This window comes from Streptomyces sp. NPDC007025, assembly GCF_042869455.1.
Lineage (GTDB): Bacteria > Actinomycetota > Actinomycetes > Streptomycetales > Streptomycetaceae > Streptomyces.
The window spans coordinates 113,352-164,924 of sequence record NZ_JBIAFT010000019.1; the positions used below are offsets into that span (position 1 = coordinate 113,352).

Sequence of the window (51,573 nt, forward strand, 5' to 3'; positions counted from 1 at the left end):
GCTCACCATCGAGCGGATCGCCCAGCGCTCAGGAGTGCACGCCGCCACGATCCGGCGCCGCTGGCGGACCGTCGAGGGCGTCATCAGCGACCTGCTGAGCCGGAGCGGTGGAACGATCCCGGTGCCCGACACCGGCAGCCTGCGCCAGGACCTGCACGCCCTGGCACGCTCCCTCGCCGACTTCTACACCCAGCAGCGCAACCAGCGGCTGATCGAGGCCATCGTGACGGCCGCGACCCGCGACCCCGGCGCCGCCGAGGTGCTGCAGACCGTCCTCGGGGGCCGCGTCCGGCACGTCGCCTCCCTGGTGGACCGCGCCGCCGAGCGCGGCGAGGTCGCGTCCGACACGGACGGCTTCGAGGTCATCGCCGCGCTCGGTGCGCCGTTCTACTACCGGCTGCTGATGCTCCGCCGCCCCGTCGACGCGAACCTGGCCCGCACCAGCGCCGAGACCGCCTACCTCGCGGCGGTCGAGGGTGTCTTCCGTACCGGCGACGGGGCGGAAGCGGAGTCCGAAGACGGCTAGTCGGCCGTGTACGCCTTGCTTCGAGTGCGCTCCAAGTGTCTAGCGTGTCGGCATGGAGTACACGCAGCTCGGACGCACCGGACTGAAGGTCGGCAGGCTCGTTCTCGGCACCATGAACTTCGGGCCGCAGACGAACGAGCCCGACAGCCACGCGATCATGGACGCCGCCCTGGCGGCGGGCGTCAACTTCTTCGACACCGCGAACGTCTACGGCTGGGGCGAGAACAAGGGCCGTACCGAGGAGATCGTCGGGAGCTGGTTCGCCAAGGGCGGCGGCCGCCGCGACAAGACCGTGCTGGCCACCAAGGGCTACGCCAACATGGCACCCGACGGCGAGGCACCCTGGCCCAACCACGACAAGCTCTCCGCACTGAACATCCGCCGCTCGGTGGAGGCCAGCCTGCGCCGCCTGGGCACCGACCACATCGACCTGTACCAGTTCCACCACGTCGACCGGGCGACGCCGTGGGACGAGATCTGGCAGGCCATGGACGTCCTGGTGCAGCAGGGCAAGGTGCTCTACGTGGGCTCCAGCAACCACGCGGGCTGGCACCTCGCCCAGGCCAACGAGACCGCGGCCCGGCGCGGCTTCCTCGGGCTGGTCAGCGAGCAGTGCCTCTACAACCTCGCCGAGCGGCGCGCCGAGATGGAGGTCATCCCGGCCGCCCAGGACTACGGGCTCGGCGTCATCCCCTGGTCCCCGCTGCACGGCGGGCTGCTGGGCGGCGCACTGCGCAAGGAGCGGGAGGGCGGCAGCGGTCGCACCGGCTCCGGGCGCGCGGCCACCACGCTCGCCGACCCGGCGGTCCGCGCGCAGCTGGAGGCGTACGAGAACCTCGTCGCCGAGCACGGGCTGGAACCCGGCGAGGTCGCGCTCGCCTGGCTGCTGTCCCGGCCGGGCGTCACCGGACCCATCGTCGGGCCCCGCACCGCCGCGCAGCTCGACTCCGCGCTCCGCGCCGTCGAGCTGCGGCTGGGCGACGAGCTGCTCGGGGCGCTGGACGGGATCTTCCCCGGGCCGGGCCCCTCCCCGGAGGCCTTCGCCTGGTAGTGCCCGCGGCCGGCGGTCAGCGGCCGCCCAGCGCCGAGGCCAGGACGACGACGAGGAAGAGCACCACCAGCACACCCGACACGATGCGCATTCTGGTCTTAGCGTTCACGGCGACAACGGTAACCGGGGCCGGCGGCGGAGCGGGAAGCGGCTCCGTCACCGCCCCGGACCGCCGCCCAGCGGCCACCGGGCCAGCGGCTCGTAGTGCGGCTGCTCACCGGGGACTCCGCCGGTCGGGGGCACGCTGCGGATCAGCAGCAGCTCCCCGGCCCGCCAGCCGGAGCCGCGGAACGGCTCCAGCCCGGCCACGAAGGGGCGCAGGTCGACGCCCGGCCCGCGGCCCCTGGCGCGGGCCAGGGTGAGATGCGGGCGGAAGGAGGGCGGCGCGTCGGCGGGCAGCAGGCCTGCGCGGCGGCCCGCTGCGGTGGTGGCCGCGGCCAGCTTCCGGAGCGCGTCGCGCTCCGGTGCCTCCTGCCGGATCCCGGTCCACAGGGTGTGGCCGCCGAAGCGGCCGCCGCCGGCCAGCCGCATCGGGACGGGGCCGCTCGCCCGGTGCGCCGCCCGGCCCAGCCGGGCGGCGAGGTCGGCTCGCGCCCGGTCGTCCGCCTCCCCGTAGAAGCTCAGCGTGACGTGCCGGTTCGCGGACCGCGTCCAGCGCAGCGCGGCCGCGTCCGGGAGTTCCTGGAGGGCGGCCACCTCCCGGTCCAGCTCTTCCACCGCGGCCGGCGGGGGCCACAGTGCGGCGAACAGTCTCATGGACGAGCAGCCTGCCACGGCCGCGCCCCCGTCACGCCGGCTCGGTGACCGCTTCGCGCGTCCCGCGGGTGTCGGGGGTGTCGCGGGTCTCGTCGGTCTCGCGGGCCGCGGGGTTCTCGCGGGGGACGAAGCGGACGTAGCGGCGGCCCTTTCGGAGGCTGACCGCCGGGCGCAGTCCGGCGAGGCGGCCCAGGACGAGGGCGACCGCGACCGCCGCCGCGGCCGAGATGAGGCCGCCCGCGAGGAAGCCGGTGCGGGCGCCCCAGGTGTCGGTGATCCAGCCCATGATCGGGCCGCCGATGGGGGTGCCGCCCACGAACACCATCATGAACAGGCTCATCACCCGGCCGCGCATCGCCGGGTCGGAGGCGAGCTGGACGCTGGAGTTCGCGGTGACGTTGAAGGTCAGCCCGGCGAGCCCGATCGGTGCCATGAGCGCGGCGAACAGCCAGTACGAGGGTGACAGCGCGGCGGCGAGTTCCAGTACGCCGAAGGCCAGTGCGGCACCGGCCATCAGCCGCATCCGCGACTGCCCGCGCCGGGCGGCCAGCAGGGCTCCGGCCACCGAGCCGACCGCCATCAGGAAGTTGAGGGTGCCGTAGGTGCCGGCCCCCGCGTCGAACACATCGCTGGTGAAGGCGGTGAGCCAGATGGGGAAGTTGAATCCGAAGGTCCCGATGAAGCCGACCAGCACGATCGGCCACAGCAGTTCCGGATGTCCGCCCACGTAGCGCAGGCCCTCCCGCAACTGGCCCTTGCCGCGCTGCACCCGCTTGCCGGTGTGGAGTTCGGCGCCGCGCATCAGCAGCAGCCCGAGCAGCGGGGCGCCGAAGGACAGGCCGTTGATCAGGAACGCCCAGCCGCCGCCGACCGCGGAGATCAGCACTCCCGCGACGGCCGGACCGACGAGCCGGGCGCTCTGGAAGTTGGCGGAGTTGAGCGAGACGGCGTTGCGTATCTGGGTGGGGCCGACCATCTCCGAGACGAAGGTCTGCCGGGTGGGGTTGTCCACGACGGTGACCAGACCGAGCGCGAAGGCGAGCACGTAGACGTGCATGACCTGCACGTTTCCGCTGAGGGTGAGCGCTGCCAGCACCAGCCCGATGACGCCCATCGTGGCCTGGGTGACGAACAGCAGCCGGCGCTTGGAGCAGCGGTCGGCGATGACGCCGCCGTACAGCCCGAACAGCAGCATGGGCAGGAACTGCAGGGCCGTGGTGATGCCGACGGCGGTGGAGGAGCCGGTGAGGCTGTGCACCAGCCAGTCCTGGGCGATGCGCTGCATCCAGGTGCCGGTGTTGGAGACGACCTGGCCCATCGCGAAGAGGCGGTAGTTGCGGATCCGCAGCGAGCTGAACATCGAGGGCTTCACGGGGGCGCCGGGCGCGGGCACGCCGGGCGCCGCGGTGGAGGCCGGAACGCCGGGCGAGGGCGCGGCGGCGGGCGCGGATGCGGCGGGCGCGGCGTCCGGGCCGCGGGCGTCGCGGGGCTGCTGCGGGGTGGTGTGGTCGGCTGCGGATGGTGCGGGTGCGGAGTCTGCTCCGTGGCCCGTACTCAAAGCGGCGTCGCCTCCTGTTCTTGGTCGTGCTCCTTACAGATGTGCCAGCTTCTCCAGCACCGGCGCGGCGGCGCGCAGCGTCGCCCGGTCCTCCTCGTCCAGCTCCTGGACGAGCTCGGTCAGCCAGGCGTTCCGTTTGGCGCGGGCGGCGGCGAGCATGGATTCGGCCTGCTCGGTCTGGGTGACCACCTTCTGCCGCCGGTCCTCGGGGTGCGCGTCCAGCCGGACCAGACCCTTGGCCTCCAGCATCGCGACGATGCGGGTCATCGACGGCGGCTGCACGTGCTCCTTGCGGGCCAGCTCGCTGGGGGTGGCGGAACCGCAGCGGGCGAGGGTGCCGAGCACGGACATCTCCGTGGGGCTCAGCGACTCGTCCACGCGCTGGTGCTTGAGCCGCCGGGAGAGCCGCATCACCGCGGCGCGGAGTGCGTTGACGGCTTCCTTGTCGAGCTCGGCGAGGTCCTGTTCGCCCTCGTCGGGCGACAGGGGCCGGTCCGGCCCGGCGAGCTGGTCGACCGCGCCCGGTGAGGGCCCGTCCGCGTAGCGCGGCGCGGGGAGCTGTTCCGACATGGTCCTTAGCTTAACTCATTACTCGCTCTAAAGACCAAGGGGTTTACCCGGCAGTGGCTCACACGTACGAGTGAGTCCACACGCGTTCGCCGGACAGCGGGCCGGGTCGGTTCGCGACCGTTGTCGTATGAGCAGCCTGACTCCGCCGTGTGCCAGCGACCCTCACGAGCCGCCCGACTCCCAGGTTCTCAGCCTGCGGATAGAAGCCGCCCTCTTCGAGCGGCTGAACGATCATGCCGCGAAGCGCGGGATGAGCGTCCAGGACTATGTGGTCCGCACGCTCGTCCGCGACGACTTCGACGAGCGCTTCAAGGCATCCGTCGAACGGACCGAGCAGTTCTACGGCCCCTCGCCGCAGGGCAGCAGGGGCCTCGCCTGAGGCCCCTGCTGCCCTGCGGCGACCACCCGGCCCGGACACCCGCCGCCGGGCACGCGCCTGGTCCTACGAGACGCCGAGCAGCTGCTCGATCGGGTTCAGCAGGAAGTAGACCAGGAAGCACAGCCCCACCACGTTCAGCAGCCACGGCGTCTCCCGCGCGCGCCCGGCGGCGGCCCGCAGCACGATGAAGGCGATCACGCCCATGCCGATGCCGTTGGTGATGCTGTAGGTGAACGGCATCGAGACGATGGTGAGAAAGGCCGGGATGGCGACGGTGGAGTCGGCCCACTCGATCTCCCGCACATTGGACGCCATGATCAGAAAGCCCACGACCAGCAGCGCTGGGGTCGCCGCCTGGGAGGGCACCACCTTCGCGAGCGGGGTGAAGATCAGGGCCAGCAGGAAGAGCCCGCCCGTCAGCACGTTGGCCAGGCCGGTGCGCGCGCCCTCGCCGACCCCGGCGGTGGACTCCACGAAGCAGGTGTTGGCCGAGCAGGAACCGACTCCGCCGGCGGCCACCCCGACACCGTCCATGAACAGGATGCGTCCCATTCGCGGAAGCTGTCCGTGCGCGCGGTCGTCGGCCAGTCCGCTCTCCTCGCCGACGCCGATGATGGTGCCCATCGCGTCGAAGAAGCCCGACAGCAGCACCGTGAAGACGAAGAGGCAGCCGGTCAGCCACCCGACTTCCCGGAACCCGCCGAACAGGCTGATCTCGCCGATCAGCCCGAAGTCCGGGCTGCCCACCACCGAGTCGGGCAGCTTCGGCACCGACAGGCCCCAGGCGGCGTCCGGGATGTCGGCCACGGCGTTGATCACGATGGCGACGACGGCCATGGTCACGATGCCGATGAGGATGGCGCCCCGGGTCTTGCGCACCAGCAGCACGTACATCAGCACCAGGCCCAGTACGAACACCAGCACGGGCCAGCCCTGGAGCTGGCCGCCCGTCCCGAGACCGAGTGGAACGGTGGTGTCCGCCTCGTCCGGGTTGCGGGATACGAAACCGGAGTCGACCAGGCCGATCAGCGAGATGAACAGGCCGATCCCAATGGCGATGGCGCGGCGCAGCCCGTTCGGGATGGCGTCCATCACCCGCTGCCGGAGACCGGAGGCCACCAGGATCATCAGCACGATCCCGGCGAGCACCACCATGCCCATGGCGTCGGGCCAGCTCATCTTGGGGGCGAGCTGGAGCGCCACGACGGCGTTGATGCCCAGGCCCGCGGCGAGTGCGATGGGCACATTGCCGATGACGCCCATGAGGAGGGTGGTGAGCCCGGCCATCAGCGCGGTGGCCGTCACGAGCTGGCCGTTGTCGAGGTGCTGGTGGAACTTGTCCTCTCCGGCCCCGAGGATGATCGGGTTCAGCACGATGATGTAGGCCATCGCGAAGAAGGTGGCAAGTCCGCCCCGGAGCTCGCGGCTGACGGTCGAGCCGCGCTGCGAGATCTGGAAGAAGCGGTCCAGTGCGGACGGGGCGGCGGGCGGGGTTCCCTGCGGGGAGTCCCCGGAATCGACCGGGCTGGCCGAAGCGGACATGCGTGACCTCGGATACGTGCTGGTGCGTGCGGGCGGGCGGGCGGAGTGCGGCCTTGGAATCAGATTGGATAATCCGACGAAAAAATCCGGCCACAAGCAGCCCGGTTCAGTATGAACAACCGAACGGGATGATCGCCAACTCCGGCTGCGGCCTCCCCGCACCCCCTCGCTAGGCTGGAGCCGGGGAACAGACGAGAGACGAGGGAGCCAGGGCGATGAGCCTCATGGACAGGTGGACCAGCGGTGAGCGCGAGGCGCCCGAGCCGCTGGAGGGCAACGTCACCGCCACCGTCGTCACCGGCACGCTGCTGTGGCTCGCCCTGTTCCTGGTGCAGCTCCCCTTCTACGGCTGGTTCGCCGACCACGACCGCACCTGGTGGCTGTGGACCTGCGCCGCGGGTGCCGCCCTGGGCTGCGTGGGGATCTGGTACGTCCGAGCCCGCGAGAAGGCCATCCGCCAAGCAGCGTCCCAGGAGCCCCAGGACGGCTGACCCGCTGTGTCCGTCCCCCGCCCGGCAGGGCCGGGTGCCTGGCCCCGGCCACGGGCCCGTGAGCCGACCGGTCACCGCGAGTGGACCGGTCCCCGGCAACGGGCCGAGGCGTGCCACCGCGACGGGCAGGGAAACGGGATGGGTGATCCGGGTGTCGCGGCGCGACCCGCCGGGCCGGCGGCCGGGGGAGCGTCCGGGACCGTGCGCAGGGGCTCACCGGCGCCGAGGTGGCGGAACGGATCGCGCCCGGGGAGGTCGACGACGTCCCCCCGCGCAACAGCAGGTCGGCGGCCGACATCGTGCGCGCCAACGTCTTCACCCGGTGCAACGCGATCACCGGCGTGCTCTTCCTGATCATCCTGGCCGTCGGGCCGATCCAGGACAGCCTCCTCGGCTTCGTGATCACCGCCAACACCGGCATCGGCATCGTCCAGGAGCTGCGGGCCAAGCGGACCCTGGAGAGTCTGGCCGTCCTCGGTGAGACCCGGCCCCGCGTGCGGCGCGGCGGCCGCAGCACCGAGGTCCCCACCGAGCGGATCGTCCTCGGCGACCCGGTGGAGCTGCGGACCGGCGACAAGTGCGTGGCGGCGTGGTCGACGGCGAGCTCGCGGAGGCCGACGGCCTCGAGGTGGACGAGTCGCTGCTCACCGGGGAGGCCGACCCGGTGCTCAAACACCCCGGCGAGCCGGTGATGTCCGGCAGCTTCGTGGTGGCGGGCAGCGGCGCCTTCACCGCGGCCCAGGTGGGAGGCGTGGGTGAGCGTCGTCTGCCTGGACAAGACCGGCACCCTCACCGAGGGCGGCATGGAGGTCGCGGCGGTGCCCTGGACGGCGGTGGCGGTGGTCGCGCCGGCGGGCGCCCTGCTGGAGGTGGCGTGGCGGCGGGTGGCCGCGGCGCTCCCCGGCTGAGGCGCCGCGCCGCGCCCGCGGGTTCAGGACGGTCGGGCGCGGCACGCCGCCGGGCTCACGGCGCGCTGTCGGCCAGCCGGGTGCGCCCCTGCGCACGGGCGCAGTGCGCACAGCAGTAGTAGTGCCCCTCCGATTCCATGCCGTGCCCCAGGATGCGGCAGCCGCAGTTCTCGCACACGGGCGCCATCTTGTGCGCCGCGCACTCCAGGCAGTCGAAGACGTGCACCTGCCCCGCCGCACGGACTTCGAACGTGTGCGGGTAGTCGTTGTCGCAGACCTCGCAGACGGGCATGGGCTCTCCTTGGATCGGGTGCGGAAGCGAGCACATCGTTACCCCGCGAACCGCACCCCGGACCCCGTCTCAGTCGGCCGGGCGCACCCGTTGGAGGGGCGCACCGCACCGCACCACGACCACGGCTGCCGGAGGCCGCGGGCCGTCCGGCAGCCGGCGCGGTGCTCAGTCGAACCAGCGCGCCGCCGCCAGTTCCGCCGCCCGCTCGGGGTCCTCCAGCAGGGCGGTGACCTCGAAGCGGCGGGGCCAGGCCCCGGCCGCCCAGGCCAGCGCCGAGGCCAGCCCCTCCAGGGTGGCCGCGTGCAGGGTGCCGTCGGGGGTGCGGCGCCAGTCCAGCTCGACGCCCGCGATCCGCAGCTCCTCGTGCTCCCGGTAGTACTCCGGGGCGCCGGGCAGCAGCTCCCGCACGGCGGCGGGCACCTCGCGCTCGGTCCCCGCGTCCTCGGGCACCAGCCCGGCGGCCGCCTCCCCCGCCGACCGCACTTCCAGGAGCGCGGCCAGCTCCGCGGCGTACTGCGGCGCCACCGGCAGCAGCGGCCGCTCCCCCACCAGGGGAAGGGCGTCGGGCGCGTCCGCGACCAGCGCCTCGGCGGCGTCCACGACAACGGTGGCGCCGGCCCGCACCGCCCGCAGCTCCTCGGGCAGGGTGACCTCGGCGGGGTCCAGGCCAGCGGCGGCCAGCAGGGTGTGCAGCCCGTGGAGTTGGGCCGGGCCGACGGGGCGGTCCGGGTCGGCCAGCGCGCGCAGCAGCTCCGCCGGGCCGCCCGGCTCGGCGAGCAGGGCCGCGGCCGTCGTGCGGACGCCGAGCGCGCGCAGCACCCGCTCGTCGGTGACCTCCCCCGGGTCGGCCTCCTCGTACAGGCCGCGCAGCAGCGGATCGCCCCCGGCGGCGCGCAGTCCGGCCGGTCGGCGGCCGTCCAGCACCGGGTGGCCGCGCAGCCACCAGGCGGTGTACGGGCGGACGTCGGTGACCGTGCCGTCGCCCAGCCGCACCCGCACCGGGGTCGTCAGCGCGTCCCGCAGCGGCGGCCGGGCCAGCATCGCCAGAACCTCGGGCCAGTGCGCGTCGTCCACCAGGTCCAGGTCGCGCACCGCGAGGAACTCGACCGCGACCGGCGGCACCGGCGGCGCGGCGTCCCCGCCGTCCGCCGCCACCTGGTCCAGTACGTCCTCGCACCACACGTCCACGGCGTCCAGCAGCCCGGCGTCGTCCGGCTCCGGGTAGTCGCCCTCGCGGGGTTCGAAGCCGTCCGGGTCGAGCACCACGTCCTCGGCCCGCACCAGCGCGAAGTCCGCCTGGACCCCGACCGCCGTCAGCGGCTGCTCGCCCCAGCGCTCGGCCAGCTGCGCGTCGCACGCGGCCAGTTCGCCCTCGCGCAGCACCCGCGCGAACGCCGACCCGGGATAGACCAGTTCGGCGGCGGGCGCGGGCTCACCGTCCTCGTCGGGCAGGGCGAGCGCGCCCAGCCACGGCTCGTCGCCGGGCGCGAGATGTGCGTCGCGGACGAGGCCGAGGACGGTCTCGGCGAGTTCCTCGGGGTCGGGGCCGACGGCTTCCACTCCGTCGTCCCACGCCTCCTCCGCCTCCAGCGAGCCGGCGACGGCGGCCCGCACCTGCGGGGTCGTCAGCACGGCACGCGGGGTGGCGGGCGTGGCGCCCAGCTTCTCCAGGAGCGGGTGCACGGCGTCCGGGTGTGCGGCCTTCAGCCCGAGGCGGGCCAGCCGCTCGGGGGGCACGGCGCCGTCCGGCTGCGGCAGCAGCACATGCCGCGGCCCGACCGCGGTGCGGCCGTCGGCCAGGGGCACCGGCAGCCCTGTCAGCCGCTCGGGGTCCACACCCGCGAGCGAGCTGTAGAGCCGCCACCACCAGTCCGGCTCCCGCTCGACACCGGTGAGCCGGTCCACGGCCTCGCCCAGCGGGACGCGCGGGACCTCCAGCACCCGCAGCTCGGTGCGGCGTTCGAGCCCGGCGGGCAGCAGTCCGGGGAACAGCTCGGCCAGCACCTCGACCGTCGCGGCGCCCGCGCCCTCGACGATCTCGGCGTCGCGGGGGCGCAGCGCGTACGGCTCGTCCGGGCCCGGGGCCGCCCCGTCCTCCCCCAACTCCTCGCCATGTTCCTCCCCGGCGCCGCCGCGGGAGACGGCGCTCGCCAGGAACGGGACCTCCGGCAGCCGCTCCAGCACCAGCGCGCGCAGCTCACCGTCCAACTCGCCCGCGCCCAGCGGCCCGGGCACCAGGTCCACGGTGCTGGTGGCCACCGGCCGCCAGTCGCGCAGCAGCGCGGCGTAGGCATCGGCGGCGCGGGCCAGCAGAAAGCGGGTCAGCGGACCGGGCGCCACGTGGCGCCGGGTGGGCTCCAGCGGGAAGGAGGCCAGCAGCAGCGCAGGGAAGCCCAGCGGCTCGTCGGTGGGGGTCGGCGCGTGCAGGCACGCGGCGGTGCGCGGCTTGCGGGGCGCGCCCTCGGCGTCCACCGGCACCGCCCAGGTCACCGTCCAGCCGGGCCGGGCCCGCTCCTCCACCGGCCGGTCGGCCAGCAGTTCGGGCCCGGCCAGGCCGCTGTCGCCCGCCAGCCGCCACCGGGTGGCGCCCGCGGCGGAGTCCTCGATCCGGACGTAAGGGCCCTCCTGATGCCGGGTCAGGGTGCGGACCGGGCCGTCGCCGGTCTCGATGACGACCTCGGCGAGCCCGGGCAGCGCCAGCAGCAGCGCGTCGTCCACGGCGGCCAGCAGCCGCCGGGCCAGCGACTCGGCCGCCTCGTCCCGCAGCGGGAGCAGCACGGCGGTGTCGTAGCCCGCCGGAACGACGGAGGCGTCGTACGGCGCGGGAAGCGGCAGCCGCAGCAGTGGTACATGCCCCTCGCGCCGGTCGAGTTCGGCCGCCAGCCCGGGTTCGGCGGCGGCTGCCTGCCGGGTCAGCTCGCGGGCCTCGGCCAGCGACCAGCGCACGCCCTCGGCGGCGTCCGGCGCGGCTGCGGCGCGGGTGACCACCGCGGGTTCGTCGCTGACCGCGAGTACGGCGGAGAAGCCGACGCCGAAACGGCCCACCGCACCCTCGTCGGCGGCGTCCCGCTTGGCGGAGGCGCGCAGCGTCGAGAGCGACTCGACGCCCGCGGCGTCCAGCGGCTGCCCGGTGTTGGCGGCGGTCAGCGTGCCGTCCGCCAGGACCAGCCGGAGCCGGCCGTCCGCACCGGCGCGGGCCGCGGCGTCCGCGGCGTTCTGCGCCAGTTCCACGACCAGCCGGTCCCGGTAGCCGCCCAGCGCCAGGTCCTGCTCGGCGTTGGCGTCCTCCCGGAACCGGGCCGCGGACGCCGTCCACGCGTCCAGCACGCTCCGGCGCAACCCCTCGGTTCCGAACGTGTCCCTCACGCCACCGGCCTCCTCGGCACTCGCATCCCGTCCCCTTGTCCCGCTCCCCCGTCCGCGGAGGGGCGGGCGGACCCGCCGCCCCCAGCGGCGAGAGGGAAGGTTACGGCACGCGGGCACCGGCCCCGCTCCGCGTCAGCGCTCAGCGCCCGGCCGCGGAGCTGCGGGAGACCGGCCGCCGGCCGGCCGCCGACGGCGGTCCGGCACCGGCCCGGCGCAGACCCGGGACCACGCCCCGGGGCCGTACGCCGGAGCGGCGAGAGGCCTGTCTCAGCCCTGCTCCCCGGCGGGCGTGGACTCCTGCGGGGACGGGTCCGACTCCCGCCCCAGGCCGAACGGGTCGCTCACGGTCTCGTCGACGACGGGGGGCGGCGGCTGGGGGGTGCGGGGCATGACGGCCGCCTCCGAGTGGCCGCCGCAGCCGAAGGCCAGGGAGACGACGTGGCCGTCGGCGGGGCTGTACTCGTTGGCGCAGACTCCGAACGCCTGCCGCAGCGAACCCGCCAACGGCACCAGGAAACCGCAGCTCATGCAGTTGGCCGGGGCCGCCTGCGCCATCGGCGTCTTGGGGCCGTGGGACTCCTCCCAGCGGTCGGCCGCCGCATGCAGCCCGTACCGGGAGAGCACCCGGGGGCGCTCCATGCCGATCTCCTCGGCGACCCCGCCGATGGTGGCACGGAAAGGGCCCCGCGCTTCGGGCTGCTCGTCGGAGACCGGCGAGTCGGGCGGCGGCTCGTCCGCACCCGAGTAGCCGGGCTCCAGCCGCAGATCCTCGGCGTCGGTGGGCAGCAGGTCGCCGGGGCCCAGGTCGCCGGGGCGCAGCCGCTCGCTCCAGGGCACCCACTCGGGGGCCAGCAGCGCGTCCGGGCCCGGCATCAGGACGGACTCGTCGACGGTGACGTTCTTGGCACGGGAGGCCCGCGCCACGGTCACCGCCCAGCGCCAGCCCCGGTATCCGGGTTCCCGCGCCTCGAAGAGGTGGGTGACCACCCGGTCCGCGCCCGGGTCGGCGACGGCCTCCAGCCACGGGCCGACGGAGCCGGGCGCCGCCGCCTCCTCGGCCGCGGCCCTGGCCTGCTCCACCGCCTCGGCACACAGTCTGTCGGGGGCGCGCCGGCTCCGCGCGCCACGGCTCGTACTCCGCGTCGCGGCACTCATGCAGCACTCACAAGAATCGTCTCTCCTACGCCGTCGCGCCGTTGTCGGCGTGCGCTGCCCGTACGGCCACGAGTGGAGGGGCGGGATCGGGGACGGAGCGGCACCGGATGGCCGCTGCGACGTCCGCGCCCGCGCTCAAAGGCCCTACGGTGCGCACCGTTCACCCACGCTACCCCACGGGGTCACCCGAAGAATCCGCAGCCAGCCTTCCCCGCACCCGCCGGGGGCGGCCACAGGAGTCCGGGGCGGCCCGGAAGCGGACCGTACGCGGGCCGGGAGGCGGCCGGGAAGAACGGGAGATGCGGTGAGAAGGGGGGAACTGAACGGCGTGTTTCGGGGCACACTGACGGCGTGCCTGTCGACAAGCCCGGCAAACCCCGCACACGCGGCGAACCCAGCGCCATGGGACGGGCGGCGCGCGCGCTGCGCCGCCCCCCGGCCGCGCTGGCCCGCCGCGTCCGGCGCGCCACGCACGCGGAGGGCGCGGGCGAGTCCGGGCTCGGCAAACTGATCGAACTGCACGCGGTCAACTCCGCGGGCGACATGCTCATCACCGTGGCGCTCGCCTCCACCGTCTTCTTCTCGGTCCCCACCGGCGAGGCCCGCGGGCGGGTGGCGCTGTACCTGGCGGTGACGATGGCGCCGTTCGCGCTCCTCGCACCGGTGATCGGCCCGCTGCTGGACCGCGTCCCGCACGGGCGGCGCGCCGCGATGGCGGCGGCGATGCTGGCCAGGGCGCTGCTGGCGCTGACCATGGCGGGCGCCGTGGCGACCGGCGGGCTGGAACTCTATCCGGCGGCGCTGGGGGTACTGGTCTCCTCCAAGGCGTACGGGGTCATCCGCTCCGCCGTGGTGCCGCGGCTGCTCCCCCCGCGGATCTCCCTGGTCAAGGCCAACTCCCGGGTGACGCTGGCGGGGTTGCTCGCCACCGGCCTGGCGGCACCGGCCGGCGCCGGGCTGCATCTGCTGGGCGAGCGGTGGCCGCTGTACGCCGCCTGCGCGGTGTTCCTCGCCGGGACCTTCCTGTCCTTCTCGCTCGCCCCCAAGGTCGACTCCGCCAAGGGCGAACGCCCGGCGCGGCTGGCCCCCGCGTCCGCGGTACTGCCCGTGCCCGGCGGCCTGCCGCCGGGACACCGGTCCGCGGCACAGCCGCCGCCCGGCCCGGAGCAGTCCGCCGGGGAGCGGGCCGACCAGGAGCAACCCGGTCCGGGGCGATTCGCTCGGGACCGGTCCGGCGCGGAGCAGCGGTCGCGTCCCGGGCTGCGCACCGTCGGCGCCTCGGTGCTCAGCGCGCTGTTCGCGAACTCGGCGCTGCGCGCCCTCTCGGGGTTCCTCACCTTCTTCCTCGCCTTCCTGCTCCGCGAGCACCCGTTCGACGGATTCGGAGCCGCCGTCTCACTCGGCCTGGCCGGAGTCGCGGCGGGCGGCGGCAACGCGCTGGGCACCGCCATCGGCGCCTGGCTGCGGGCCCGCGGCCCCGAGGTGATCATCACCTGCGTACTGTTCTGCGCCCTCGCGGCAGCGGTCGCCGCCGCCGCGCTGTACGGCACCGTCACGGTGACGGTCCTCGCCGCCACCGCCGGGATCGTGCAGGCCCTCGGCAAGCTGTCGCTGGACGCGCTCATCCAGCGCGACGTCCCCGAGGAGGTGCGCACCTCGGCCTTCGCCCGCTCCGAGACGCTGATGCAGATGTCCTGGGTCGTCGGCGGCGCCCTGGCCATGGCGCTGCCGCTGGTCGGCCGGCTGGGGATGACGGTCGCGGCCGCCGTGGTCACCACCGGGGTGCTCACCGCCGTCCGCGGGCTGCTGGGCGCGGCCCGGCGCGGAGCGGCCCGCCCCCGGGTCGCCTGACACCCGCGACTCGCGGCTCCGGAGGGACACCGGACCCGGGCCGGACCGGAAGCCGCCCCGCCCCGTCCGGAAGGTGCCCGGCGCCCGGACACGAGCCGCCCGGCACCCGGACCGGAGGCGGCAGGAAGCCGCCCGGCGCCCGGACCGGTACGCCGCCCGCAAGACGCGCGGCACGCCGTACCCCCACGTCGCACAGCGGTGCGGGCCCGATAGCCTGCCCGCATGAGCAAGCTCGCGCGGCAGGGCCGCATGTCGTCACAGTCGCCGCGGGGTGTGCGCACCGCCGCCGCCCTCGGTGCCGCCTCGCTCGGCCTCCTCGCCCTCAGCGGGTGCGAGCAGCCGCACCCGATGGCCACCGCGACGGTCGGCGGTGACTCGGTCTCCGCCGAGGCCTCCTGCTACAACGACGGGAAGACCATCCCGAAGGACGAGCTGCGCAAGTGCCTGAGCAAGGCACCCAGCAAGACGATCTCCGTCGACGCGGCCGAGAAGGTCCGCATCGGCGTTCCCCCGGAGACGGCCGACGCGGGCTGGCAGATCTTCGCCGACGGCGAGCCGATGCTCTCCGAGACGCTGAAGAAGACCTACTACTCCTTCGTTGGCGAGGTGTTCTTCCAGCCCCGGTCCCAGCAGCCGGGTGAGAAGCCCTCCGGTCCGAAGAAGAGCATCAACCTGACCCTGGTGCAGACCTCCGGCGGCGACTTCAAGGGCGTCTGGCACTTCACCCTGAAGAACACGGCGGGCGAGTAGGCAGCCGTCCCCGCCCGACCGTCCCGGAAGGCCACCGGCGCCGCTCCGGGGTACGGCTCACGGCGATCCATCCACCCAGGAGGCGGTGCAGTGCTGTCGGCGTTGTCGGCGTACCGGCGTGTGCTGGTGGTCGCGGCGGTCCCGGCGGAACGGGAGGCGGTCCTCGCCGCCACCGGCGGCGCCCCGCAGCTCGACGTGCTGGCCGGCGGGGTGGGCCCGGCCGCGGCCGCGGCGGCGACCGCGACCGCGCTGGTGACCGCCGCCGAACGGGCGCACCCCTACGACCTGGTGGTGTCCACCGGCATCGGCGGCGGCTTCGCCGCGAACGGCGTGCAGGTCGGTGACACCGTGCTCGCCGACCGCATCGTCGCCGCCGACCTGGGCGCCCGGACCCCGGACGGCTTCGCCTCGGTGGCGGAGCTGGGGTTCGGCACCGCCGAACACACCCCGCCCCCGCGCCCGGTGCGGGCAGCGGCCGAGGCGACCGGCGCCCGCACCGGTGCGGTGCTCAGCGTCTCCACGGTCACCGGCACCCGGGAGCGCGCCGAGGAGCTGCTGGCCCGGCATCCGGACGCGGCCGCGGAAGCGATGGAGGGCTTCGGCGTCGCACAGGCCGCGGCGGCGCACGCGGCGGCCCGCGGCACCGCGCTGCCGGTGCTCGAACTCCGTACCGTCTCCAATGCCGTCGGCCCCCGGGACCGGGCGGCCTGGCGCATCCCGGACGCCCTGGCGGCGCTCACCGCCGCCTTCGGCAAGCTGGTCACCTAGCACCGCACCCAGGACTCCCGGCACCGCGCCGCAGGACTCCCGGCACCGCCCGGGCCGGCTCCCGGCACCGCACAGAAGGGCTTCCCCCATGGACACGAACGCCATAGCAGCGCCGCTCTCCCTCGCCTTCTCGCCCTGCCCCAACGACACGTTCGTCTTCGACGCCTGGGTGCACGGGCGGGTGCCGGACGCGGTGCCGCCCGAGGTGACGTTCGCGGACATCGACGTCACCAACGGCATGGCCGAGCGGGGCGAGCTGGACGCGCTGAAGGTCTCCTACGCGGTCCTGCCCTGGGTGCTGGAGGAGTACGCGCTGCTGCCCTGCGGCGGGGCGCTGGGCCGGGGCTGCGGGCCGCTCGTGCTCACCCGGCCGGGAGCCGCGGACGACGACGGCGCGGCGGGCGCCACGGCGCTGAGCGGCAGCCGGGTGGCGGTGCCGAGCGAGCGGTCGACGGCGTATCTGCTCTTCCGGCTGTGGGCCGCGGCCGAGGTGCCCGGCGGCGTGGGCGAGATCGTGGTGCTGCCGTTCCACGAGATCATGCCCGCGGTGCGGGACGGCAAGGTGGACGCGGGCCTGGTCATCCACGAGGCTCGGTTCACCTACCAGGACTACGGGCTGCACAGCCTCGCCGACCTGGGCGAGTACTGGGAGGCCACGACCGGACTGCCGATCCCGCTGGGCGCGATCATCGCGAAGCGGTCGCTGGGCGCGCCGACGCTGCGCGCGCTGGCCGCGACGATCAGCGCCTCGGTGCGGGCGGCCTGGCAGGACCCGGCCGCCTCCCGGCCGTATGTGCTGCAGCACGCGCAGGAGATGGACCCGGCGGTGGCCGAGCAGCACATCGGCCTGTACGTCAACGAGTTCACCGCGGAACTGGGCCCGGACGGCTACGCCGCCGTGCGCGGGCTGCTCGAACGGGCCGCGGCCGAAGGGCTCGTACCGCCCGTGGCACCGGAGGCACTGGCCTTCCCGTGAGGCGCGGGTGCGGCGGGGCGGGTTCCGCCGGCCGTTCCGCGGGGCCGTTCCGCGAAGCCGCCGCGAGCCGGACGCGGGTGCCGCCGCCCGGCGGATCCGCGCCCGGGACCCTCCGGGCCGCCCGGGACCGCCGGGGTCAGACGTCGAGCTGGTCGGCGACCGCGCGCAGCATGCCCGCGATCTTCCGGCCGTGCTGCTTGTCGGGGTAGCGGCCGCGCTCCAGCGACTGCGAGACGCCGTCCAGCAGCGTCGTCAGGTCCTGCACGATGGAGGCCAGCTCGTCCGGCTTGCGGCGCTGCGCCGCCGCCACGGAGGGTGCCGGGTCCAGCAGGGTGACGGAGAGCGCCTGGTCGCCGCGCTGCCCTGCGACGACGCCGAAGTCCACCCGCTGACCCGGTTTGAGCGCCTCGACGCCGTCCGGGAGCACCGACGAGTGCACGAAGACGTCGCCGCCGTCGTCGCGGGAGAGAAAGCCGAAGCCCTTCTCGCTGTTGAACCACTTGACCTTGCCGGTAGGCACGTCTGTCCTCGTCCTCGTACTCGTCCGGATGCACCGGGCTGCGGCTGCTGGAAACTGGCTGGTCCTGCTGCGTCGGGGCGGTGTCCGCGCCCCGAGATCTTCCCCGTACCCGACCCCCGATCCCCCGGAACAGCAGTCGGGCGGGCCGTAGGACCCGCCGCCACCAAGGTTAATGGCCCGGGACGCCGTGGCAAGGTGCCACCGGAGGCGGGGTGCCGTGGGCGGCTCCCGGCCGGGAAGGCTCCGGGCGGCCCGAGTGCCCGCTGGGTGGACACTCGCTCCCGGATCTACCCTGTGTGGGTGAACACTGAAACTCCGACCGCCGGTGATCTTCTCGTGCGTATCGGCGGAATCGTCTTTCTGGTCGGCGCGGTGGCCACCCTGGTCACAGTCGCCCCGCTGTTCCTGGGCACCGACCCGTTCCCGGCGCCCGCCTACTTCGTCTGCATGCTGATGGGCCTCGGGTTCCTGCTGGCGGCCGCCGGGGTGGTACGCACCGCGGTCGCGCAGCGGCGCCGGGCCGCACGGCACGTCTGACGCCGCGGGGGCGTACCGTACGGCGCCTCCGGCACCGGCACACCGCCGGGCGGCATCAGCTCAGGTGCCCGGCGCCCGAGGGGTGCGGCGGGCGCCCGCCGGGCGCCGCCTCCCCGCGGGTGAAGGCGGCGAGCCAGGAGGGGAAGGCCGTCAGGTCGGGCAGCACCACGTCGGCGCCCGCCGCGGCCAGCTCGGCCTCGGGGCAGGGCCCGGTGGCGACCGCCACGGACCGCGCGCCCGCCGTCCGCGCGCCCCGCACATCGCCCACATGGTCGCCCACGTAGGCAGCGGCCCCGTGCACGGTCAGCGCCTCCGCCTTGCCCTCCGCCCACAGCTCGCCGACCAGCACGTCGGGGGCGAGGCCGAGGTGGTCCAGATGCAGCGCGGCGCTGGGCCGGTGCTTGGCGGTGACGACCAGCGTGCGCCCGCCCGCGGCCCGTACGGCGTCGAGCGCCGCGCGGGCGCCCGGCAGCGCGGTGGTCGGCGCGATGGCGTGGTCCGGGTAGAGGGCGCGGTAGCGCGCCGCCATCGCCGGGATCTCCTCCTCGGGGAACCAGTACGCCAGCTCCTGGGCGAGCGGCGGGCCGAGCCGGGTGACGACCAGGTCCGCGTCGATGCGTACGCCCGTCTCGGCCGCCAGCCGCCGCCAGGTGGCGTGGATGCCGGGGCGGGAGTCGATCAGCGTCATGTCGAGATCGAAGCCCACGGTGGGGCCGGTCCCGGTGTGCGGCGGCGCCGGTGCGGGTGGCGGGACGGGCGTATCCATACCGGTCATTGTGCCCGGCTCCGTACCGGTCCTCGTGCCCGGGCCGCGGCTCAGGGCCGGCGGCTCACGAAGACGTCGGGGACTTGCTGGCCGTGGTGACCTGGCAGGAGTAGACGAACCGCTGGTTGTTGGAGTACGAGGCGTGCACCGAGACCGTGCGGTCGGCACCGCCGCGCACCGTCACGGTCTTGAACTGGGTGCCGACGGTGCGGGTCGCGATCGTGGAGCTGGGCGAGGAGCCCACCTTGAAGCGGACGGTGAAGCTGTAGCGGAACGCCTGGTCGGCGGAGGCGTTCTGGATCTTCACCTGGTAGCTGATCCGGCCGCTCGACCGGGAGTAGTCGCAGCTCTCGCCGTCGACCTCGCCGATGGCGCTCGGATTGTAGGTGGGCGGCGCGGACACGGTGGGTGTGGGACTGCTGCCGCCGGTCAGGCCACCGGAGTCGGACCCGCTGCCGGAGCCTCCGCTGTAGCCGCCCGAGCTGAGTCCGGGGCTGCCGGAGGGCGAGGGGAACGAGGGCGCGGACGGCGCCGAGGGCATGTCGTCCAGATCCCCCAGGCCGCCGAAGGCCTTGTCCTTCGGATCGTCGGCGCAGCCCGCGAGGACCGCCGTACTGGCAAGGACGAGACTGGCGGCGCCGATGGCGCGGCGTGTACGCATGTGATCCCCCGGTGTGCGTGAGCGCGTGGACTGGACAGCCCTGTCCAAGCTTGTACCGGAACACCGTGCTGCCGTCATGGCCGTTGCGAGTTCATGACAGCCTCGGTGCACCGGGGCGGAAGAGTAACCGACGTGGAACACCTCGGACTCTCCTGTCACCGGAGGACTTCCGCGCCCGGGCGCCTTGGGTATTTTGGGCCTTCAGAGCTCGGCTCGGCCGACGCTTCACACACGTCGTCCGACGCTTCACACACGGGGGAACGATGAGTCAGCCCTGGCCGCCGCAGCAGCCCATGCAGCCGATGCCGCCCGCGCCGCCGCCCATGCAGCCGATGCAACCCATGCAGCCCGGCTATCCGTACCACCCCGGCCCGCCCGGCTTCCCGCCGCAGCGCCACGGCAGCGGGGTCAAGGCGTTCCTGTTCGGCTGGCTCATTTCCGGCGCCGGAGCGACGGTGTTCGCCGTGCTGCTCCTCGCCAGCTACGAGGACCTCTCGAAGGTCGGTCTGCGGATCATGTACGTGGTCTTCGCGCTGGGGCTCGCCCTGCTCGTGGGCGGTGTGGCCGGCAAGGTGGGCGGGCCCAACCCCGCCGCGTACGTCGTCCCGGCGCTGTTCGCCATGGCCGCGGTCTTCCTGGGCACCACCAACGGCTTCGTGTTCGTGATCCTCAACGCGGGCGGCAGCGAGGTGTTCGAGTCGATGATGGAGAACGACCCCGGCGCCCCGGCCGAGTTCTGGTGGAAGGGCCTCAAGGGCGGTATCGCGCTGCTCGGGCTCGCCGCCGCCGGTGGCGGCACCTTCGGGATGGCCTCCCTCGTCGGCCGGCGCCGCTGAGCGTCCCGTCGCGCATCCGCGTCCCGAACCCCGGACCGCCCCCCGCGAGCTGCCGGGACGGTGGTGCTGCGAACACCCCGCGACCGGGTCCCAGCGCCCTCGTCCGGCGCCTCCTCCGCTGGTTGCCTGGTCTCCGGGCGGGCGGAGGTCCCGCCCGGCGGGCGACTCGCGCGGCCGCAGGAGAAGGGGGACGGACCGGACGATGCACATCCGTACACGTACGACTCGCAGGGGAACCGCCGCGCTGACGGCGGCGGTGCTCGCCGTGCTCGCCGGGGCCCAGTACGCGGGCGCCGCAGGCGCCGGGGACGGGCCCGACCGGCGGTCCGGCGGGGACCGGCCGGGCACCGGCCGCACGGTGCTGCGGCACGACGTGGCGGCCGTCCGCATGGCGGGCGGCGGCAAGGTCAAGGTGCTGGCCGAGGTGCGCGACGGCCGCACCGGAGTGCGGGCCCGCGCGGGGTCCGGCAGACCCGTACCGTGGAACGCCCGGTTCCGCGCGGCCAGCACCACCAAGACCTTCACCTCCGTGGTCCTGCTCCAACTCGCCGACGAGGGAAAGCTGTCGCTGGACGACACGGTGGAGAAGTGGCTGCCCGGCATGGTCGCGGGGAACGGCAACGCCGGCTCCCGGATCACGGTCCGCGACCTGCTGCGGCAGACGAGCGGGCTGTACGACTACGTCGAGGACCCGGAACTGGCCGGGGTGCTGGCGGACTTCGACACCCACCGCCACGACGCGACCCCGGCGGCCTCCTACGTGGCCGTCGCGATGCGCCACCGGCCGCTGTTCACCCCGCGCCCCGGCGGCACCCCGCGCTGGGCGTACTCGAACACCAACTACCTGCTGGCCGGGCTGATCGCCGAGAAGGCGGGCGGGCTCCCCTGGCGGGAGCAGGTCGAACACCGTGTGATCGCGCCGCTGGGCCTCCGCGGCACCCGGGTCACCGGTGCGAACCCGTTCATGCCCGGCCCGCACGCCCGGGTCACCCTGCCGATACCGGGCAAGGACGGCGAGCCGCTCGACGTGACCGAGCACAGCCTCCAGCACGGCGCCGACTCCGCCGTCATCAGCACCACCCGGGATCTCGACACCTTCTTCCGCGCCCTGATGACCGGCGAGCTGCTGCCCCGGGACCGGCTCGCCCAGATGAAGGAGACCGTGGAGCGGACCGACGACCCCGAGGACCGCGCCGCCTGGCCCGAGGGCGGCTACGGCCTGGGCCTGCGCGACAACCCGCTCTCCTGCGGGGGACGTTACCGGCACCACGAGGGCGACGGCTTCGGCTCCTACACCCGCACCGGGGTCACCGAGGACGGCCGCCGCGCGGTCACCGTCTCCGTCACCAGCGACGGCGGCCTCCCCGATCAGGAACGGCTCAACACCGCCACCCGGAAGCTGGTCGACCACGCCCTGTGCGGTACGGACGGCTGACGGGCCGAGCGGTCGGCGGCGGGGGCGGCGGTTGCCCTGGGTCGCGGAGCAGCCGTCCGGCGCGGGCTCAGCCGTCCGCGCGCCCGGCGCGGGGCTCTCACTCCGGTGCCGGCCGCCGGGCGCGCCACACCAGATAGAGGGCACTGGCCACCGCCGCCAGGCGCAGCAGCACCGGAAAGGCGTCACCGATCGCTCCGCTCAGCGCCTCGCTGCCCTCGGCGAGCGGCTCGCCCCACCGGCCGTCCGCCCGCCCCCAGAGCCACACCCCCGTACCGGCCACCACCAGGCCGGGCATGCCCAGAGCAGCCCACTTGCCCTCGCTGCCGCTCAGCTTGGGCGACCACCAGGCCGCCAGCCATCCCAGGGCCAGCGGAATCAGGGAACCGAACACGGCACCCGCCACCAGCAGCACCACAGCGGCCCACTCGACCACGCCGCCCCGCCCGGGGCCGCCCTTGCCGCGCAGCCGCCGCCCCAGCAGCACGGCCACGCCCAGCCCGGGAGCGGTCGCCGGAGCCGGCTCGGCGGGCGGAGCCCCCTGCGGGGCCACCGGGGCCTGCCCGGTCGGCGCGGGCGCGCCGGGCGCCTCCGGGGCGTCCCCCGGCGGCGGCTTGAGGACCTCCGGCAGTTCGATCCCGCCGACGAAGCCGGGCACCGGCTCCCCGGCCGCCACGGCGTTGGTGCCGCCGGGGCCGGTGCCGAACGGGCCGGGGTCGACCCGCCACCAGTCGGGGTCGGAATCCTCGGGCCCCAGTTCGTCGAGGCTCGCGAGGTGCGGCGAGGAGGCGCCGAACGCGGCGGTGGGAGTTCCGCCGCGGGTGCGCTGGGCGGGCAGCGAGGGCACCGACGGCTCCGCTCCGGAGGTCCGCGGCACCTGCGGGCCCGCGCCGCTCCCGCCGTCCACCGCCGCCTCGGACGGCGTCGGCGCCGCGGGCCGGGGGACCTCACCACCGTTCGCGGAGGCCACCACGTCCTCGGGGCGGCCGAAGCGGTCCAGGATCTTCCGCACGGCGGCCTTGGTCACCGCGCCGCCCTCGGCGGCCCGCGCCCGGTCGATCTCGCCGCGCAACCCGCCGACGAGCTTGGCCCGTTCGGCAGCCGTCATCCGCGTACTGTGCGCCAGGTCCCCGACCCGGCTCAGATAGTCGAAGACAAGCTGATCGCTCTCGATCCCCACCAAGTCCCCGCAGCCCACTAGCCCTTCAAGCCCTTCAAGCCCTTCAAGCCCTTCAAGCCCTCCGCACAGACGGTACCGCGCGCACCCGCCCGTAAGGGAGTACCGGCCGGTGCGGCGCCCGCCGTTCGGCGGAACGTCCCGCTCCGGCCCGAGGAAGCGGTCCCGGGGCGCCCGGCAGCCCGCCCGGCCGAAGCGGTACCCGGCCCGGCGGAGCCGCGTGCCGCTACCGTGGGGAGGATGAGCAGTGAGCACAACGGGGGCTCTTCCGCACCGCCGGACGCGCCGCCGGGGTCGTCGGCGTCCGGGCCCCGCACCCTCGCGGAGGACCTCCGCGCGCGGGACGACAGCGCGCTGGCCGCGCTGCTGCGTGCCCGCCCCGACCTCCTCTCCCCCGTTCCGGGCGACCTCACCCAGCTCGCCACCCGGGCGGGCACCCGCGCCTCCGTCGTCCGGGCGCTGGAGCACCTGGACCGGTTCACGCTGCAGACCGCCGAAGCACTGGCGGTCGCCCCCGGCGCTCCCCCGCCGCCCCGGACGGCACCCCAGGAGGGCGCGGCCGCGGCCGAGGCCGCACTGGCCCGGCTGCTCCCCGGTGCGGAGGCGGCCGCACGGCTGCGCCCGGCGCTCGACGAGCTGCGGGCCCGCGCCCTGGTGTGGGGCCCTCCGGAGCGGCCACGGCTCGTCCGCACCGCGCGGGAACTGCTCACCTCGCCCTCCCCCACCGGACTGGGGCCCACGCTCGCGGAGGCGGTGGCGGCGGCCGGACCGGCCAAGCCCGCGCCCTCCCGGCTGCAGGAGATGCTGGCCGCGGCGGGACTGGCGGGCACCCACGACCCGGTCAGCGCGCTGGCCGCGCTGACGGCACTGTTCGACGACCCCGGCCGGATGACGGAGCTGCTCGCCGGGGCCCCCGAAGGGGCCGAGGCGGTGCTGCGGAAGCTGGAGTGGGGGCCGCCCTACGGCACGGTCGACCTGGCGGCACCGCCACCGGCGGTCCGCTGGCTGCTGGACCGCGCCCTGCTGGTACCGACCGGCGCCGAGCCGGGCGGCGGCCCCGGTGCGCCCGGCAGTGTCGTCCTGCCCCGGGAGGTCGCCCTGCACCTGCGCGGCGGCCGGGCGCACCGGGTGCTGGAGCCGGCCGCGCCCCGGGTCGAGGTGGCGCGCGCCTACGAGCCGGCGACCGTGGACGCCACGGCGGCCGGGCAGGCGATGGCCTCGGTGGCGACCGTCGAGGAGCTGCTGGGGCTCTGGGAGGCGGAACCGCCACCGGTGCTGCGCGCGGGCGGACTGGGCGTCCGCGACCTGAAGCGGACCGCCGCCGCGCTGGATGTGTCCGAACCGGCCGCCGCGGGCTGGATCGAGCTGGCGTACGTGGCCGGGCTGGTGGCCTCGGACGGTGCGGCCGACGAGGTGTACGCGCCGACCCCCGCCTACGACGACTGGCTCCGGGCCGCACCCGCCGAGCGGTGGGCGGCGCTCGCCGCGGCCTGGTACGCGGCGACCCGCACGGCCGGGCTGGTGGGCGAGCGGGATCCGCGGGGCCGGAATCTGGCGCCGCTGGGCCCCGGACTGGACCGCGGCCCGGCCCCCGAGGTGCGGCAGCGCGCCCTCTCCCGGCTCGCCGAACTGGCGCCCGGGTCGGCCCCGGACCGGGACACGCTGCGCGACCGGCTTCGCTGGGAGCGCCCCCTGCTCGGCAACCGGGCGGCGGCCCGCGCGGGGCAGCCCGCAGGGCAGCCGCCGGGACAGCCGCCGGGGCAGCCTTCGGCAGCGGCCGCCGGGACGGGCGAGGGCGACGGCGGACGGCAGCTGCGGTCCCGGCTCCTCGACTGGGCGCTGGACGAGGCGGAGACCCTGGGGGTGACCGGCCGGGGCGCCCTCGCCTCCTACGTACGCCCGCTGCTGGTCGCGGAGCAGGACGGCGGGGCGGCGCACCGGGCGCCCGGAGCCACCGGCGAGGCCGTGCGGGCCGTCGCCGCACAGCTCGCCCCGCACCTCCCCGAACCCCTGACCGAGGTCCTGTTGCAGGCGGACCTGACCGCCGTGGCGCCCGGGCCGCTGGAGCGCGAGCTCGCGGCGTTCCTGGCCGTGCTGGCGGATGTGGAGTCCAAGGGCGGGGCCACGGTCTACCGCTTCACTCCCGGTTCGGTGCGCCGCGCCCTGGACACCGGACGCACCGCCGCCGACCTGCACGCCTTCCTCGCCGAGCACTCCAGTACGCCGGTGCCGCAGCCGCTGACCTACCTGGTCGACGACGTGGCCCGCCGCCACGGACAGGTGCGGGTGGGGGCCGCCTCCTCGTACGTGCGCTGCGACGACGACGCCCTGCTCACCGAGCTTCTCGCCGACCGCCGCTCGGCGCCGCTGCGGCTGCGCAGGCTCGCCCCCACGGTGCTGGCCTCGCCCGCCCCGCCGGACCAGCTCCTGGCGAAGCTGCGGGAGGCGGGCTACACGCCCGCGGCCGAGTCCGCCGAGGGCGATGTGCTGCTGGCGCGCCCGGACGCGCACCGCGCACCGCCCCGCACCCCGCCCGAGCCGGTGCCGGAGGGCCCGCCTCCGCCCGACGGGCCGCTGCTGGCGGCCGCCGTTCGCGCCATCCGGGCCGGCGACCACGCCGCCACCCTGACCCACAAGCCGAAGGCCCCCGCCACCGCACCACCCGTCGGCGGCCCGCCGCGCACCGTCATGGCCGAGACCCTCGCCACGATGCAGTCCGCCACCCTCTCCGGCACCCCGGTGTGGATCGGCTACGTCAACGCCGACGGCGCCGCCTCGCAACGCGTCATCGCCCCGGTGAAGGTCGAGGGCGGCTTCGTCACCGGCTACGACCACACCGCGGAGGAGGTCCGCACCTATCCCCTGCACCGCATCACGGGCGTCGCGGAGGTGGCGGAGGGCTGACCGCCCGTCGGCGGCGGGGGCAGGGGCCGGCACGGGCTTCCCGCGTCCGGCGGGCGAGGCCGCGTCCGCGGGTGAGGTGCGCAGCACTGTGGGCCCGGTCCGCCGCCGGGCTGAGGCACACTGGACGTTTGGCCCGCAGAACCGAACGTCGAAAGGGTGACGCGTGAACGGTGGCCCCCTGATCGTGCAGAGCGACAAGACGCTGCTGCTCGAAGTCGATCACGAGCTGGCCGAGGCGTGCCGGAGGGCCATCGCGCCGTTCGCGGAGCTGGAGCGGGCTCCGGAGCACATGCACACCTACCGGGTGACGCCGCTGGGGCTGTGGAACGCGCGGGCCGCCGGGCACGACGCCGAGCAGGTGGTGGACGCGCTGGTGGAGTACGCGCGCTACCCGGTGCCGCACGCGCTGCTGGTGGACATCGCCGAGACGATGGCCCGCTACGGCAGGCTCTCGCTCAGCAAGCACCCCACGCACGGCCTGGTGCTGACGAGCACCGACCGGCCGGTGCTGGAGGAGGTGCTGCGCTCGAAGAAGATCCAGCCGCTGGTGGGCGAGCGGATCGACCCGGACTCGGTGGCCGTGCACCCGTCCGAGCGCGGTCAGATCAAGCAGGTGCTGCTGAAGCTGGGCTGGCCCGCCGAGGACCTGGCCGGGTACGTGGACGGCGAGGCGCACCGCATCGAGCTGGAGGAGGAGGACTGGTCGCTGCGCCCCTACCAGCAGCAGGCGGTGGAGGGCTTCTGGCACGGCGGCTCCGGTGTCGTCGTCCTGCCCTGCGGTGCCGGCAAGACGCTGGTGGGCGCCGGGGCGATGGCCAAAGCGCAGGCGACGACGCTGATCCTGGTCACCAACACGGTCTCGGCCCGCCAGTGGAAGCACGAACTGGTGCGGCGCACCTCGCTGACCGAGGACGAGATCGGCGAGTACAGCGGGACGCGGAAGGAGATCCGCCCCGTCACCATCGCCACCTACCAGGTGATCACCACGAAGCGGAAGGGCGTCTACCCGCATCTGGAGCTGTTCGACTCCCGCGACTGGGGCCTGATCGTCTACGACGAGGTGCATCTGCTGCCGGCCCCGGTCTTCAAGTTCACCGCCGACCTCCAGGCCCGCCGCCGGCTCGGGCTGACGGCGACGCTGGTGCGGGAGGACGGGCGCGAGTCCGACGTGTTCTCGCTCATCGGCCCCAAGCGGTTCGACGCGCCCTGGAAGGAGATCGAGAACCAGGGCTACATCGCCCCCGCCGACTGCGTCGAGGTCCGCGTCAGCCTCACCGACTCCGAACGGCTGGCCTACGCGACGGCGGAGCCGGAGGAGAAGTACCGCTTCTGCGCGACCACCGACTCCAAGCGGCGGGTGACCGAGGCGCTGGTGCGCCGGCACGCGGGCCAGCAGACGCTGGTCATCGGCCAGTACATCGACCAGCTCGACGAGTTGGGCGAGCACATCGGGGCGCCGGTCATCAAGGGCGACACCACCAACGCGCAGCGCGAGAAGCTCTTCGACGCCTTCCGTGCGGGCGAGCTGAACTGCCTGGTCGTCTCGAAGGTCGCCAACTTCTCCATCGATCTGCCCGAGGCGACCGTGGCCATACAGGTCTCCGGGACCTTCGGCTCCCGGCAGGAGGAGGCCCAGCGGCTGGGCCGGGTACTGCGGCCGAAGGCGGACGGACACGAGGCCCGCTTCTACTCGGTGGTCGCCCGCGACACCATCGACCAGGACTTCGCCGCCCACCGCCAGCGCTTCCTCGCCGAGCAGGGGTACGCCTACCGGATCGTGGACTCGGTCGACCTGCTCGCCTCGGGCCCGGAGGGCACCGGGAGTGCGGGCAGCGCCGAGAAGCCGGACGGGGTGTAGGGCGCCGGGGGCCGGGCGGAGACCCCCTGCGGCCGGTCCCGACACCGCGGCGGGGCACCGCACGGGCGGGCCCCGCACAGGCGGTGGCTCCCGCGGCGTCAGCGGCCTTCCGGGGAGGGTGCCTCGGGGGGCTTCATCGCGACGCGGCCGTCCGGGGTGATCGCCGCCGTCTCGCCGGTACGCAACCAGCCCTCCTGCAGCGGCGCCGCGTCCTCGACGTAGCAGGCGGTGATCCACGGGCCGCGCAGCAGCAGCTCGCCCTCGGACTGCCCGTCCCAGGGCAGCGGCCGCTGGTCGGGCCCGGTGACGCCGTATTCGACCGAGGCGGGGAAGCGGTAGTGGCCGGCGGCGGGCCGGGCCACGCACGCCGGGGAGAGCGTCTCGGGCGCTCCCCAGGCCGCCGCCGCGCTGATGCCGTGCCGCCAGCGCAGCTCCTGCGCCAGCAGCGTCCCGCCGGGCTCCGCACCGGGGCCGCCGACCACCACGGCCTCCCGCAGCGAGGACAGGTCCCGGGGGTGGGCGGCCAACTCCTCCAGCATGCCGTCCCACACGGCCGGGTCGGCGACCGCGAGCGTGGGCCGCTCCCGCTCTGCCATCTCGGCGAGCGGCGCGGGCTGGTCGTAGGTGCCGGGCAGCAGCAGCGAGGCGCCGCCGGCGAACGCGGCGTAGGGGAGCCCCCAGGCCAGCATCCGGGACATCGGCACGACGGGCAGCACCAGATCGTCCTCGCCGATGCCGTACGCCTGCGGGGTCTGCGCCTGGAGGGCATGCAGGTAGAGGGCGCGGTGGCTGTAGGCGACTCCGCGTGGCGCGGTGCCGTCCTCGGACGCGGCGTGGCAGAGCACCGCCGCGTCGCGCTCGTCGACCGCGGGCCAGTCGTAGTGTCTGCGCCGGTCGGTGATCAGCTCCTCGTAGTCGTGGACCTCGGCGCCGTAGGCGGTACCGCCGCTGACGACGGCAGCGGAGTCGTTGCCACCCGCGACGATCACATGCCGCAGATGGCCGAGCCGGGGCAGCACGGAGGCCAGCGGCGCGAGCCCCGTCGGGTCGGTGATCAGCACCCGCGCGCCGCCGCGCACCGCGGCGGCGACGAGCTGGTCGGCCGGCAGCCACGGGTCGAGGGTGTGCAGGACGGCGCCCATCGAGGGGACGGCCAGATACGCCTCCAGGTGGTCGGCGGTGTTGGCCATCAGGGTGGCGACGGTGTCCCCGGGCGCGACGTCGAAGTCGTCGTGCAGGGCGGCGGCGAGCTGGACGGCACGGACGCCCGTGTCGAGGAACGTGCGACGGTCGGGCTCGGCACCGCCCGTGGTCCCCGTCCAGGTGGTCACCCGGGCGGTCCCGTGCGCGAACGCGCCGTGCACGAGGAGTCGGTTCACGGTCAGCGGGATGTCCTGCATGGTGCTTCGCACACCGGCCTCCTCGGGCCTCTTCACGCTCTGGTCGGCGGCCGTCCCGGCGCCTGTCGGCGGGGTGCCTGTCGGCGGGACCGGCCGGAGGGCTGTCCGTCGTACCCGTGCTGCCCCTGCCACCCGTCGGTCCTCCGGTCTCCGGGGGCTGCTGCTGCGGGGTCGTCGTCCCCGGTCCGTACCGGCGTGGGGCTCTGCCGGGCGGACGGTCGGCGGCTCGGTCCGGCCGCCCCTGCTGATTCTTGCCCGGCGGGAGCGCGGTGTCAGCGTTCCGGAGCGGTCCGGCGCCGCCGCGCCCGGCGTCGGGGGGCCGGACGGGTACGGTCCGGCCGGCCGGGCGGTACGGGTACGGGTACGGGTACGGTCCGGCCGGGCGGCGTCGGCCGGTGCGCGGGCGGGCGGCGGCAGCACGGCCGCGGCACGCGGCGAGGCGGGGCGGGCACGTACGGCACGGAGCCGGGCGCGTGCCGCGAGGAGACGGGCCCGTACGGCGCGGCGGGTTGGGTGCCGGACGGCGCGCGGGGCGGGCCGCACGGCCACGGGTGGCGCGGCGGAGCGCGCGCCTGCGGCGGGGGCGGGTGCCGGGGGTGGGTTCGCGGCGTGCGCGGGCCCGGTACGCGGGGCGCCGCTGCCAGTCACCCGTGCCGCCTCCTCGCCACCGGGAGGACGGGTCGTCCCGGATCGCCGTTGATTGCCGCCGGGCGTCGACCCTAATCGAGTCACCGCCCGGAGACCGAAACGCCTCCGCCCGCGCCGCCGCCGGACAGCACACGGAACCGTCCGCTCCCGGGTGCCCGCTGCCGGGTCCCGGACCCGGAAAAGCGGTCGCCCGCTCGTCGGACGGTGGCTACAATCGCCGGTCTGCCCCCCTCGGCGCCCTGCTCGGCGCGAGGCGCCCGCCGCACGGAAACCGGTCGGGCTCACGCGTGGCCCCGTACCCGGATCCGTGTCCGCGGATCCGCGGGCGGTGCCGCGCAGACCTGTCCGTCCGTACGCCCGTGCCCACGTGCCGAGCCCGTGCGTCCCGCCTCCTCCCGTCCCGTCCGGGACGCGCGCCCGTCGGGCCGCGGGGGCCGGCCACGTGCTGCCCGGCGTGCGGTTCGCGGGCGCCCGTGCTTCTTGGAGGCCGCCCGATGACCGACAGCTCCGCACCCGGGCCCGGACCCGGCGACGTACCCGATGCCGGCGGCGTGCCCGATGCCGGCGCCGGAACCGGGGCCGAGCCCGGCGACGGGCCCGGCGTCCGGCAGCCGCCCGGCGGTCCCGCGCCCGGCGGCGGCCCCGCGTCCGGCGGGCCGCTCGCACGTGAGCGGGCCCATCTGGCGGCCTCGCGTGCCGCGCTGCGTGCGATGCGGGCCGACGCCGAGGCGCTCGACATCCGCGACGTGACCGCGAACTGGGTGAACGCCGAGGCGCTCGCCGCGGGGATCGAGGCCCGGATCGCGGCGCTGGCCGATCTCGCGCACACGCCGCTGTTCTTCGGTCGGCTGGACCGCGCGGACGGGCAGGTCTTCCACATCGGCCGGCGGCATGTGCACGACGCGGACGGCGATCCCATGGTCATCGACTGGCGGGCGCCGGTCTCGCAGCCCTTCTACCGCGCCTCCCCCGCCGACCCGCAGGGCGTGGCGCTGCGGCGCCGCTTCGGGTACACGGGCGGTGAGCTGACCGCCTACGAGGACGAGCGGCTCGCCGCGCCGCCGAGCACCGACGGACCGCAACCGGACGTGCCGGAGCAGGGCGCACCGGGGGCACGGCGTACCGGCGCGCTGCTCCAGGCCGAGATCGAGCGCCCCCGGGTGGGGCCCATGCGGGACATCGTCGCGACGATCCAGCCCGAGCAGGACGAGATCGTCCGGGCCGGGATCGAGGGGACGGTGTGCGTGCAGGGCGCCCCGGGGACGGGCAAGACGGCGGTCGGTCTGCACCGCGTCGCCTATCTGCTGTACGCGCACCGCGAGCAACTGGCCCGTACCGGCACCCTGGTGATCGGCCCGAACGACTCCTTCCTGCGCTACATCGAGCAGGTGCTGCCCGCGCTGGGCGAGGTGGCCGTGCGGCAGACGACGGTGGAGGCGCTGGTGGCGCGGCCCGACGTCCCCGTGCGGGCGGTCGACGGCGCGGAGGCCGCCCGGCTCAAGGGCGACGCGCGGATGGCCCGGGTACTGCGCCGGGCGGTGCGCGCGGGGGTGCGTCCGCTTCCGGCGGAGCCGTGCGTGGTGGTGCGCGGCTCGCGGCGCTGGCGGATCCCCGCGCACGAGATCGCGGAACTGGTCGAGGAGTTGCTGGGGCGCGGCCTGCGGTACGGGGCGGGCCGGGAGGCGCTGCCGCAGCGGATCGCGCACGCCGTGCTGGTGCGGATGGAACAGGCCGGTGAGGCGCCCGACGACCGGGTGCAGGACGCGGTGGCACGGAACGCCGCCGTGAAGGCGGTGGTGCGGCAGGTGTGGCCGCCCGTCGATCCGGCCAAGGTCGTGCTGCGGCTGCTGTCCGACGCGGAGTTCCTCGCCGAACAGGCGGAGGGGCTGCTGACCGCCGAGGAGCAGCGGGCGGTCCTGTGGGAGAAGGCGCCGCGCGGTGTCCGGAGCGCCCGCTGGTCGGCAGCGGACGCGGTGCTGGTGGACGAGGCCGCGGACGCCGTGCAGCGGACGCCTTCGCTGGGGCATGTGGTGCTGGACGAGGCCCAGGACCTCTCCGCGATGCAGTACCGCGCGGTGGGCCGGCGCTGTTCGACCGGGTCGGCGACGGTGCTGGGCGACCTGGCGCAGGGCACCACGCCGTGGGCGACCGAGAGCTGGGAGGCCGCCCTGGAACACCTGGGGAAACCGGGCGCCGTGGTGGAGGAGTTGACCGAGGGGTTCCGGGTGCCGCGGGAGGTGATCGCGTACGCGTCGCGGCTGCTGCCCGACATCGCACCGGGGCTGCGGCCCGCGACCTCCGTGCGGGAGTCGCCGGGGGACTTCGCCGTGCGGCCCGTCCCCGGCGGCGCGGACGGACCCGGCGCGGCGGCCGACCGGATGGTGGTGGACGCGTGCCGGGAGGCGCTGGAACGGGAGGGTTCGGTCGGGCTGATCGCCGCGGAGGCCCGGCTCCCGGCACTGCGCGAGGCACTGCGCGCGGCGGGGCTCGGCTGGCTGTCGCCCGGTGCGGAGACCAGCGCGGCGGCCCGGTTGACGCTCGTACCGGCCGCGCTGGCCAAGGGCCTGGAGTACGACTACGTGGTGCTGGACGAGCCCGCGGCGGTCGTGGCCGGGGAGCCGGACGAGCGGACGGGGCTGCGGCGGCTGTACGTCGCGCTGACCCGGGCGGTCTCCGGGCTCGTCGTGGTGCACGCCCGGCCGCTTCCGGAGGCGCTGGCGGCCCCAGTGCCGACCGGGTACGGGACGGTGGCCGGGTACGGGGCGATGGCCGCGAGGTCGTAACGTAGTCGTAACGTAGTCGTTTGTCCCTTCACGTCCGAGCACGTCCAGGAGTCGCGCCGTGCACCATCTTTCTTACGGAGATGTCAAGACCGCAGCCGACCGGGTTGCCACCGGCGTACGCCCCGTCGCGGTCGCCCGCGCGGACGTCGGCGCTGCGGCAATCGGGGGCCAGTCCGGTGCCCCGGACTTCGAGCTGTTCCTCGCTCTGGAGTTCATGCAGCACACCGGGAGTTTCAAGGCCCGGGGCGCGCTCAACTTCCTGCTCGCGCACCGGGAGCGGGAGGAACTCCCCGCGGCGGGCGTCACCCTGGCCTCCGGCGGCAACGCGGGACTCGCGTGCGCGTGGGCCGCGCGCGGACTGGGCGTGCCCGCCACGGTCTTCCTGCCGGAGACCGCGCCGCAGGTGAAGGTCGAGCGGCTGCGCGCGTACGGGGCCGATGTGCGGCTGGTCGGCACGGAGTACGCCGACGCCGCGACGGCCTGCGAGGCGTTCGCCGCGGACACCGGGGCGCTGGCGTCGCACGCGTACGACCATCCGCTCATCGCGGCGGGCGCCGGGACGTTGGTGGAGGAGATCCGCGCACACGTACCCCTCGTGGACACGGTGGTGGTGTCGGTGGGCGGCGGCGGCCTGTTCGCCGGGGTCGCCGCGGCCGCGCAGCACCACGGGATCCGGGTGGTGGCCGTGGAACCCGAGCGGTGCCGGGCGCTGAACGCCGCGCTGGAGGCGGGGCGCGTCGTCGATGTGCCGGTGGACTCCGTCGCCGCCGACTCGCTGGGCGCCCGCCGGGCCTCCTCGATGGCGCTGGCCGCCGCGGGCACCCGCAATGTGCGGTCGGTGCTGGTGAGCGACGAGGCCGTGGTCTCGGCCCGCCGGGAGCTGTGGGAGCGGTACCGGCTGGCGGTGGAGAACGGGGCCGCCACCGCACTCTCCGCGATCCGGGGCGCCGTCGCCGCGCCGGACGGGGCCGACGGGCAGAGCGCGCCCTACGTGCCGTCCCCGGGCGAGCGGGTCGTCGTCGTACTGTGCGGCGCCAACGCCGATCCGGGCGAGATGGCCGAGACGACCCGCTGACCGTACGGTGAGCGCGGCGGACGGCGCCCGCCCGACACTCCGGCCGGGCGCCTCCGGCGCGCGCGTCCAGGCGTGTCCGCGCGCATCCAGGCGTGCCGTCGGGACGGCAGGCGCGAGGTCCCTGGCGCCCGCAACAGCCGGACGACGGGGGAGCGAGGACGGATGAGGCAGCAGGCAGTGGTCGGCCCGGCGGGGGCGGAAGCGTATCTGCGGTGGGCGGAACTGCCCGGCGAGGGCGAGGGCGTGCGGGTCTTCCTGCACGGCCTCGGGGCCAGTGCGACGTTCGACTGCTCGGAGGTCGCGGCGCACCCCGCGCTGCGGGCGACCGGGCACCGGTCGCTGCTGGTGGATCTGCTCGGCTTCGGCTGGAGCGACCGGCCCGCGCACTTCGGCTACACGCTGGAGGAGCACGCCGACACCGTCGCCGCCGTGCTGGAAGCGGAGGGCATACGGGGCGCCGAACTCGTCGGGCACTCCATGGGCGGCGCGGTCGCGCTCGCACTGGCCGCGCGTCGGCCGGAGTTGGTGGGGGCGCTCGTCCTCGCCGAGGCCAATCTGCGGGCGGGCGGCGGGGAGTGGAGCAGGAAGATCGCCGCGTGGCCGGAGGAGGAGTTCGGCACCCGGGGCATGGCGGAGTTCACGGCCGGGGAGAGCGATCCCGGCTATCTGGCGACCCTGCGGGCCGCCGACCCGCTCGCGATCCACCGTAGCGCGGTGGGCTTGGTGCGCGGCATCTCGCCCGGCCTCGGGCAGGTGTTCGCGGAGTACGACGGGCCCAAGGCGTTCCTCGTCGGGGAGTCGAGCCGCCCCTACCCGGAGGAGGCCGACGCGGCGGATGCGGGGGCGCACATCCTGACCGTCCCCGCGGCAGGGCACCCGATGCCCGTGGAGAATCCGGACGGTTTCGCGCGGGCGGTCGCCGAGGCGTCCGCGCGGGCGTCGGCCGCCGCCTGACCCGCGCCGGGCCCGCCGCCGGACACCGAGCGGAACGCCTCCGTCCCCTCCGTCGCCTCGGGGGCGGAGTCGGACGCGGTGCCGCAGTCGCCCGTTCCGGCTGCCGCCTCACCCGCGGCGTTCGCGGGCGCCGAGGTAGGAGTCCAGTTCGGCGGCGCCGGAGAGCAGCGCCCGGGCCCGGGTGGCCAGTCGGCCGTGCCAGTCGCGCAGCGCGCCCTCCAGCGGCTCCGGCCCACCGGCCGCCCGCACCTGGGCGATCAGCGGAGCGATCCGCTCCAGCAGATAGCCGCCCCGCCGGAGTTGGTGGGTGAGCCGGGCGTCCCGTACCGCGGCGCCGTCGTAGACGCGGTACCCGGTGTGCGGATCGCGGCGCGGGCTGACCAGGCCCGCGGCCTCCCATTTGCGCAGCGTCGCGGGCCGGATGCCGAGCTCTTCCGCCAGCGGCCCGATGAACCTGCCTCCGGCGCCCGCGGTCCCGGGCGCTCCGGTCGCCTCCGCCGGCCCGGTGGAGCGGCCCGGCCCGGCGGGCCGCAGGTCGTGCAGGGCGCTCTCCACGGCCTGGAGGGTCCGCCGGTCGTCGAGGAGATGGGCGTGGGCCTCGTCGACGAGGCCCAGCGCCTCCTCGACGGCGTCCTCGTTGACGGCGCGCATGATCGAGGCCGCCGCCTGGTGGCCGTGGCCGGGCAGCAGGGCGAGGAAGGTGCGCAGGGCCCGCTCGTGCAGCGGGGTGTAGGTGCGGTAGCCGTGCTCGGTGCGGTCGGCGGGCGGCAGGATGCCGTCCGCCTCGTAGTTCCTGACCGCCTGCGTGGACAGCCCGTGCCCGCGGGCCAGATCGACCGGCCTGAGCCGCTCCGCGCTTTGAAGGTTTCTCCCCATGGAATTGAGTATATCGCGGCGATATCACGGAAAGTTTCCACCGAAGGTTCAACGATACCGTTGATGGCATGGTTACCGATATCAAGGACGCGGCCCGCGCTGTCGAGGCGGCCGCCGTCCTGGAGCTGCTCCCGAACCGGCCCCGGGTCCTCGCCCTGGGCGAGCCCACCCACGGCGAGGACTCCCTGCTGGAGGTGCGCAACACGCTCTTCCGGCAACTCGTCGAGCAGGAGGGCTACCGGACGATCGCGCTGGAGAGCGACTGCCTGCGCGGCCTGGTCGTGGACGACCACGTCACCACGGGTACCGGCACCCTCGACGACGTCATGGAACACGGTTTCAGCCACGACCGCGGCGCCTCCGCCGCCAACCGCGCACTCGTACGCTGGATGCGCGCCCACAACGACGGCCGCCCCGCGGCCGAACAGGTCCGCTTCGCCGGAATCGACAGCCCGCTGGAGATCACGGGCCCCCAGAGCCCCCGGCAGGCCCTCACCGCACTGCACGGCTACCTCGCGGCCCACGGGGACGCGGACCTGCTCCCCTGCACCGCGGAGAAGCTCGACACCCTGCTCGGCTCCGACGACCGCTGGACCCACCCCGACACGATGCTGGACCCGGCCCGCTCCTTCGGACGGAGCGCCGCGGCCGGGGAACTGCGGCTGCTCGCCGACGACCTGGTGGCGCTGCTGGACGAGCAGACCCCCCAGCTGATCGCGGCGAGCTCGCGGGACGACTGGGACCGGGCCCGGCTGTACGCGCGCACGGCCACCGGCCTGCTGCGCTACCACTCCTCGATGGCCGGCACCTCGCCGAACCGGATGACGCGGCTGGTGGGGCTGCGGGACGCGATGATGGCCGAGAACCTCCTCGCCCTCGCCGAACGCGGCCCGGTGCTGGTCCACGCGCACAACTCCCACCTCCAGCGCGCGAAGAGCACGATGCAGATGTGGCAGGGGCAGGTGGAGTGGTGGAGCGCCGGCGCGCTCGCGCAGGTCCGGCTGGGCACGGAGTACGCCGTCCTGGCCACCGCCCTCGGCACGATCCGGCACCGCGGCGTCGACACCCCGCCGCCGGACACCCTCGAAGGGCTCCTCTACGCACTCCCGCGGGACCCCTGCGTCGTCGGCCCCGCCACCCTGGCCACCGCCCTCGGCGACCCCCGCCCCGCTCCTCGCGTCTCCCCCTGGTTCGGCTACGCCCCGCTCGCCCCGGCCCAGTTGGACGAGATGGACGGCGTGGTGTTCGTCAGGGACGCGGTGGGAGCGGCGGACACCGGGGGCAATTGAGACGGCAGTCGCACTGGTGGCGTCGCAGGGTGCCGGAGAGCTTGGGCCATGGCGTCCGGCAAGGCGGCGGTGGCGGATGCGGGCGGACATTCCCCGGCCACGAACGCTCCCTCTCCTCCCTTGACCACGGGACGTGTCACCCCGACCGGATTCCCGCCCCGGCCGGGAGGCCGGCCGCGTGCAGCGTGTCGCCTGCGTGCCGGAGCAGCCACCCGGGCGCCGCTCCCGCCGGCCTCCCGGAGGCAGCCCGCGGGACAGCCGGCACCCTTCCGCCGGCGGACCCGCGGGGCCAGGCCGCGGGACAGCGGCCTACGGGCGCTGCCTCACCCGTTCGACGATCCCCCGCTCCACGACGTGCGACAACTGCGTGTACTTCTTCCCGGAAGTCGAGGTCCGTTCGTCGCGGAACCCCAGGAACGCATACGACTCCGGGTCGAAGATGAGGCACTTGCCTTCGTAGGGCCCGCGCTCGGTGTAGGCGACCCCCACCCCGCGCCGCCCGGCGGAGTCCTTCACTCCCGGGATCGTCTCGACGCCGGGCACAAGCGCCAGCGCCTCGTACGCAGCGGGGCGCAGCCCCCGGGGAAGCACCGGGTTCTTCAGGAGCTCGCCCAGCAGGAAGTAGGCCCGGAACCGGTCGAACTTGGGACGCTCGCTCATCGACCGGTCGTCGGAGCCGCCGGCGGAGAGGATGGCCGAGATGAGTTTCTCCGGGTCCTGGGGCAGCTTCTTCAGCTCACTCCACTTCCGGGGCGGCCACACCCCCTCGCCCTTCCCCGCGGGCTCCTCCCACATCTCGCGGCCCAGTTCCATGCTCAAGGAGCGCTTGGAGGCGTCCACCGACTCCCACATCTCGTCGGTGTAGGTCTTGATCTTGCCGGTCTTCTGCTCCGTCTCCTTGATGATCCGCTTCGAGTAGATGAACTGGTCGTCGCGCGGCGCCACCGGCTTCTTCTCCTGCTCGCGCTCCCACGCCGCCGCCCCGTTCAGCACCGTCGCGGCGGCGTTCTCCGTCCGCGGGGTGCCGGTGCCCGGTGCGCCGCCCTCGCCGGAGCCGTCCGTGCCGACCAGTACCGCCGTCCCCGTGACCGCCGTGGCGACCACCGCAGCCGCCGCGAGGCGCAGTGCACGGCGGCGGCCGAGGCCGGTGCCGGTGCGCTGGTGCGGGTGGGCCATCGCGTTGAGCAGCCGGTGCCGGGCCCGGTCCCGGGCCGGCTCGGTGAGCGGGGCCGCGTCCGCGTCCCATTCCCTCAAGAGTTCGAGTTCGTCATTCATGGTCGGACACCTCTCGCAGTGCCGTCGGATCGGATCCGCCCAATGCTTCGCGCAGCTTGCTGCGAGCCCGGTGCAGCCGTGATCTGACCGTGCCCACGGGGATACCGAGGGCCTGGGCCACCTCCTCGTAGCCGAGACCGCCCCAGGCCACAAGCAGCAGCACGTCCCGGTGCCGAGCGGGCAGCGCGGCCAGCGCCGCCGCCAGTTCGCGGCGTACGGCCCGCGCCCCCACCCGGTCCGCGGCCCGGTCGGCCAGCGGCTCGTCGTGGTCGGCGGGGGCCGGGACCCGGGCCATGGCCTTGAATCGGCGGGCTTCGGCCCGCCGATGCCGGCCGACCAGGTTGGTCGCTATGCCGAACAGCCAGGGCCGGGCGTCGGCGCCCGCGCCGCGGGCCGGGTCGTAGCGATGCCGCTGCTGGAACGCGGTGGTGAAGGTCTCCGCCATGAGGTCATCGGCGACCTCGCCGCCGAGGCGGCGGGCCGCATAGCGGTGCACGGCGTCGGCGTGCCGGTCGAAGAGCGCGGCGAACGCCTCGGGCTCGTCCCGGGACCGCGCGATCACTGAGGCGTCGCTCTCCGCATCGGCAAAGGTGCCGATGCGGACGCCTGGTCGGACGGTCATCGGGGCTCCTCTCGTCCAAGGGACGATGCTCGAACACTTGGGCTTTCACCTGTCCTTCGCCCGTCGCGCCGAAGCGGTTCCCTCAGACCTCCCGGCCACTGCCCGCCCCGCCGGTTCGTCGTCCTCGCCCCCGCCGGGCCGCTTCCGCACCACAGGCGTGGCGGAGTCGCCCAGAAAGCCGCAGGCGCCGACCGGCCCGGCCCGGTCGCACCGGGTGGCGGCGAGGACTACGCGGCCGGGGTCCAGTCCGCGATCAGGGCGAGCAGGCCGGGGAACCGCGCCTCCAGGTCCGCGATGCGCACCTGGTTGCGCCGGGAGGGCCCGTACTGGCGCTGCCGGACGAGGCCCGCCTCGCGCAGGGTACGGAAGTGGTGGGTCAGCGAGGACTTGGGGCGCTCCAGTCCGAACCAGGTGCAGGTGTGGTCGAAGTCGACCGACTCCAGCAGCAGTTTGCGGACCACTCCGATCCGGAGCGGGTCGCTGAGCGCCGCCATCACCGCCTCCAGCCGGATCTCGTCCCGGCCGGGCTCGGGCAGCGGCTCGGGGACCTCGGCGCCGGGCGGGGGCGGCGGAATGCGGAACTCCCGGTCGAGGGCCGCGTCACTCACGGGGTCCTCCTTCGGTGGTCGGCAACTGGCGGACGGGGTCACGTGGCGGCGTGCGGTCGGTAGCGGTGCGGGCGACCGCACCGCTACCCGCTACCCGCGACCCGCGACCCGCGACCACAGTAGTACGACTTGCATCGTACTACTCGACGCTGGTACGAATTCTCTCGTACTACTTGTACGACTCCACTCGTACCCCTCGCCCTGCCCTCCCCTGCCCAGGAGCTGCCGCATGTCCGCTTCCGCTCCGCCGGCCGCCTCCGCCCCCCGACGGGGCTGGATGTGGCCGGCCGCCTGGCCCGTCGTCGCCGTACTCGCCCTCTCCAACGAGCCCGCGCCGCTCTACGTCCTGTGGCAGGACCGGATCGGCTTCTCCGCAGCCGCCCTGACGGCGGTCTACGCCGCCTACATCGCCGGACTGCTGGGCACCCTCACCGTCGCGGGCACCCTCTCCGACCGCTACGGCCGCAAGCCGGTGCTGCTTCCCGGTCTGGCCCTCGCGCTGCTGGCCTCGGCACTGTTCGCCACGGCGCACTCGATGCCCGTGCTGCTGGTGGCGCGGCTGCTGAGCGGGATCGCGGTCGGCGCGTTTCTCTCCGCCGGGATGGCGGCCGTCTCCGACCTCGCGGACCGCACGCAGAAGCGCACGGCCGGACTGATCGCCTCGTCCTCCATGGTCGGCGGGGCCGCCGTCGGTCCGCTGCTGGCCGGGCTGCTGTCCGAGCTGGTGCCCGGCCCCTCGGTCACCGTCTTCCTGGTCCAGATCGGCCTGCTGCTGGCCGCGCTCGCCGTGGTGGTCCGGATGCCGCTGCCGCCGCGGGCCGAGCCGACCGCGCCCGGCGCCGCCCGGCGCCTGGTGCGCATCCCCTCCGCGCCGCGGGCCAACCGCGGCCAGCTCCTGCTGGGCCTGGGCGTCTTCGCGCCCGCGATCGCGGCGACCGGATTCGTGCTCTCCCTCGGCCCCACACTGCTCGCCGACCTGTTGCACACCCGCAGCCGGATCCTCTCCGGCGCGACCATCTTCGTCCTGTTCGCCGCCGCGACGGGGATCCAGTTCGCCGCACGCAGGCTGCGGGTACGCACGGACCTGCTCACCGGCGCCGGACTGACCACGGCGAGCATGGCCGTGCTCGTCCTCGCCGTCCGCACCACCTCGGTCCCCGCGCTCGTCGTCTCCGCCGTCCTCGCCGGGCTCGGACAGGGCCTGACCCAGCTCGGCGCCCTGACCATGCTCAGCTCCGACGTCCCGGCCGCCCGCCTGGCCGAGGCCAACGCCGCCCTCACCGCGGGCGGCTATCTGCTGGCCGGGGCGCTGCCGGTGGCCGCCGGGGCACTGAGCGACGCCACCTCCCTCGACACCGCCTCCGCCGTGTTCGGCGCCGCCGTCGCCGCGCTCGTCCTGACGGGCGCGACCGCGGTGCTCCGCAGCGAGGCGACCGGCGCGGGCGTCTCCCGCGGCGGACGTACTGTCCGCGCCGTCCTCGGCACGCAGCACGGCGCGCGGGACGGCGCGCCGGGGGTGCCGGGCACCCGGGACGGGCAGGACGGCCTCGTACGGGCCAGGCGCCGCCGACCGGCCGGGACGGTGCACACGGCGGCGCCGGCCACCACGGCCACCCCGTCCGCCACGGCCACCGGGACCGAGCAGCCCGCACGGCCCGCGTAGGACGCCCCCGCTCCGGGACCGGCGCCGCGCCGCCGACGCCCGGCGCCGCGTGGCCCGGCACCCGGCGGCGGCCTGCCGCCGCTCCGCCGCCGTGCAGTCAGTCCTGGTCGAGGGCCTGACGCCAGGTGCGGACGGCGTCGGGGTCGACCGGGCCGGCCCAGCCGCGGGGGCGGGCGGCGCTGCCGATGTGGAAGGCGTCGATGCCGGCCCGGCGCAGTCCGGCGACGTGGTCGAGCGAGAGCCCGCCCCCGACCAGCAGCCGGGGTCCGTAGCCCGGCTCCTCCGCGGTGGTGCGGGCCGCTTCGGTGCGGAGGGTCCGGAAGCCGTCGGTCACCCCGTCCGGGGAGCCGGCGGTGAGGTAGGTGTCCAGGCCGGGCGCGTCGGCGAGCTGCTTGCGCAGGGCGTCGCGGTCGGCGGCCCGGTCGAGCGCGCGGTGGAAGGTCCACCGGCACCCCGGTACGGCGGCGGTGACGGCCTCGACGGCACGCAGGTCCGCCTGCCCCGCCTCGTCGAGGAAGCCGAGGACGAACTCCTCCGCGCCCGCCGCGCGGAGCGCGGCTCCGCGTGCGCACAGCTCCTCGATCCCGGCGTCGCCCCCGGCGCCGAAGCCGTCGGCGAGCCGCAGCATCACCCGGAGCGGGATGCTGACGGCGTCCCGGACGGCGGTGTAGGTCTCCAGGGACGGGGTGAGCCCGTCGGCGGCCATGTCGGTGACCACCTCCAGGCGGTCCGCTCCCCCGACCTCCGCTGCGGCAGCGTCTTCCGCGCTGAGCGCGACCACCTCGAGAATTGGTCTAGACATGCGCAACAGAGTGCCATACGGCGGAAGGCGCTGGAAGACGGCACTCCCCCGGGACCACAATTGCCCGATGTCGACGACAGAGCCCCCACCCGCGTCCGGCGGACCCGGCAACGGCACGGCCCGACCAGCGGCCGACGGTGCGGCCCGGAAGTCCGCGGACACCGCACGCCCGAGGCCGGCCGGTCCGGCCCCGGAGACGGCGCACCCCGCCCAGGGGACGGCACACCCGGAACTGCTCGACCGCTGGAACGTGCTGCTGATCAGCGCCCGCGAGGGGACCGCCGGTCCCGACCCGGCGCCCTACGGCGAGGACCTGCTCGGCCGCTGGGCCGAACCCCACCGCCGCTACCACGGCACGGCGCACCTGCGCGCCGTGCTGGACCGGCTCGACGAGCTCGCCGCGCAGCTCCCCCCGGAGGGGGAGGCCGGTCGCGGAACCGGCGTCCGCGCCGACGCGGGCCCCGACCTCGCCGCCGTGCGGCTGGCCGCGTGGTTCCACGACGCCGTCTACCGGCCCGACCGCAGCGAGAACGAGGAACGCAGCGCCCGCCTGGCCGAACGCGCACTGCCCGAGGCCGGGGTACCGGCCACCCGTACTGCCGAGGTCGCCCGCCTCGTCCGCCTCACGGTCACCCACGACCCCGCCGGAGACGACCTCAACGGTGAACTGCTCTGCGACGCGGACCTCGCCGTCCTGGCCGGCACCCCCGAGCAGTACGCGCACTACGCCGCCGAGATCCGCCAGGAGTACGCCTTCGTCCCCGACGCCGCCTTCCGGGAGGGCCGCTCCGCCGTCCTGCGCCAACTCCTCGGCCTGCCCCACCTCTTCCGCACCGGCTACGCACGCGACCACTGGGAACCCGCCGCCCGGCACAATCTGACGACGGAACTGGGCCTGCTGGAGGCGTGACGCGGGGAAACGTACGACGTCCCCGCCCGTCCCCGGCGTCCCGTACCGGGAGCGTTCCCGAGTGCGGGCTGCGCTCCGGTTCCGGAATGCGCAGGCCGGGCGGCGGGGTTGAAGGTGTCATGCCTGACGATCTCGTAGAGGGCCGGCCCTCCGGCGCCCGTGTCCCGCCGGCCGTCCATGTGCTGGGCCTGTCCGTCTTCGCGCTCGGGACCTCCGAGTTCATGCTCTCCGGGATCCTGCAACCGCTGGCCCGGGATCTGGACGTGTCGATCCCCCAGGCCGGACTGCTGGTGTCGGCGTTCGCGGTGGGCATGGTCGTGGGCGCGCCGGTGCTGGCGGCGGCGACGTTGAAGCTGCCGCGCCGCACGACGCTGGTCGCACTGCTGACCGCCTTCATGCTGGGGCAGGTCGCCGGAGCGCTCGCGCCGAGCTACGAGGTGCTGTTCGCCTCCCGGGTGGTCAGCGCGCTCGCCTGCGCCGGGTTCTGGGCGGTCGGCGCCGCGGTCGCGGTCTCGCTGGTGCCGGAGAACGCCCGGGCCCGGGCCATGGCGATCATGGTGGGCGGGCTGAGCGTCGCCAACATCGCCGGCGTACCGGCCGGATCGTTCCTCGGCCAGCAGGCGGGCTGGCGCTCCGCGTTCTGGGCGGTCGCGGCGCTCTCCGCCGTCGGACTGGTCGGGGTGCTCGCGCTGGTGCCCCGGACTCCGGTGCCGACCGGCGCGGAAGCCCCCGATCTCCGGCGGGAGTTGCGGATCTACCGGGACAAGCAGGTCTGGCTGGCGCTGCTGACCATCGCGCTGAACGCGGGCGCCGTCTTCGCCGTCTTCTCCTATCTGGCACCGCTGCTCACCGACGTCGCCGGGCTGCCGGAGAGCTGGGTGCCCAGCGTGCTCGCGCTGTTCGGGCTCGGCGGGTTGATCGGCACGATCATCGGCGGGCGGATCGCGGACGCGCATCTGTTCGGCACCATGTACGGCGGCATCGCCGCGTCGACCGCCGTGCTCGCGCTGCTGGCGCTGCTGGCCGAGTACCGCTGGGCCGTGGTCGGGCTGGCCCTGCTGCTGGGCGTCACCGCGTTCACGACGGCGCCCGCGCTGAACGCCCGGATGTTCAACGCCGCCGACGCGGCGCCCACGCTGGCCGGGGCCACGACGACGGCCTCGTTCAACATCGGCAACACGCTCGGGCCCTGGCTCGGGGGCCTGGCCATCTCGGCGGGCTGGGGGTATCCGGCCGTGGCCTGGGTCGGTGCGACCATGGCGGCGGTCGCGGTGCTCGCGACGGCCGTCTCGGCGCGGGTGCACGCCCGCTCGCGCGTGGTCGCCGCGTCGTATCCGCGGGTGGAGCAGGAGCAGGCGCAGGCGCAGGTGCGGGCATAGCCGCCCGGCGGGTCCGCACCGACCGGGTCGCCGCCCGCGGCGTCGGCCCCGCGGGTCAGCGCTTGCGCCGGCGCAGGCCCGCGGCCGTGAGCCGCTGCAGCAGTTCCTTGGAGCCGACGGGGACGGCTCCGGCGTCCACGGCGGTCTCGTACAGCGTCGAGGGCACGTCGTAGTGGTCGCGGTCGAAGGCGCGCGGCGGGCATCCGAGGCGCGCCGCGAACGCGTGCAGTTCCTCGTACGAGAGGTCGCTGACCACGTGCGACCACATCCGGCCGTGCCCTGACCAGATCGGCGGGTCGATGTAGACGGTCACCGACCGGGCTCCGCCACCACGCTCGCGTCCGCGCCCAGGTCCGCGCCGCCGCTCACAGCTTGCCGCCCAGCGAGCCCACCCGGGCCACCACCGTGGACGTGGCGGCGCACACCCAGTGCGGCTCCTCGCCCAGTTCGGGTTCGACGTCGAGCGCGTGCGGGTCGGAGCCGACGCACACCGGGCAGACGGGCCAGCGCCCGTACCGTTCGAGCAGCGCGTCCTGCACGTCCTGGGCCACCAGGCCGTCCACGAACGCCGCGCCCTCCGGCCACTCGCCGACCCACCAGCGGCGGTGCGAGACCGCCTCCTCGACCAGCGAGACGATGTCGGCGTGCGCGACGTCGCTCGCCTCCAGGTCGGCGAGGATCAGCGCGCGGGCCGCGTGCAGCGACCGCTCCAGCGGGTCCTGGCGGCGGTCGCCCGGCGGGGGCTCCTCGCGGGGCTCCTCGCGGGGCGCCTCGCGGGGCTCGCGGTCGCGGGCCGCATCGGGGGAAGTGCCACCGTGCGCTCCCTCTTCCGGGGGGCCCGAGTCGGATGCGGGTTCCTTCGGTTCCATACCTCCATTGCACCACCGCGCGCACGGAGGGATCACACGTTCGTGCCGCGTCGAGCATTGACGGGGTGCCGATATGAAAATATCTTCCGTCTGTGAGCAGCGACCTGAAGGAAAATTTCGCCTTCCGTCCGGGGCGCCGGACGGCCCGGCCGGGTACCCAGCCCCCGGCCCCCCGGTCAGCGGGCGACGCCGACAGCGGCGCCCCCTCCCGACCGGCCAACCGCCCGGGACCCACGGCCCTCGCGGCCAAGGTCCGCACGATGGCGCCCTCGATGACGCGCTCCATGCAGCGGGTCGCCGAGGCGGTCGCCCACGACCCGGCGGGGTGCGCCCAGCTCACCGTCACCGGGCTGGCCGAGCGCACCGGCACCAGCGAGGCCACCGTCGTCCGCACCTCCCGGCTGCTGGGCTATCCCGGCTACCGCGACCTGCGCCTCGCCCTCGCGGGGCTCGCGGCGCAGCAGGAGTCCGGCGCGGCCCCCGCCGTCACGGCGGACATCGCCGTCGACGATCCGATCGCCGACGTCGTCGCCAAGCTGGCGCTCGACGAGCAGCAGACCCTCGCCGACACCGCGGCGGCGCTGGACGTCGCGCAGGTGGAGGCGGCGGTCGCGGCGATGGCGGCGGCCCGGCGCGTCGACGTGTACGGCGTCGGCGCCTCGGGGCTGGTCAGCCAGGACCTGGCGCAGAAACTGCTGCGCATCGGCCTGGTGGCGCACAGCCATGTGGACCCTCATCTGGCCGTCACCAACGCCGTGCAGATGCGGGCGGGCGACGTCGCGCTGGCCATCACCCATTCGGGGCGGACGGTGGACGTCATCGAGCCGCTGCGGGTCGCCTTCGACCAGGGGGCGACGACCATCGCGATCACCGGCCGTCCGGACGGCGAGGTGGCCCAGTACGCCGACCACGTACTGACCACCTCGACGGCCCGGGAGAGCGAGCTGCGCCCGGCGGCGATGTCCAGCAGGACGAGCCAGCTCCTCGTCGTGGACTGCCTGTTCATAGGGGTCGCGCAGCGTACGTACGAGACGGCGGCGCCCGCGCTCTCCGCCTCCTACGAAGCGCTGGCGCACCGCCACTCCCCCCGGCAGCGCACCCGCTGACGCCCCCGCTGACGCCCCCGGTCGGCCGGACCCGGCCGACCGGTCCGCGGACCCACGGCACGTCCGCCGCACAGTCCCCGTCCCCGGCGGCGCGCCACCGGGCACCGCACCGTTGTCGGCAGCCCGCTGCCGACGGCACCCGCCGACCGCCGGCCGGCGGGCCCACCGCTCCGCGACCGCCCGGGCCCGCCGCCCCGAGCCACAGAAAGCCGCTCCCCGATGACCACCTCGCAGTCACAGACCGCCGCGACCGGGACCGACGACCCGCACCCCGCCGGCGCACAGCCCCACACGCCGGAGTCCGCCGGTCCGGCGGGCGCCGGTAGCCGCCGCTCGCACCACGACGAGCTGCGCCGGCAGTTGGGCACCCTCACCACCGAGGCGTTCCGCAGCGAGCTGGCGGAGATCGACCAGCTGCCCACGCTGGAGATCGCCAAGATCATGAACGCCGAGGACAGCACCGTCCCCACCGCCGTCGCGGCGCAACTCCCCGTGATCGCCGAGGCGATCGACGGCATCGCCGAGCGGATGGCGCGCGGGGGCCGCCTCCTCTACGCGGGTGCCGGTACGGCCGGGCGCATGGGGGTACTGGACGCCAGTGAGTGCCCGCCGACCTTCAACACGGCCCCGGGGCAGGTCACCGGCCTGATCGCGGGTGGTCCCGGCGCGCTGGTGAACTCGGTCGAGGGCGCCGAGGACAGCGCCGAGGCGGCGGCGGACGAGTTGACGGCGCTGAAGGTGACGGCGGACGACACGGTGGTCGGGATCTCCGCCTCCGGCCGCACGCCGTTCGCGGTCGGCGCCGTCGAGTACGCGCGCTCCCGCGGAGCACTCACCGTCGGGCTGGCCTGCAACGCGGACTCGGCGCTCGGCGCCGCCGCCGAGCACGGTATCGAGGTCGTCGTCGGACCCGAGCTGCTGACCGGTTCCACCCGGCTCAAGGCCGGTACGGCGCAGAAGCTCGTGCTCAACATGCTCTCCACCGTCACGATGATCCGGCTCGGCAAGACCTACGGAAACCTGATGGTGGACCTGCGCGCCTCGAACGAGAAGCTGCGCGCACGCTCCCGGCGCATCGTCGAGCTGGCGACAGGAGCGCCGGACGAGGAGATCGAGGCGGCGCTGACGGCCACCGACGGCGAGGTCAAGGCGGCGATCCTCACCATCCTCGGAGACGTACCGGCCCCGGCGGCGGAGCGGCTGCTCCGCACCACGCACGGGCATCTGCGCGCCGCACTCCGGTCCGCCGCCGGTGGACACGGCGACGGGGACCGGGCCGACCACGGCGCCCGGACCGGCAACGGCACCGGAATCCCCACCGGCGCAGCCCCGCGGCCAGACCCCGGCCCCGGCACCGGACCCGGCACGAACGCGGGGTAGCGGAACGGCCCCGGGCGCCGCCCCCGAACCGCACCACATCGACCGAACGCGCAGAGAACCACCCGACCGAACGACCATGGCACCACTCGAAGAAGAGCGACCGCACCATGAGCACACACAGCACCCGCAGCACCCCTGAGGACAATCCCGGCAGACAGCTCGCCGAGGCGATCCTCCCCCTGGTGGGAGGCGCCGCGAACGTCACCTCCGTCAGCCACTGCATGACCCGGATGCGGCTCGGCCTGGCCGACCGCTCCCTCGTCCAGGACGGGCCCCTCAGGGCGCTCCCGGGCGTGCTGGGCGTGGTGGAGGACGACACGTACCAGATCGTGCTCGGGCCGGGCAAAGTCGCCCGGATCACACCCGAGTTCGAGGCACTCGTGCAGGCGGCACCGGACCGGTCGGCGGCCCCGGAACCCGCCTCGGCGGGCGCCGGCCGGACGGCCGCGGACCTGGCGGCCGAGGGCGCCGCGCTCCGCGCCGCGCGCAAGGAGAAGAACGCGACGCCGGTGAAGCTGATGCTGCGCCGTATCGCCAACATCTTCGTCCCGCTCATCCCGGCGCTGATCGGCTGCGGCATCGTCGCCGGGCTCAACGGGCTGTTCACCAACGCGGGCTGGCTCCCATCGCTCACCCCCGCGCTGGCGGCGATCGCCAGCGGCTTCATGTCGCTGATCGCCGTGTTCGTCGGGCTGAACACCGCGCGGGAGTTCGGCGGGACGCCGGTGCTGGGCGGTGCGGCCGCGGCCGTCATCGTCTTCCCCGGGGTGGCGGAGGTCTCGGCGTTCGGCCAGAAGCTGGCCCCGGGCCAGGGCGGCGTGCTGGGCGCGCTGTTCGCGGCGCTGCTGGCGGTGTACGTGGAGAAGGCGTGCCGCCGCTTCGTGCCGTCCGCCGTCGACGTGCTGGTCACGCCGACGGTGACGGTGCTGGTCGCGGGACTGGTCACGCTGTTCGGGCTGATGTACGTGTGCGGAGAGATCGCCACCGGGATCGGGCAGCTGGCCGACTGGCTGCTCCAGCACGGCGGGGCCGTGGCCGGATTCGTGCTGGGCGGACTGTTCCTGCCGCTGGTGATGCTGGGACTGCACCAGGCGCTCATCCCCATCCATACGACGCTCATCGAGCAGAGCGGCTACACCGTGCTGCTGCCCATCCTCGCGATGGCGGGCGCCGGGCAGGTCGGCGCCGCGATCGCCATCTACCTGCGGCTGCACCGCAACACCTCGATCCGCAGCACCATCCGCTCGGCCCTCCCCGCCGGGTTCCTGGGCGTGGGGGAACCGCTGATCTACGGGGTCTCGCTGCCGCTGGGCCGCCCCTTCATCACGGCGTGCGTGGGCGGGGCCTTCGGCGGCGGGGTGGTGGGGCTCTTCTACCAGCTGGGCACCTCGGTCGGCTCCACCGCGATCGGCCCCTCCGGCTGGGCGCTCTTCCCCCTCCTCAAGGGCAACCACAGCCTGGGCGGCATCGCCCTGATCTACGCGCTCGGGCTGGCCGCCGGCTATCTGGTCGGCTTCGTGGCCACCTACTTCTTCGGGTTCAGCAAGCAGATGCTGACCGAGCTGAACGCGCCCGCGGAGGCCGAGGCACCCGCCGCCGAGGGCGGCCACTCGCCCGAACCCCCGCCATCCGGCGCCCCGGACCCCGGCCCGGACCCGGGCCCGGCTCCCGCACCCGCGGGAGGCGGCGGCTCGCTCGTCTGACGGGAACCCGAACGGTGCCCGCCGCCGTGGAGAGGGCCCAGTGCCGTCCCCCTCCGCGGCGGCGGACAACCGGCACGTCCTCCGCGCAACGCCGCTGCGCGACGGGCGGAGCGTCACCTCATGTCCGGATCTCCCTTGATCAGGGCGAACGGCGCACCGGCCGGGTCCTTGAGCATCGCGAGGCGGCCCACGCCGGGTACGTCCGTCGGCGGGATCAGCACCTTCGCGCCGGCGCCGGTCGCCCGCGCGCACGTCGCGTCGCAGTCCTCGGTGGCGAAGTAGGGGTGCCACTCCGAGGTCGACCCGGCGCTCAGGTTCTCCTGCGGGAGCTGCATGATCCCGCCCTGCCCGGTGTCGCCCTCCGTACCGCCACCGGGCGCCGAGACCACCGAGTAGACCAGGTCGTCACCCATCGACATGTCCTCGTAGGTCCACGAGAACACCGCTGTGTAGAAGCGCTTCGCGGCCGCCGCGTCCGTCGTGTACAGCTCCGTCCAGCACAGCGTCTCCGGCTCCATGAGCACTTCCAGACCACCGGTGTCCTTCGGCTCCCACACGGCGAAGTCCGCGCCGGTGGGGTCCGTGAACTGCGCCAGCCGGCCCGCCGTGAACACGTCCATCGGCGCGACCCGTACGGCGCCGCCGGCCTCCTCCACCCGGGCCCGCACCGCGTCCGCGTCCCGGGTGTGGAAGTACGTCGTCCACGCGGCGCTGCCGCCGTCCTCCATCAGCGGGCCGACCGCGGCGGAGGTCCGTCCGCCGCGCTGGAAGAAGCCGTAACCCCCGGCCTCCGGACCCGCCGACTGGAACTGCCAGTCGAAGACGCTGGTGTAGAAGGCGACGGCGGCGTCCACGTCGGGCGCGCCGAGGTCCAGCCAGTCGGGAGTGCCGGGAACGAAGTCGGTCGTCAGCATGCGGAACCTCCGAAGCACGAGGCGGGTGCTGGATCCGGGGCGCTGCCACCGGCGGCCGGGCGCGCAGCCGCCACCCGCCGTCGGACCGTGCGGCCGCCGGCGCGGGACGCACCCGCTCCGCGCAGCCACCCACCGCCTCAGGATGGCAGCACTCCGGCCGACCCGCCCCTCGGGACGCTCCGCACCGCCGCCCCGGCCGCGCCAGACGACGGCCACCCGCCGCTCCGGGCCGCCACGTCAGCGCTGCTCGCGGCGCAGCAGCACCCGGCCGAGGCCCGCCTGCGCCACCGCCAAGCCCCGCACCATCGGAACCGCTGTGAGCAGGAAGAACACACCGAGCGCCGTGTTGAAGGCGATGTCGGGACCGCGCCCGTCCAGCCCGAAGGCCAGCTCCATCACCCCGTCCTTGTCACCGCGCGGGATCGACCAGGACCACAGTCCGTAGGTGAGCCCGCCGACCCCGCCCATCAGCCAGGTCAGCGTGACCGAGAAGGTCGCCACCCGGACCGGGAAGGCCAGCACCGCGTGCACCAGGTTCCGCCACGCCTGCGGGTCCGTCACCCCCTTCCACCGACTGCCCCCGCCCCCAGCTCCCTCCGCCGCGCCCACCGGCCGGGCGGGGAGCGGACGGCCGGTGACGGCGGCGATCTGCTCCGCCTCCACCCGGGCCAGGAAGCGGGCCATGGACAGCGTCCCGGCCAGCACCGGCAGACCGACGACCAGGATGAGCGTCGAGACGCCGAGCGCGAACCCGGTCACCATCAGTACGAAGGCGGCGATGCCCAACGGCAGCCCGGAGAGCAGATAGCCCACCTCCCGGCCGAAGCGTCCCCGCCGCCGGGGGAAGGAGTCCGGACCCTGCTGCACCTGCGCTGTCATCATCGCCATGGATCCACTGTCGCCGGGCGGCGGAGCCGATCCCATACCGCTGGGGCCCGGATCCGGGGTGGTGCTGGCTACACCCCCGGACCGGGCTTCGCCGAGCGCTTCGCTCAGCGGACGGTCACCGTCACCGGGGCGGAGGGCTGGCCGGCGACCACCGTCCGGATCCGGTTCACCCCCCTGATACCGAGCTTGACGCGCATCGAGTAGTCCAGTGACCGGTTGACGACCGACGTGGCCGGCAGTGTCTTCCACGCGCCGTGCTGCATCTGCTGGAGACGCACGGCGGTCCCCGCCTTGATTCCGGTCACCTTGCCCTGCAGCCGGAACTCCTCCCACTGCCGCACCCGTTCCCGGTCGGCCGTCACGGTGTTGGTCCTGGCCGCTGCCGAGGGACCGCCGGACGTGATCGGCGCCGTGCTCGCCGTCGCACTCCCGGTTCCGGGCCCGGCTCCGTTCTCGTTCCCCCCGTTCCCGATCCCGGGGCCGGTCGCGGCCGCGGTCGCGGCCGCCGCACCGATCAGGCCTGCGGCCAGGACACCGGCAACGGCGGGACGGAGGCGGAATGTTGCGCTCATCGTGTGCGGCCTCTTCTCGTGAGAGCGATGTCGTCCACCCGCAACAGCGGTGCAGTGGCGGGCAATTCAGGCATCCCCACCCGATGAGCCGAATACTCCACAGAACAGACGAGCGGACACAGCAGGAAGCGGGCGGGTGGGAGGTGTGTTCCTCCCGCCCGTCCGCTCCGTGGCGTGCTGCCGGGGTGTGGCGGTGGTGTTGGTTTTGGGTGTGTCAGTAGGCGGAG

The 51,573-nt window shown here is 75.0% G+C and carries 46 protein-coding genes and 1 pseudogene (1 of these 47 cut by a window edge); 25 read left to right on the forward strand and 22 right to left on the reverse strand.

Annotated features, from left to right (window positions below; genetic code table 11):
- Nucleotides 1–526 carry the 3' portion of a TetR-like C-terminal domain-containing protein gene (locus ACFYMO_RS29960; RefSeq protein WP_366771161.1) on the forward strand. The gene continues 149 nt to the left of window position 1, outside the view, so the window shows 526 of its 675 coding nt (coding positions 150–675); its start codon lies beyond the left edge, outside the window; its stop codon occupies nucleotides 524–526.
- 52 nt (nucleotides 527–578) lie between these two features.
- Entirely contained in the window at nucleotides 579–1,577 is a 999-nt protein-coding gene (locus ACFYMO_RS29965) for an aldo/keto reductase (protein ID WP_388550326.1), read from the forward strand.
- 156 nt (nucleotides 1,578–1,733) lie between these two features.
- Here the strand turns inward: ACFYMO_RS29965 and thpR are convergent, their stop codons facing one another.
- The 3 genes from thpR to ACFYMO_RS29980 are packed head-to-tail and all read right to left on the reverse strand — an operon-like array spanning nucleotide 1,734 to nucleotide 4,302.
- Nucleotides 1,734–2,333, reverse strand: a complete 600-nt coding sequence (thpR, locus tag ACFYMO_RS29970) for an RNA 2',3'-cyclic phosphodiesterase (protein WP_366771163.1) — start codon at nucleotides 2,331–2,333, stop codon at nucleotides 1,734–1,736.
- Nucleotides 2,334–2,364: 31 nt separating this feature from the next.
- Entirely contained in the window at nucleotides 2,365–3,891 is a 1,527-nt protein-coding gene (locus tag ACFYMO_RS29975) for an MFS transporter (RefSeq protein ID WP_366771164.1), read from the reverse strand.
- Nucleotides 3,892–3,924: 33 nt separating this feature from the next.
- Nucleotides 3,925–4,302 (reverse strand): MarR family winged helix-turn-helix transcriptional regulator, encoded by a 378-nt coding sequence (locus tag ACFYMO_RS29980; RefSeq protein ID WP_051019546.1) that lies wholly within the window; start codon nucleotides 4,300–4,302, stop codon nucleotides 3,925–3,927.
- Nucleotides 4,303–4,588: 286 nt separating this feature from the next.
- On the opposite strand from ACFYMO_RS29980, the gene ACFYMO_RS29985 reads away from it, so the two are divergent.
- On the forward strand, nucleotides 4,589–4,840 hold the full coding sequence (locus ACFYMO_RS29985; protein WP_366771165.1) for a hypothetical protein: 252 nt from the start codon (nucleotides 4,589–4,591) through the stop codon (nucleotides 4,838–4,840).
- Nucleotides 4,841–4,903: 63 nt separating this feature from the next.
- On the opposite strand, the gene ACFYMO_RS29990 is transcribed toward ACFYMO_RS29985, so the two are convergent.
- Nucleotides 4,904–6,382 (reverse strand): NCS2 family permease, encoded by a 1,479-nt coding sequence (locus ACFYMO_RS29990; protein ID WP_366771166.1) that lies wholly within the window; start codon nucleotides 6,380–6,382, stop codon nucleotides 4,904–4,906.
- 215 nt (nucleotides 6,383–6,597) lie between these two features.
- Between ACFYMO_RS29990 and ACFYMO_RS29995 the strand changes: the two genes are divergently transcribed.
- From ACFYMO_RS29995 to ACFYMO_RS30005, 3 genes and pseudogenes are all read left to right on the forward strand, one after another.
- The gene (locus tag ACFYMO_RS29995) at nucleotides 6,598–6,873 is read left to right on the forward strand and encodes a DUF2530 domain-containing protein (protein WP_366771167.1); all 276 of its coding nucleotides are present in this window, start codon (nucleotides 6,598–6,600) and stop codon (nucleotides 6,871–6,873) included.
- Between the two features lie 227 nt (nucleotides 6,874–7,100).
- Nucleotides 7,101–7,621, forward strand: a pseudogene (locus tag ACFYMO_RS30000) (cation-translocating P-type ATPase); the annotation flags it as partial.
- Between the two features lie 7 nt (nucleotides 7,622–7,628).
- A complete protein-coding gene (locus tag ACFYMO_RS30005) occupies nucleotides 7,629–7,781 on the forward strand; it encodes a hypothetical protein (protein ID WP_366771233.1) in 153 nt (50 codons plus the stop codon).
- Nucleotides 7,782–7,836: 55 nt separating this feature from the next.
- Here ACFYMO_RS30005 and ACFYMO_RS30010 read toward each other — a convergent pair whose 3' ends face one another.
- The 3 genes from ACFYMO_RS30010 to ACFYMO_RS30020 form a co-directional block, all read right to left on the reverse strand.
- Nucleotides 7,837–8,073: a hypothetical protein gene (locus ACFYMO_RS30010; RefSeq protein WP_360301118.1), complete on the reverse strand. Its 237-nt coding sequence runs from the start codon at nucleotides 8,071–8,073 to the stop codon at nucleotides 7,837–7,839.
- Between the two features lie 165 nt (nucleotides 8,074–8,238).
- Nucleotides 8,239–11,439: a sacsin N-terminal ATP-binding-like domain-containing protein gene (locus ACFYMO_RS30015; RefSeq protein ID WP_388550332.1), complete on the reverse strand. Its 3,201-nt coding sequence runs from the start codon at nucleotides 11,437–11,439 to the stop codon at nucleotides 8,239–8,241.
- Nucleotides 11,440–11,706: 267 nt separating this feature from the next.
- Nucleotides 11,707–12,594 (reverse strand): DUF3027 domain-containing protein, encoded by an 888-nt coding sequence (locus ACFYMO_RS30020; RefSeq protein WP_366771169.1) that lies wholly within the window; start codon nucleotides 12,592–12,594, stop codon nucleotides 11,707–11,709.
- 402 nt (nucleotides 12,595–12,996) lie between these two features.
- On the opposite strand from ACFYMO_RS30020, the gene ACFYMO_RS30025 reads away from it, so the two are divergent.
- The 4 genes from ACFYMO_RS30025 (at nucleotide 12,997) to ACFYMO_RS30040 (ending at nucleotide 16,939) form a co-directional block, all read left to right on the forward strand.
- On the forward strand, nucleotides 12,997–14,445 hold the full coding sequence (locus ACFYMO_RS30025) for an MFS transporter (protein WP_366771231.1): 1,449 nt from the start codon (nucleotides 12,997–12,999) through the stop codon (nucleotides 14,443–14,445).
- A 222-nt stretch (nucleotides 14,446–14,667) separates the two neighbouring features.
- Nucleotides 14,668–15,195, forward strand: a complete 528-nt coding sequence (locus ACFYMO_RS30030) for a DUF2771 domain-containing protein (RefSeq protein ID WP_366771170.1) — start codon at nucleotides 14,668–14,670, stop codon at nucleotides 15,193–15,195.
- Nucleotides 15,196–15,285: 90 nt separating this feature from the next.
- Complete coding sequence (locus ACFYMO_RS30035; protein WP_366771171.1) at nucleotides 15,286–15,963, forward strand: futalosine hydrolase; 678 nt, start codon at nucleotides 15,286–15,288, stop codon at nucleotides 15,961–15,963.
- 88 nt (nucleotides 15,964–16,051) lie between these two features.
- Nucleotides 16,052–16,939 (forward strand): 1,4-dihydroxy-6-naphthoate synthase, encoded by an 888-nt coding sequence (locus ACFYMO_RS30040; RefSeq protein WP_366771172.1) that lies wholly within the window; start codon nucleotides 16,052–16,054, stop codon nucleotides 16,937–16,939.
- A 136-nt stretch (nucleotides 16,940–17,075) separates the two neighbouring features.
- Here ACFYMO_RS30040 and ACFYMO_RS30045 read toward each other — a convergent pair whose 3' ends face one another.
- Nucleotides 17,076–17,459 carry a cold-shock protein gene (locus ACFYMO_RS30045; RefSeq protein ID WP_366771173.1) on the reverse strand — a complete coding sequence of 128 codons (384 nt, stop codon included), beginning with the start codon at nucleotides 17,457–17,459 and terminating at the stop codon, nucleotides 17,076–17,078.
- A gap of 300 nt (nucleotides 17,460–17,759) precedes the next feature.
- Between ACFYMO_RS30045 and ACFYMO_RS30050 the strand changes: the two genes are divergently transcribed.
- On the forward strand, nucleotides 17,760–17,996 hold the full coding sequence (locus ACFYMO_RS30050; protein ID WP_366771174.1) for a hypothetical protein: 237 nt from the start codon (nucleotides 17,760–17,762) through the stop codon (nucleotides 17,994–17,996).
- A 55-nt stretch (nucleotides 17,997–18,051) separates the two neighbouring features.
- Here ACFYMO_RS30050 and ACFYMO_RS30055 read toward each other — a convergent pair whose 3' ends face one another.
- The gene (locus tag ACFYMO_RS30055) at nucleotides 18,052–18,762 is read right to left on the reverse strand and encodes an HAD family hydrolase (protein WP_366771175.1); all 711 of its coding nucleotides are present in this window, start codon (nucleotides 18,760–18,762) and stop codon (nucleotides 18,052–18,054) included.
- A 64-nt stretch (nucleotides 18,763–18,826) separates the two neighbouring features.
- On the reverse strand, nucleotides 18,827–19,423 hold the full coding sequence (locus ACFYMO_RS30060; RefSeq protein ID WP_366771176.1) for a hypothetical protein: 597 nt from the start codon (nucleotides 19,421–19,423) through the stop codon (nucleotides 18,827–18,829).
- A 263-nt stretch (nucleotides 19,424–19,686) separates the two neighbouring features.
- On the opposite strand from ACFYMO_RS30060, the gene ACFYMO_RS30065 reads away from it, so the two are divergent.
- Nucleotides 19,687–20,259 carry a hypothetical protein gene (locus ACFYMO_RS30065; protein ID WP_366771177.1) on the forward strand — a complete coding sequence of 191 codons (573 nt, stop codon included), beginning with the start codon at nucleotides 19,687–19,689 and terminating at the stop codon, nucleotides 20,257–20,259.
- Between the two features lie 202 nt (nucleotides 20,260–20,461).
- Nucleotides 20,462–21,694, forward strand: coding sequence for a serine hydrolase domain-containing protein (locus ACFYMO_RS30070; protein ID WP_388550339.1), 1,233 nt, complete (start codon nucleotides 20,462–20,464; stop codon nucleotides 21,692–21,694).
- A gap of 97 nt (nucleotides 21,695–21,791) precedes the next feature.
- Here ACFYMO_RS30070 and ACFYMO_RS30075 read toward each other — a convergent pair whose 3' ends face one another.
- The gene (locus ACFYMO_RS30075; protein ID WP_388550342.1) at nucleotides 21,792–22,871 is read right to left on the reverse strand and encodes a hypothetical protein; all 1,080 of its coding nucleotides are present in this window, start codon (nucleotides 22,869–22,871) and stop codon (nucleotides 21,792–21,794) included.
- A gap of 237 nt (nucleotides 22,872–23,108) precedes the next feature.
- Between ACFYMO_RS30075 and ACFYMO_RS30080 the strand changes: the two genes are divergently transcribed.
- Entirely contained in the window at nucleotides 23,109–25,772 is a 2,664-nt protein-coding gene (locus ACFYMO_RS30080; protein WP_366771180.1) for a helicase-associated domain-containing protein, read from the forward strand.
- A 163-nt stretch (nucleotides 25,773–25,935) separates the two neighbouring features.
- The gene (locus ACFYMO_RS30085) at nucleotides 25,936–27,630 is read left to right on the forward strand and encodes a DNA repair helicase XPB (RefSeq protein WP_388550345.1); all 1,695 of its coding nucleotides are present in this window, start codon (nucleotides 25,936–25,938) and stop codon (nucleotides 27,628–27,630) included.
- Nucleotides 27,631–27,728: 98 nt separating this feature from the next.
- On the opposite strand, the gene ACFYMO_RS30090 is transcribed toward ACFYMO_RS30085, so the two are convergent.
- Complete coding sequence (locus ACFYMO_RS30090; RefSeq protein ID WP_366771199.1) at nucleotides 27,729–29,042, reverse strand: AMP-binding protein; 1,314 nt, start codon at nucleotides 29,040–29,042, stop codon at nucleotides 27,729–27,731.
- A gap of 1,130 nt (nucleotides 29,043–30,172) precedes the next feature.
- Between ACFYMO_RS30090 and ACFYMO_RS30095 the strand changes: the two genes are divergently transcribed.
- The 3 genes from ACFYMO_RS30095 to ACFYMO_RS30105 all read left to right on the forward strand — a co-directional run bounded on the left by ACFYMO_RS30095 (nucleotide 30,173) and on the right by ACFYMO_RS30105 (nucleotide 34,490).
- Complete coding sequence (locus ACFYMO_RS30095; RefSeq protein WP_366771200.1) at nucleotides 30,173–32,461, forward strand: ATP-binding domain-containing protein; 2,289 nt, start codon at nucleotides 30,173–30,175, stop codon at nucleotides 32,459–32,461.
- 58 nt (nucleotides 32,462–32,519) lie between these two features.
- The gene (locus ACFYMO_RS30100) at nucleotides 32,520–33,536 is read left to right on the forward strand and encodes a serine/threonine dehydratase (RefSeq protein ID WP_388550349.1); all 1,017 of its coding nucleotides are present in this window, start codon (nucleotides 32,520–32,522) and stop codon (nucleotides 33,534–33,536) included.
- 162 nt (nucleotides 33,537–33,698) lie between these two features.
- Entirely contained in the window at nucleotides 33,699–34,490 is a 792-nt protein-coding gene (locus tag ACFYMO_RS30105) for an alpha/beta fold hydrolase (RefSeq protein WP_366771202.1), read from the forward strand.
- Between the two features lie 108 nt (nucleotides 34,491–34,598).
- Here ACFYMO_RS30105 and ACFYMO_RS30110 read toward each other — a convergent pair whose 3' ends face one another.
- Nucleotides 34,599–35,366, reverse strand: coding sequence for a TioE family transcriptional regulator (locus tag ACFYMO_RS30110; RefSeq protein WP_366771203.1), 768 nt, complete (start codon nucleotides 35,364–35,366; stop codon nucleotides 34,599–34,601).
- A gap of 68 nt (nucleotides 35,367–35,434) precedes the next feature.
- Here ACFYMO_RS30110 and ACFYMO_RS30115 point away from each other — a divergent pair, with 68 nt between their 5' ends.
- A complete protein-coding gene (locus tag ACFYMO_RS30115; RefSeq protein WP_366771204.1) occupies nucleotides 35,435–36,655 on the forward strand; it encodes an erythromycin esterase family protein in 1,221 nt (406 codons plus the stop codon).
- A gap of 309 nt (nucleotides 36,656–36,964) precedes the next feature.
- Here ACFYMO_RS30115 and ACFYMO_RS30120 read toward each other — a convergent pair whose 3' ends face one another.
- The 3 genes from ACFYMO_RS30120 to ACFYMO_RS30130 form a co-directional block, all read right to left on the reverse strand.
- Nucleotides 36,965–37,930 carry a CU044_5270 family protein gene (locus tag ACFYMO_RS30120; protein WP_366771205.1) on the reverse strand — a complete coding sequence of 322 codons (966 nt, stop codon included), beginning with the start codon at nucleotides 37,928–37,930 and terminating at the stop codon, nucleotides 36,965–36,967.
- A complete protein-coding gene (locus ACFYMO_RS30125) occupies nucleotides 37,923–38,552 on the reverse strand; it encodes an RNA polymerase sigma factor (protein WP_366771206.1) in 630 nt (209 codons plus the stop codon). The genes ACFYMO_RS30120 and ACFYMO_RS30125 overlap by 8 nt, the downstream gene beginning before the upstream one ends.
- A gap of 227 nt (nucleotides 38,553–38,779) precedes the next feature.
- On the reverse strand, nucleotides 38,780–39,160 hold the full coding sequence (locus ACFYMO_RS30130) for an ArsR family transcriptional regulator (protein WP_366771207.1): 381 nt from the start codon (nucleotides 39,158–39,160) through the stop codon (nucleotides 38,780–38,782).
- 229 nt (nucleotides 39,161–39,389) lie between these two features.
- Between ACFYMO_RS30130 and ACFYMO_RS30135 the strand changes: the two genes are divergently transcribed.
- On the forward strand, nucleotides 39,390–40,823 hold the full coding sequence (locus ACFYMO_RS30135) for an MFS transporter (RefSeq protein ID WP_366771208.1): 1,434 nt from the start codon (nucleotides 39,390–39,392) through the stop codon (nucleotides 40,821–40,823).
- A gap of 97 nt (nucleotides 40,824–40,920) precedes the next feature.
- Here the strand turns inward: ACFYMO_RS30135 and ACFYMO_RS30140 are convergent, their stop codons facing one another.
- Nucleotides 40,921–41,625: a copper homeostasis protein CutC gene (locus tag ACFYMO_RS30140; protein ID WP_366771209.1), complete on the reverse strand. Its 705-nt coding sequence runs from the start codon at nucleotides 41,623–41,625 to the stop codon at nucleotides 40,921–40,923.
- A 67-nt stretch (nucleotides 41,626–41,692) separates the two neighbouring features.
- Between ACFYMO_RS30140 and ACFYMO_RS30145 the strand changes: the two genes are divergently transcribed.
- Nucleotides 41,693–42,535, forward strand: coding sequence for a hypothetical protein (locus ACFYMO_RS30145; protein ID WP_388550356.1), 843 nt, complete (start codon nucleotides 41,693–41,695; stop codon nucleotides 42,533–42,535).
- A 119-nt stretch (nucleotides 42,536–42,654) separates the two neighbouring features.
- Nucleotides 42,655–43,914 (forward strand): Cmx/CmrA family chloramphenicol efflux MFS transporter, encoded by a 1,260-nt coding sequence (locus ACFYMO_RS30150; protein WP_388550359.1) that lies wholly within the window; start codon nucleotides 42,655–42,657, stop codon nucleotides 43,912–43,914.
- Nucleotides 43,915–43,969: 55 nt separating this feature from the next.
- Here ACFYMO_RS30150 and ACFYMO_RS30155 read toward each other — a convergent pair whose 3' ends face one another.
- Nucleotides 43,970–44,227 (reverse strand): DUF4031 domain-containing protein, encoded by a 258-nt coding sequence (locus ACFYMO_RS30155; protein ID WP_366771212.1) that lies wholly within the window; start codon nucleotides 44,225–44,227, stop codon nucleotides 43,970–43,972.
- Between the two features lie 52 nt (nucleotides 44,228–44,279).
- The gene (locus tag ACFYMO_RS30160) at nucleotides 44,280–44,783 is read right to left on the reverse strand and encodes a hypothetical protein (RefSeq protein ID WP_388550362.1); all 504 of its coding nucleotides are present in this window, start codon (nucleotides 44,781–44,783) and stop codon (nucleotides 44,280–44,282) included.
- Between the two features lie 92 nt (nucleotides 44,784–44,875).
- Between ACFYMO_RS30160 and ACFYMO_RS30165 the strand changes: the two genes are divergently transcribed.
- From ACFYMO_RS30165 to ACFYMO_RS30175, 3 genes are all read left to right on the forward strand, one after another.
- Nucleotides 44,876–45,889 carry a MurR/RpiR family transcriptional regulator gene (locus tag ACFYMO_RS30165; protein WP_366771214.1) on the forward strand — a complete coding sequence of 338 codons (1,014 nt, stop codon included), beginning with the start codon at nucleotides 44,876–44,878 and terminating at the stop codon, nucleotides 45,887–45,889.
- A gap of 219 nt (nucleotides 45,890–46,108) precedes the next feature.
- Nucleotides 46,109–47,269: an N-acetylmuramic acid 6-phosphate etherase gene (gene murQ, locus ACFYMO_RS30170; RefSeq protein ID WP_388550365.1), complete on the forward strand. Its 1,161-nt coding sequence runs from the start codon at nucleotides 46,109–46,111 to the stop codon at nucleotides 47,267–47,269.
- A 107-nt stretch (nucleotides 47,270–47,376) separates the two neighbouring features.
- Nucleotides 47,377–48,972: a PTS transporter subunit EIIC gene (locus tag ACFYMO_RS30175; protein ID WP_366771216.1), complete on the forward strand. Its 1,596-nt coding sequence runs from the start codon at nucleotides 47,377–47,379 to the stop codon at nucleotides 48,970–48,972.
- A 113-nt stretch (nucleotides 48,973–49,085) separates the two neighbouring features.
- Here the strand turns inward: ACFYMO_RS30175 and ACFYMO_RS30180 are convergent, their stop codons facing one another.
- The 3 genes from ACFYMO_RS30180 to ACFYMO_RS30190 form a co-directional block, all read right to left on the reverse strand.
- A complete protein-coding gene (locus ACFYMO_RS30180) occupies nucleotides 49,086–49,886 on the reverse strand; it encodes a VOC family protein (protein ID WP_366771218.1) in 801 nt (266 codons plus the stop codon).
- Nucleotides 49,887–50,123: 237 nt separating this feature from the next.
- Nucleotides 50,124–50,774: a sensor domain-containing protein gene (locus ACFYMO_RS30185; RefSeq protein ID WP_366771219.1), complete on the reverse strand. Its 651-nt coding sequence runs from the start codon at nucleotides 50,772–50,774 to the stop codon at nucleotides 50,124–50,126.
- Between the two features lie 104 nt (nucleotides 50,775–50,878).
- On the reverse strand, nucleotides 50,879–51,346 hold the full coding sequence (locus tag ACFYMO_RS30190; protein WP_366771221.1) for a hypothetical protein: 468 nt from the start codon (nucleotides 51,344–51,346) through the stop codon (nucleotides 50,879–50,881).
- Nucleotides 51,347–51,573: the final 227 nt, after the last annotated feature.

What these genes read in the sequence shown, in the direction of transcription:
- ACFYMO_RS30010 (WP_360301118.1), bottom strand. Translation starts at nt 8,073, where the DNA reads ATGCCCGTCTGCGAGGTCTGCGACAACGACTACCCGCACACGTTCGAA.
- ACFYMO_RS30095 (WP_366771200.1), top strand. Translation starts at nt 30,173, where the DNA reads ATGACCGACAGCTCCGCACCCGGGCCCGGACCCGGCGACGTACCCGAT.
- ACFYMO_RS30140 (WP_366771209.1), bottom strand. Translation starts at nt 41,625, where the DNA reads ATGTCTAGACCAATTCTCGAGGTGGTCGCGCTCAGCGCGGAAGACGCT.
- ACFYMO_RS30185 (WP_366771219.1), bottom strand. Translation starts at nt 50,774, where the DNA reads ATGGCGATGATGACAGCGCAGGTGCAGCAGGGTCCGGACTCCTTCCCC.
- ACFYMO_RS30060 (WP_366771176.1), bottom strand. Translation starts at nt 19,423, where the DNA reads ATGCGTACACGCCGCGCCATCGGCGCCGCCAGTCTCGTCCTTGCCAGT.
- ACFYMO_RS30025 (WP_366771231.1), top strand. Translation starts at nt 12,997, where the DNA reads ATGGGACGGGCGGCGCGCGCGCTGCGCCGCCCCCCGGCCGCGCTGGCC.
- ACFYMO_RS30020 (WP_366771169.1), bottom strand. Translation starts at nt 12,594, where the DNA reads ATGAGTGCCGCGACGCGGAGTACGAGCCGTGGCGCGCGGAGCCGGCGC.
- ACFYMO_RS29965 (WP_388550326.1), top strand. Translation starts at nt 579, where the DNA reads ATGGAGTACACGCAGCTCGGACGCACCGGACTGAAGGTCGGCAGGCTC.
- ACFYMO_RS30175 (WP_366771216.1), top strand. Translation starts at nt 47,377, where the DNA reads ATGAGCACACACAGCACCCGCAGCACCCCTGAGGACAATCCCGGCAGA.
- ACFYMO_RS30055 (WP_366771175.1), bottom strand. Translation starts at nt 18,762, where the DNA reads ATGGATACGCCCGTCCCGCCACCCGCACCGGCGCCGCCGCACACCGGG.
- ACFYMO_RS30145 (WP_388550356.1), top strand. Translation starts at nt 41,693, where the DNA reads ATGTCGACGACAGAGCCCCCACCCGCGTCCGGCGGACCCGGCAACGGC.
- ACFYMO_RS30190 (WP_366771221.1), bottom strand. Translation starts at nt 51,346, where the DNA reads ATGAGCGCAACATTCCGCCTCCGTCCCGCCGTTGCCGGTGTCCTGGCC.
- ACFYMO_RS29985 (WP_366771165.1), top strand. Translation starts at nt 4,589, where the DNA reads ATGAGCAGCCTGACTCCGCCGTGTGCCAGCGACCCTCACGAGCCGCCC.
- ACFYMO_RS30120 (WP_366771205.1), bottom strand. Translation starts at nt 37,930, where the DNA reads ATGAATGACGAACTCGAACTCTTGAGGGAATGGGACGCGGACGCGGCC.
- ACFYMO_RS30135 (WP_366771208.1), top strand. Translation starts at nt 39,390, where the DNA reads ATGTCCGCTTCCGCTCCGCCGGCCGCCTCCGCCCCCCGACGGGGCTGG.
- murQ (WP_388550365.1), top strand. Translation starts at nt 46,109, where the DNA reads ATGACCACCTCGCAGTCACAGACCGCCGCGACCGGGACCGACGACCCG.
- ACFYMO_RS29990 (WP_366771166.1), bottom strand. Translation starts at nt 6,382, where the DNA reads ATGTCCGCTTCGGCCAGCCCGGTCGATTCCGGGGACTCCCCGCAGGGA.
- thpR (WP_366771163.1), bottom strand. Translation starts at nt 2,333, where the DNA reads ATGAGACTGTTCGCCGCACTGTGGCCCCCGCCGGCCGCGGTGGAAGAG.
- ACFYMO_RS30180 (WP_366771218.1), bottom strand. Translation starts at nt 49,886, where the DNA reads ATGCTGACGACCGACTTCGTTCCCGGCACTCCCGACTGGCTGGACCTC.
- ACFYMO_RS30030 (WP_366771170.1), top strand. Translation starts at nt 14,668, where the DNA reads ATGAGCAAGCTCGCGCGGCAGGGCCGCATGTCGTCACAGTCGCCGCGG.
- ACFYMO_RS30150 (WP_388550359.1), top strand. Translation starts at nt 42,655, where the DNA reads ATGCCTGACGATCTCGTAGAGGGCCGGCCCTCCGGCGCCCGTGTCCCG.
- ACFYMO_RS30125 (WP_366771206.1), bottom strand. Translation starts at nt 38,552, where the DNA reads ATGACCGTCCGACCAGGCGTCCGCATCGGCACCTTTGCCGATGCGGAG.
- ACFYMO_RS30115 (WP_366771204.1), top strand. Translation starts at nt 35,435, where the DNA reads ATGGTTACCGATATCAAGGACGCGGCCCGCGCTGTCGAGGCGGCCGCC.
- ACFYMO_RS30070 (WP_388550339.1), top strand. Translation starts at nt 20,462, where the DNA reads ATGCACATCCGTACACGTACGACTCGCAGGGGAACCGCCGCGCTGACG.
- ACFYMO_RS30080 (WP_366771180.1), top strand. Translation starts at nt 23,109, where the DNA reads ATGAGCAGTGAGCACAACGGGGGCTCTTCCGCACCGCCGGACGCGCCG.
- ACFYMO_RS29980 (WP_051019546.1), bottom strand. Translation starts at nt 4,302, where the DNA reads ATGCGGCTCTCCCGGCGGCTCAAGCACCAGCGCGTGGACGAGTCGCTG.
- ACFYMO_RS30040 (WP_366771172.1), top strand. Translation starts at nt 16,052, where the DNA reads ATGGACACGAACGCCATAGCAGCGCCGCTCTCCCTCGCCTTCTCGCCC.
- ACFYMO_RS30105 (WP_366771202.1), top strand. Translation starts at nt 33,699, where the DNA reads ATGAGGCAGCAGGCAGTGGTCGGCCCGGCGGGGGCGGAAGCGTATCTG.
- ACFYMO_RS29995 (WP_366771167.1), top strand. Translation starts at nt 6,598, where the DNA reads ATGAGCCTCATGGACAGGTGGACCAGCGGTGAGCGCGAGGCGCCCGAG.
- ACFYMO_RS30160 (WP_388550362.1), bottom strand. Translation starts at nt 44,783, where the DNA reads ATGGAACCGAAGGAACCCGCATCCGACTCGGGCCCCCCGGAAGAGGGA.
- ACFYMO_RS30065 (WP_366771177.1), top strand. Translation starts at nt 19,687, where the DNA reads ATGAGTCAGCCCTGGCCGCCGCAGCAGCCCATGCAGCCGATGCCGCCC.
- ACFYMO_RS30110 (WP_366771203.1), bottom strand. Translation starts at nt 35,366, where the DNA reads ATGGGGAGAAACCTTCAAAGCGCGGAGCGGCTCAGGCCGGTCGATCTG.